Annotated in this window: 57 protein-coding genes, 1 other RNA gene and 1 pseudogene (2 of these 59 only partly in view); 24 read left to right on the plus strand and 35 right to left on the minus strand. The window is 70.7% G+C overall.

Annotated elements, in window-relative coordinates:
- The 6 genes from AC1DS4_RS04610 to AC1DS4_RS04635 form a co-directional block, all read right to left on the minus strand.
- Positions 1-41, minus strand: partial view of a YqgE/AlgH family protein gene (locus AC1DS4_RS04610; RefSeq protein ID WP_477615190.1) — the 5' portion only. 526 nt of this gene lie to the left of the window's left edge; the window shows 41 of its 567 coding nt (coding positions 1-41); it begins with the start codon at positions 39-41; its stop codon lies off the left edge, out of view.
- Positions 42-169: 128 nt separating this feature from the next.
- Positions 170-2491 carry a DEAD/DEAH box helicase gene (locus AC1DS4_RS04615; protein ID WP_477632581.1) on the minus strand — a complete coding sequence of 774 codons (2322 nt, stop codon included), beginning with the start codon at positions 2489-2491 and terminating at the stop codon, positions 170-172.
- Between the two features lie 216 nt (positions 2492-2707).
- A complete protein-coding gene (locus AC1DS4_RS04620; RefSeq protein ID WP_477615188.1) occupies positions 2708-3127 on the minus strand; it encodes a VanZ family protein in 420 nt (139 codons plus the stop codon).
- Positions 3120-4574, minus strand: a complete 1455-nt coding sequence (locus tag AC1DS4_RS04625) for an NAD-dependent malic enzyme (RefSeq protein WP_477615187.1) — start codon at positions 4572-4574, stop codon at positions 3120-3122. Before AC1DS4_RS04625 ends, AC1DS4_RS04620 begins: the two co-directional genes overlap by 8 nt.
- Before the next feature lie 17 nt (positions 4575-4591).
- Entirely contained in the window at positions 4592-5056 is a 465-nt protein-coding gene (locus AC1DS4_RS04630; protein WP_477615186.1) for a hypothetical protein, read from the minus strand.
- Positions 5056-5751 (minus strand): class I SAM-dependent methyltransferase, encoded by a 696-nt coding sequence (locus AC1DS4_RS04635; RefSeq protein WP_477615185.1) that lies wholly within the window; start codon positions 5749-5751, stop codon positions 5056-5058. The genes AC1DS4_RS04630 and AC1DS4_RS04635 overlap by 1 nt, the downstream gene beginning before the upstream one ends.
- Positions 5752-5774: 23 nt before the next feature.
- Between AC1DS4_RS04635 and AC1DS4_RS04640 the strand changes: the two genes are divergently transcribed.
- Together AC1DS4_RS04640 and AC1DS4_RS04645 are read left to right on the plus strand one after the other, a co-directional pair.
- Complete coding sequence (locus AC1DS4_RS04640) at positions 5775-6401, plus strand: SIMPL domain-containing protein (protein WP_477615184.1); 627 nt, start codon at positions 5775-5777, stop codon at positions 6399-6401.
- 2 nt (positions 6402-6403) lie between these two features.
- Positions 6404-6775, plus strand: a complete 372-nt coding sequence (locus AC1DS4_RS04645) for a thioredoxin family protein (protein ID WP_477615183.1) — start codon at positions 6404-6406, stop codon at positions 6773-6775.
- Positions 6776-6822: 47 nt separating this feature from the next.
- Here AC1DS4_RS04645 and AC1DS4_RS04650 read toward each other — a convergent pair whose 3' ends face one another.
- From AC1DS4_RS04650 to AC1DS4_RS04660, 3 genes are all read right to left on the minus strand, one after another.
- Entirely contained in the window at positions 6823-7212 is a 390-nt protein-coding gene (locus AC1DS4_RS04650; RefSeq protein WP_477615182.1) for a hypothetical protein, read from the minus strand.
- Between the two features lie 120 nt (positions 7213-7332).
- Entirely contained in the window at positions 7333-9012 is a 1680-nt protein-coding gene (locus AC1DS4_RS04655) for an alkaline phosphatase family protein (protein ID WP_477632580.1), read from the minus strand.
- A complete protein-coding gene (locus AC1DS4_RS04660) occupies positions 9009-9815 on the minus strand; it encodes a CDP-alcohol phosphatidyltransferase family protein (RefSeq protein ID WP_477615180.1) in 807 nt (268 codons plus the stop codon). Before AC1DS4_RS04660 ends, AC1DS4_RS04655 begins: the two co-directional genes overlap by 4 nt.
- A 143-nt stretch (positions 9816-9958) precedes the next feature.
- On the opposite strand from AC1DS4_RS04660, the gene AC1DS4_RS04665 reads away from it, so the two are divergent.
- From AC1DS4_RS04665 to AC1DS4_RS04690, 6 genes are all read left to right on the plus strand, one after another.
- On the plus strand, positions 9959-10942 hold the full coding sequence (locus AC1DS4_RS04665; protein WP_477632579.1) for a zinc-dependent alcohol dehydrogenase: 984 nt from the start codon (positions 9959-9961) through the stop codon (positions 10940-10942).
- A 3-nt stretch (positions 10943-10945) separates the two neighbouring features.
- Entirely contained in the window at positions 10946-11344 is a 399-nt protein-coding gene (locus AC1DS4_RS04670; protein ID WP_477615178.1) for a 6-pyruvoyl trahydropterin synthase family protein, read from the plus strand.
- Positions 11341-12423: a glycosyltransferase family 4 protein gene (locus AC1DS4_RS04675; protein WP_477632578.1), complete on the plus strand. Its 1083-nt coding sequence runs from the start codon at positions 11341-11343 to the stop codon at positions 12421-12423. The genes AC1DS4_RS04670 and AC1DS4_RS04675 overlap by 4 nt, the downstream gene beginning before the upstream one ends.
- Before the next feature lie 215 nt (positions 12424-12638).
- Entirely contained in the window at positions 12639-13673 is a 1035-nt protein-coding gene (locus AC1DS4_RS04680) for a lysylphosphatidylglycerol synthase transmembrane domain-containing protein (protein WP_477632577.1), read from the plus strand.
- A complete protein-coding gene (locus AC1DS4_RS04685) occupies positions 13670-14380 on the plus strand; it encodes a RibD family protein (RefSeq protein WP_477632576.1) in 711 nt (236 codons plus the stop codon). Before AC1DS4_RS04680 ends, AC1DS4_RS04685 begins: the two co-directional genes overlap by 4 nt.
- A 51-nt stretch (positions 14381-14431) precedes the next feature.
- Positions 14432-15055, plus strand: a complete 624-nt coding sequence (locus tag AC1DS4_RS04690) for a hypothetical protein (protein ID WP_477615174.1) — start codon at positions 14432-14434, stop codon at positions 15053-15055.
- Positions 15056-15094: 39 nt separating this feature from the next.
- Here the strand turns inward: AC1DS4_RS04690 and AC1DS4_RS04695 are convergent, their stop codons facing one another.
- Entirely contained in the window at positions 15095-15895 is an 801-nt protein-coding gene (locus AC1DS4_RS04695) for a phosphatase PAP2 family protein (protein ID WP_477632575.1), read from the minus strand.
- Positions 15896-16048: 153 nt separating this feature from the next.
- Positions 16049-16415: a transfer-messenger RNA gene (ssrA, locus tag AC1DS4_RS04700) on the minus strand.
- A gap of 264 nt (positions 16416-16679) precedes the next feature.
- On the opposite strand from ssrA, the gene AC1DS4_RS04705 reads away from it, so the two are divergent.
- Positions 16680-17333 (plus strand): fasciclin domain-containing protein, encoded by a 654-nt coding sequence (locus tag AC1DS4_RS04705; protein ID WP_477632574.1) that lies wholly within the window; start codon positions 16680-16682, stop codon positions 17331-17333.
- Positions 17334-17420: 87 nt separating this feature from the next.
- Here AC1DS4_RS04705 and AC1DS4_RS04710 read toward each other — a convergent pair whose 3' ends face one another.
- The gene (locus tag AC1DS4_RS04710; RefSeq protein ID WP_477624376.1) at positions 17421-17840 is read right to left on the minus strand and encodes a winged helix-turn-helix transcriptional regulator; all 420 of its coding nucleotides are present in this window, start codon (positions 17838-17840) and stop codon (positions 17421-17423) included.
- Between the two features lie 84 nt (positions 17841-17924).
- Between AC1DS4_RS04710 and AC1DS4_RS04715 the strand changes: the two genes are divergently transcribed.
- Positions 17925-18536, plus strand: coding sequence for an NAD(P)-dependent oxidoreductase (locus AC1DS4_RS04715; RefSeq protein WP_477632573.1), 612 nt, complete (start codon positions 17925-17927; stop codon positions 18534-18536).
- Positions 18537-18556: 20 nt separating this feature from the next.
- Here the strand turns inward: AC1DS4_RS04715 and AC1DS4_RS04720 are convergent, their stop codons facing one another.
- On the minus strand, positions 18557-19105 hold the full coding sequence (locus AC1DS4_RS04720) for a hypothetical protein (protein ID WP_477632572.1): 549 nt from the start codon (positions 19103-19105) through the stop codon (positions 18557-18559).
- Between the two features lie 338 nt (positions 19106-19443).
- Between AC1DS4_RS04720 and AC1DS4_RS04725 the strand changes: the two genes are divergently transcribed.
- Together AC1DS4_RS04725 and AC1DS4_RS04730 are read left to right on the plus strand one after the other, a co-directional pair.
- The gene (locus AC1DS4_RS04725; RefSeq protein ID WP_477632571.1) at positions 19444-22821 is read left to right on the plus strand and encodes a pyruvate carboxylase; all 3378 of its coding nucleotides are present in this window, start codon (positions 19444-19446) and stop codon (positions 22819-22821) included.
- Between the two features lie 141 nt (positions 22822-22962).
- Positions 22963-23136: a CsbD family protein gene (locus AC1DS4_RS04730; protein ID WP_477615167.1), complete on the plus strand. Its 174-nt coding sequence runs from the start codon at positions 22963-22965 to the stop codon at positions 23134-23136.
- 139 nt (positions 23137-23275) lie between these two features.
- Here the strand turns inward: AC1DS4_RS04730 and AC1DS4_RS04735 are convergent, their stop codons facing one another.
- From AC1DS4_RS04735 to AC1DS4_RS04770, 8 genes are all read right to left on the minus strand, one after another.
- The gene (locus AC1DS4_RS04735; protein WP_477632570.1) at positions 23276-25198 is read right to left on the minus strand and encodes a DUF2207 domain-containing protein; all 1923 of its coding nucleotides are present in this window, start codon (positions 25196-25198) and stop codon (positions 23276-23278) included.
- A 4-nt stretch (positions 25199-25202) separates the two neighbouring features.
- Entirely contained in the window at positions 25203-25688 is a 486-nt protein-coding gene (smpB, locus tag AC1DS4_RS04740) for an SsrA-binding protein SmpB (protein WP_477615165.1), read from the minus strand.
- A 123-nt stretch (positions 25689-25811) separates the two neighbouring features.
- Complete coding sequence (locus tag AC1DS4_RS04745; protein WP_477632569.1) at positions 25812-27155, minus strand: peptidoglycan DD-metalloendopeptidase family protein; 1344 nt, start codon at positions 27153-27155, stop codon at positions 25812-25814.
- Positions 27156-27273: 118 nt separating this feature from the next.
- Positions 27274-28179 (minus strand): permease-like cell division protein FtsX, encoded by a 906-nt coding sequence (ftsX, locus tag AC1DS4_RS04750; protein WP_477615163.1) that lies wholly within the window; start codon positions 28177-28179, stop codon positions 27274-27276.
- Positions 28180-28272: 93 nt separating this feature from the next.
- Positions 28273-28962 (minus strand): cell division ATP-binding protein FtsE, encoded by a 690-nt coding sequence (ftsE, locus tag AC1DS4_RS04755; RefSeq protein ID WP_477615162.1) that lies wholly within the window; start codon positions 28960-28962, stop codon positions 28273-28275.
- A 150-nt stretch (positions 28963-29112) separates the two neighbouring features.
- Positions 29113-30228 carry a peptide chain release factor 2 gene (prfB, locus tag AC1DS4_RS04760; protein WP_477615161.1) on the minus strand — a complete coding sequence of 372 codons (1116 nt, stop codon included), beginning with the start codon at positions 30226-30228 and terminating at the stop codon, positions 29113-29115.
- Positions 30229-30352: 124 nt separating this feature from the next.
- A complete protein-coding gene (locus tag AC1DS4_RS04765; protein WP_477615160.1) occupies positions 30353-31759 on the minus strand; it encodes a GntP family permease in 1407 nt (468 codons plus the stop codon).
- Positions 31756-32301, minus strand: coding sequence for a gluconokinase (locus tag AC1DS4_RS04770; RefSeq protein WP_477615159.1), 546 nt, complete (start codon positions 32299-32301; stop codon positions 31756-31758). Before AC1DS4_RS04770 ends, AC1DS4_RS04765 begins: the two co-directional genes overlap by 4 nt.
- Before the next feature lie 149 nt (positions 32302-32450).
- On the opposite strand from AC1DS4_RS04770, the gene AC1DS4_RS04775 reads away from it, so the two are divergent.
- On the plus strand, positions 32451-33254 hold the full coding sequence (locus AC1DS4_RS04775) for a FadR/GntR family transcriptional regulator (RefSeq protein WP_477624371.1): 804 nt from the start codon (positions 32451-32453) through the stop codon (positions 33252-33254).
- 15 nt (positions 33255-33269) lie between these two features.
- Here AC1DS4_RS04775 and AC1DS4_RS04780 read toward each other — a convergent pair whose 3' ends face one another.
- On the minus strand, positions 33270-34688 hold the full coding sequence (locus AC1DS4_RS04780; protein WP_477632568.1) for a tannase/feruloyl esterase family alpha/beta hydrolase: 1419 nt from the start codon (positions 34686-34688) through the stop codon (positions 33270-33272).
- Positions 34689-34825: 137 nt separating this feature from the next.
- On the opposite strand from AC1DS4_RS04780, the gene AC1DS4_RS04785 reads away from it, so the two are divergent.
- Together AC1DS4_RS04785 and AC1DS4_RS04790 are read left to right on the plus strand one after the other, a co-directional pair.
- Positions 34826-35158, plus strand: coding sequence for a PadR family transcriptional regulator (locus AC1DS4_RS04785; protein ID WP_477632567.1), 333 nt, complete (start codon positions 34826-34828; stop codon positions 35156-35158).
- A complete protein-coding gene (locus AC1DS4_RS04790) occupies positions 35155-35592 on the plus strand; it encodes a hypothetical protein (protein WP_477632566.1) in 438 nt (145 codons plus the stop codon). Before AC1DS4_RS04785 ends, AC1DS4_RS04790 begins: the two co-directional genes overlap by 4 nt.
- A 62-nt stretch (positions 35593-35654) precedes the next feature.
- On the opposite strand, the gene AC1DS4_RS04795 is transcribed toward AC1DS4_RS04790, so the two are convergent.
- Both AC1DS4_RS04795 and ligA read right to left on the minus strand, forming a co-directional pair.
- Positions 35655-36119 (minus strand): mycothiol transferase, encoded by a 465-nt coding sequence (locus AC1DS4_RS04795; protein WP_477615154.1) that lies wholly within the window; start codon positions 36117-36119, stop codon positions 35655-35657.
- Positions 36116-38266, minus strand: coding sequence for an NAD-dependent DNA ligase LigA (ligA, locus tag AC1DS4_RS04800; protein ID WP_477632565.1), 2151 nt, complete (start codon positions 38264-38266; stop codon positions 36116-36118). Before ligA ends, AC1DS4_RS04795 begins: the two co-directional genes overlap by 4 nt.
- Positions 38267-38403: 137 nt before the next feature.
- On the opposite strand from ligA, the gene AC1DS4_RS04805 reads away from it, so the two are divergent.
- Entirely contained in the window at positions 38404-39906 is a 1503-nt protein-coding gene (locus AC1DS4_RS04805) for a long-chain-fatty-acid--CoA ligase (RefSeq protein ID WP_477615152.1), read from the plus strand.
- A 9-nt stretch (positions 39907-39915) separates the two neighbouring features.
- Here AC1DS4_RS04805 and AC1DS4_RS04810 read toward each other — a convergent pair whose 3' ends face one another.
- Together AC1DS4_RS04810 and AC1DS4_RS04815 are read right to left on the minus strand one after the other, a co-directional pair.
- Positions 39916-40893, minus strand: coding sequence for a DMT family transporter (locus AC1DS4_RS04810; RefSeq protein ID WP_477615151.1), 978 nt, complete (start codon positions 40891-40893; stop codon positions 39916-39918).
- A gap of 7 nt (positions 40894-40900) precedes the next feature.
- The gene (locus tag AC1DS4_RS04815; protein ID WP_477615150.1) at positions 40901-41902 is read right to left on the minus strand and encodes a uroporphyrinogen decarboxylase/cobalamine-independent methonine synthase family protein; all 1002 of its coding nucleotides are present in this window, start codon (positions 41900-41902) and stop codon (positions 40901-40903) included.
- A gap of 59 nt (positions 41903-41961) precedes the next feature.
- Between AC1DS4_RS04815 and AC1DS4_RS04820 the strand changes: the two genes are divergently transcribed.
- Positions 41962-42378: a hypothetical protein gene (locus tag AC1DS4_RS04820; protein WP_477615149.1), complete on the plus strand. Its 417-nt coding sequence runs from the start codon at positions 41962-41964 to the stop codon at positions 42376-42378.
- Between the two features lie 8 nt (positions 42379-42386).
- On the opposite strand, the gene AC1DS4_RS04825 is transcribed toward AC1DS4_RS04820, so the two are convergent.
- Positions 42387-43361, minus strand: a complete 975-nt coding sequence (locus AC1DS4_RS04825; RefSeq protein ID WP_477632564.1) for a S1C family serine protease — start codon at positions 43359-43361, stop codon at positions 42387-42389.
- Between the two features lie 257 nt (positions 43362-43618).
- On the opposite strand from AC1DS4_RS04825, the gene AC1DS4_RS04830 reads away from it, so the two are divergent.
- The 3 genes from AC1DS4_RS04830 (at position 43619) to AC1DS4_RS04840 (ending at position 45177) form a co-directional block, all read left to right on the plus strand.
- Positions 43619-43948 (plus strand): hypothetical protein, encoded by a 330-nt coding sequence (locus AC1DS4_RS04830; RefSeq protein ID WP_477615147.1) that lies wholly within the window; start codon positions 43619-43621, stop codon positions 43946-43948.
- A 223-nt stretch (positions 43949-44171) separates the two neighbouring features.
- Positions 44172-44402, plus strand: a complete 231-nt coding sequence (locus AC1DS4_RS04835; protein WP_477615146.1) for a hypothetical protein — start codon at positions 44172-44174, stop codon at positions 44400-44402.
- Positions 44403-44553: 151 nt separating this feature from the next.
- Positions 44554-45177, plus strand: a complete 624-nt coding sequence (locus AC1DS4_RS04840) for an antibiotic biosynthesis monooxygenase (protein WP_477632563.1) — start codon at positions 44554-44556, stop codon at positions 45175-45177.
- A gap of 109 nt (positions 45178-45286) precedes the next feature.
- On the opposite strand, the gene AC1DS4_RS04845 is transcribed toward AC1DS4_RS04840, so the two are convergent.
- The 3 genes from AC1DS4_RS04845 to AC1DS4_RS04855 are packed head-to-tail and all read right to left on the minus strand — an operon-like array spanning position 45287 to position 47948.
- Positions 45287-45670, minus strand: a complete 384-nt coding sequence (locus AC1DS4_RS04845; RefSeq protein WP_477615144.1) for an MmcQ/YjbR family DNA-binding protein — start codon at positions 45668-45670, stop codon at positions 45287-45289.
- Positions 45671-45675: 5 nt separating this feature from the next.
- Positions 45676-46761, minus strand: a complete 1086-nt coding sequence (gene mnmA, locus AC1DS4_RS04850) for a tRNA 2-thiouridine(34) synthase MnmA (RefSeq protein ID WP_477632562.1) — start codon at positions 46759-46761, stop codon at positions 45676-45678.
- Positions 46761-47948: a cysteine desulfurase family protein gene (locus tag AC1DS4_RS04855; RefSeq protein ID WP_477615142.1), complete on the minus strand. Its 1188-nt coding sequence runs from the start codon at positions 47946-47948 to the stop codon at positions 46761-46763. Before AC1DS4_RS04855 ends, mnmA begins: the two co-directional genes overlap by 1 nt.
- Positions 47949-48085: 137 nt before the next feature.
- On the opposite strand from AC1DS4_RS04855, the gene AC1DS4_RS04860 reads away from it, so the two are divergent.
- The 3 genes from AC1DS4_RS04860 to AC1DS4_RS04870 all read left to right on the plus strand — a co-directional run bounded on the left by AC1DS4_RS04860 (position 48086) and on the right by AC1DS4_RS04870 (position 51314).
- The gene (locus AC1DS4_RS04860) at positions 48086-48589 is read left to right on the plus strand and encodes a SigE family RNA polymerase sigma factor (protein ID WP_477615141.1); all 504 of its coding nucleotides are present in this window, start codon (positions 48086-48088) and stop codon (positions 48587-48589) included.
- Positions 48579-49736 carry a hypothetical protein gene (locus AC1DS4_RS04865; protein WP_477615140.1) on the plus strand — a complete coding sequence of 386 codons (1158 nt, stop codon included), beginning with the start codon at positions 48579-48581 and terminating at the stop codon, positions 49734-49736. Before AC1DS4_RS04860 ends, AC1DS4_RS04865 begins: the two co-directional genes overlap by 11 nt.
- Positions 49737-49853: 117 nt before the next feature.
- On the plus strand, positions 49854-51314 hold the full coding sequence (locus tag AC1DS4_RS04870; protein WP_477615139.1) for a S8 family peptidase: 1461 nt from the start codon (positions 49854-49856) through the stop codon (positions 51312-51314).
- Between the two features lie 187 nt (positions 51315-51501).
- Here AC1DS4_RS04870 and AC1DS4_RS04875 read toward each other — a convergent pair.
- The 3 genes and pseudogenes from AC1DS4_RS04875 to AC1DS4_RS04885 form a co-directional block, all read right to left on the minus strand.
- Positions 51502-52368, minus strand: a pseudogene (locus AC1DS4_RS04875) (electron transfer flavoprotein subunit alpha/FixB family protein); the annotation flags it as partial.
- A 47-nt stretch (positions 52369-52415) separates the two neighbouring features.
- The gene (locus AC1DS4_RS04880) at positions 52416-53198 is read right to left on the minus strand and encodes an electron transfer flavoprotein subunit beta/FixA family protein (RefSeq protein WP_477615137.1); all 783 of its coding nucleotides are present in this window, start codon (positions 53196-53198) and stop codon (positions 52416-52418) included.
- A 280-nt stretch (positions 53199-53478) separates the two neighbouring features.
- Complete coding sequence (locus AC1DS4_RS04885) at positions 53479-53961, minus strand: hypothetical protein (RefSeq protein WP_477645997.1); 483 nt, start codon at positions 53959-53961, stop codon at positions 53479-53481.
- Between the two features lie 209 nt (positions 53962-54170).
- Between AC1DS4_RS04885 and AC1DS4_RS04890 the strand changes: the two genes are divergently transcribed.
- Positions 54171-54920, plus strand: coding sequence for a class I SAM-dependent methyltransferase (locus tag AC1DS4_RS04890; RefSeq protein ID WP_477624365.1), 750 nt, complete (start codon positions 54171-54173; stop codon positions 54918-54920).
- On the opposite strand, the gene arfB is transcribed toward AC1DS4_RS04890, so the two are convergent.
- Positions 54917-55402 (minus strand): alternative ribosome rescue aminoacyl-tRNA hydrolase ArfB, encoded by a 486-nt coding sequence (gene arfB, locus AC1DS4_RS04895; RefSeq protein ID WP_477615134.1) that lies wholly within the window; start codon positions 55400-55402, stop codon positions 54917-54919. The genes AC1DS4_RS04890 and arfB overlap by 4 nt on opposite strands.
- A protein-coding gene (locus AC1DS4_RS04900; RefSeq protein ID WP_477615133.1) for a VOC family protein crosses the window boundary here: on the minus strand, positions 55399-55565 show its final stretch. 547 nt of this gene lie beyond the right edge of the window; 167 of the gene's 714 nt are visible here — the last part of the coding sequence; its start codon lies beyond the right edge, outside the window; it ends in the stop codon at positions 55399-55401. Before AC1DS4_RS04900 ends, arfB begins: the two co-directional genes overlap by 4 nt.

Raw genomic sequence — 55565 nt, forward strand, 5'->3', positions numbered from 1 at the left:
AGCAGGTTGCCCGACAGGTCGGTGGTCTCCACGGGTCCCATTCTGCCTGCCCGTGCCAAAGCCCCGGTCGCGGGGACCGGGGCTTTGGCCATTCAGTTGATGTGGACCTCAGGTGCTGCGGCGGTCAGCTGCCGCGCGCGTCACCCGAGGGCCGGGTATGCCGGGTGGCTCAGCCCCGTGCCGCGCGCGAGTAGCTGGGCCGGTCGCCGCGCGCGCCACCGGAGCGGTCGTCACGGTAGGAGCGGTTGCCGCCACCCTGACGGGGACCACGGGGGCCACCGCCGCGGGGACCACTGGACGGGCGTCCGCCACCGCGCTTCGGACCCTCCAGGACGCGGCGCACCTTGTCCTCGGGAACCGGGATGCCGCTGGGGGTCACGGCGCCGGTTGCCGCGAGGCGCGCGTCACCGGGGATCGCCTTGGTCGGGACGGCGTCGATGCCGGCGTCCTTGGCCATCCGCTCCATAGTGCGACGCTGGTGCGGCAGGGCGAGGGTCACGACGGTGCCCTTGTCGCCTGCGCGGGCGGTACGGCCCGAGCGGTGCAGGTAGTCCTTGTGGTCGGCCGGCGGGTCGACCTGCAGGACCACAGAGACGTCGTCGACGTGGATGCCGCGGGCGGCGACGTCGGTGGCTACGAGGACCGGCAGGCTGCCGTCACGGAAGGCGCCGAGGACGCGGTTGCGCGCGCCCTGGTTGAGCCCACCGTGCAGCGCCGCGGCGAAGACACCCTGCTCGCGCAGCTGGAGGGCCACACGGTCGGCACCGAGCTTGGTGCGCACGAAGACCACGGTGCGCCCCTCACGGTTGGCGACCTCGGCGGTGATCGTCTTCTTGTGCATCGGGTCGATGAGCAGCACGTGGTGCTCCATCGTGGTGACGGAGGCCTTGGCGTCGTCGGTGGAGTGCGTCTGGGGGTTCGTGAGGTAGCCCTCGACGAGCTTGTCGACACCCTTGTCGAGGGTGGCCGAGAAGAGCATCCGCTGGCCGCCGGCTGGCATCTGGTCGAGGATCGCGGTGACCTCGGGCATGAAGCCCATGTCAGCCATGTGGTCGGCCTCGTCGAGGACGGCGATCTGGATGTCGCGGAGCTGCACGGCCTCGCGCTCGATGAGGTCCTTGAGCCGGCCGGGGGTGGCGATGAGCAGGTCGACGCCGCGGTTCAGGGCGCTGATCTGGGTCGTGTAGGACAGGCCACCGGCGACGAGCTTGTGCTTGAGGCCGAGGACGTGGACGAGGGGCTCGAGCGCGTCGGAGACCTGCATGGCGAGCTCGCGGGTCGGGACCAGCACGAGCGCACGCGGACGACGGGGGGCAGCCTTGTCGCCGTCGGCGAGACGGGACAGCATCGGCAGGCCGAAGGCCAGCGTCTTGCCGGAGCCGGTCTGGCCACGGCCGAGGATGTCCATGCCTGCGAGCGCGTCCGGGATCGTCGCGGCCTGGATCGGGAACGGCGTGGTGATGCCGTCGCGGGCCAGTCGCTCGACGAGACGCTCGGTGAGTCCGAGTCCGGCGAAGCCGTTGTCGGCGTCGACGGTGACGGGACCGTCGACCGTCTTGCGGGTGGCCTTCACCCAGGTGTCGGCTTCCATGCGCTCGGCCTCGGGGTCGACCTGGGCGTCGAAGCTGCGCGGCGCGCGGTCGTTGCGGTCGAAGCTGCGGGCCGGGCGGTCGTTGCGGTCGAAGCTGCGGGCCGGACGGTCGCTGCGGTCGAAGCTGCGGGCCGGACGGTCGCTGCGGTCGAAGCTGCGCGGCGCGCGGTCATCGCGGTCGAAGCTGCGGGCCGGGCGGTCGGTGCGGTCGGTGCTGCGGGCCGGGCGGTCGCTGCGGTCGTAGCTGCGCGGCGCACGGTCATCGCGGTTGAAGCTGGTCACTCGGTGGTCCTCACGGTTGGTGTACTGACGGGGACCACGGCTGTCACTACGGTCACTGGCACTACGGTCACTGCGACGAGCCGGGCGGTCGTCACGGGTGGAGTCGCGGCGCTGCGGCCGCTCGTCACGGTTGAAGGGGCGAGCCGGACGGTCGTCGCGGCTGAAGGTGCGGGGGGCGCGGTCGTCGCGGTCGTAGCTGCGCGCGGGGCGCTCGCTGCGGTCGTAGCTGCGCGGCGCACGGTCGTCACGGTTGAACGTGCGGGCCGGACGGTCGCTGCGGTCGTAGCTGCGCGCACCGCGGTCGTCGCGGTCGTTGCTGCGCGCGGGGCGCTCGCTGCGGTCGTAGCTGCGCGGCGCACGGTCGTCACGGTTGAACGTGCGGGCCGGACGGTCGCTGCGGTCGTAGCTGCGGGCCGGGCGCTCGGAACGCTCGGAACGCTCGGAACGCTCGGGGCGACGGTCACCGTCGCGAGCCGGCCGAGCGGCATACGAGCTGCCACTGGAGGGCGCGGAGGACTGGCCGCGGTGGGCCTTCTTGGGGCCCTTCTTCGCGTCAGCCTTCTTTTCTGGGGTCCACCGGGCCTTTTTGGGCGCGCCGGATCGCAGGTTCTTGGGCACTGATATTCAACTCACTTCAGGTACTCGAGGTAGACACGTCTCGAGCGACCTGGCGAGGGCAACGAAAGAAGACGAGCCTCAGGCCCTTGGGGCCCGTTGGACCGGATCAACAGTTGTCATCCGGTGGGACTGCAGTCGGAGTAGGGAATGCGTCTGTGGCGCCTATGCCACCTCTTGGCGCTGCCAGGCGCCGCCGAACTGAGCCAGAGCAGTCTATCAGCGCCGGAAGGCCCGCCCGACCACGACGGACGTGACCCCGAGCACCACCCCGGAAAGGTCCGCCACGGCGTCCCACGGGTCACCTGAGCGGTTCGGCAGCAGGTAGTGCTGGACGAGCTCGCTCACCGGCGCGTGCAGGGCCAACAACCCCACCACGTATGCCGGGCGCACGCCGGCCAGCAGCCCCGCCACCGTGGGGAGCAGGAACAGCAGGACGTGGACGACCTTGTCGCTCCACGTCACCGGGCCCTGGAGGTCGACCCGCGGCCAGTAGAGCGCGGCCAGCTGGGCGAGCAGCAACAGCCCGAAGACGACGTGACGTGGGCCGACGACCACGGTTGCCTGTCCCGGTTCCGCGCTGAGCACGGCGGGCGGCGAGCCCGCAGGAGTCTGGTCGTCGGGTGACGCACTAGCCAATGAGCTCGGGCTCCTCAGCCATCCGCCTCGTCACGACTGCCTCGGGCGTCGTGCCGAGCACCGCCGCCTTGACCGCAGCGGCCACGACCTTGGAGACGTCGGGGTGGAAGACGCTGGGGATGATGTAGGCCGCGTTGAGCTCGTCGGGGTGGACGACCTCGGACAGCGCCTTGGCGGCGGCCAGCATGACGTCCTCGTCGATGGACGTGGAGGCTGCGTCGAGCAGGCCGCGGAACACGCCGGGGAAGACCAGCACGTTGTTGATCTGGTTGGCGAAGTCGGAGCGACCGGTGGCCACGACGGCGGCGTGCTGGGCTGCCGCGATGGGGTCGACCTCGGGCTCGGGGTTGGCCATGGCGAAGACGATCGCCCCGTCGTTCATGGTGGCGATGTCCTCCCCGGTGAGGATCCCCGGGGCGGAGACACCCACGAAGACGTCGGCGCCGGCGAGCGCGCTCTTGAGCGTGCCGGAGACACCGCGGTGGTTGGTGTTCGCGGCAGACCACGCGAGGGCGGGGTGCTCTCCCGACGCGATGTCCTCACGTTCGGGGTGCAGCACCCCGAACTGGTCGGCCACGACGACGTCCGTGGCGCCGGCCTTGAGCAGAAGCTTGAGGATCGCGGTGCCGGCGGCACCGGCGCCCGACATCACCACCCGGCATTCGCTCAGGTCCTTGCCGACGACGCGCAGGGCGTTGCGCAGGGCGGCCAGGGTCACGATCGCGGTGCCGTGCTGGTCGTCGTGGAAGACGGGGATGTCGAGCTCGTCACGCAGCCGGGCCTCGATCTCGAAGCAGCGGGGAGCCGAGATGTCCTCGAGGTTGATCCCCGCGAAGACGGGGCTGATCGCCTTGACCGTGTGGATGATCTCCTCGGTGTCCTGGGTGTCGAGGCAGATCGGGAAGGCGTCGATGTCGGCGAACCGCTTGAACAACGCGGCCTTGCCCTCCATCACCGGCAGCGCGGCCAAGGGACCGATGTTGCCCAGCCCCAGAACGGCCGAGCCGTCGGTCACCACGGCCACCGTGTTGCGCTTGATGGTCAGTCGCCGGGCGTCGGCGGGGTTCTCGGCGATGGCGAGGCAGACCCGCGCGACGCCCGGTGTGTAGATCAGGGACAGGTCGTCGCGGTTGCGGATCGGCACCTTGGACTCGATCTTGAGCTTGCCACCCAGGTGGGCGAGGAACGTGCGGTCCGAGACCTTGCCGATCTCGACGCCGTGCACCCCGCGCATCGCCTCGACGAGCTCGTCGGCGTGGGTGGTGTCCCGGGCAGCTGCGGTGACGTCGACGCGGAGGCGGTCGGCGCCGGAGGCGGTGACGTCGAGCCCGGTGACCAGCCCGCCGCCCTTCTCGATGACGCCGGTGAGCTCGGAGACCGCGGTGGCGCGGGCCGGGAGGGTCAACCGGACGGTGATGGAGTTGGACACGGACGGGGCTGCGCTCATGGTCGGCATTCTCCCGATTACCGCGGGGTACGCCGAACCGGTGCCGAATCGTGGCCGGCGACGCGACGGCGCCGCAGGCCGAGGGCCAGCCGTTGCTCGACGAGCTCCTGCCCCCTCACGGCGAGCCAGGCGCACACCACCGCCAACGGCAGCTCGACGACCACGGCCATCGCCAGGGCGACCCACCGCTCGCTCGGCGTCGGCGCTGTCACCACGTCGAACCACGCGTCTGTCGCGAGGAGCGCCGCGGTGGCACCCGCGACGGCGCCGAGCCAGCGCGCATGACGCAGCGCCGCCCACCCGGTCGCGGCCAGCAGGACCAGGAGCGCCACGTCGAAGCCGCCCCACGCGAGGTCGAAGTGCGCTGCCGGCGCGGTGCCGGGCAACGCCACGAACAGGTAGGCCGTCCACGGCAGCATGAGTGCCGCGAGCGCGGCAAGCGCCCAGCCGACGACCTTGACCCGCCGCGCCCGGGCCCGCATCAGGCCGACGCCGTCGGGGCCGCCGTCGGGGCAGCTGCGGGGGCCGCTGTCGGGGACATCGCGCGCAGCAGGTAGCGCTCGTGCTCGATCTCGCGACCCCAGAAGACGGTGTCGGTCAGCTGCACCACCACCGTCTCCCCGACCAGCTCGCGGACGACGGCGGCGAGCTCGTCGGATGGCACGCCGGCACGCCAGGGCAGGTCCGGCTTGCCGTCGGCAGCCTCCAGTCCCCAGCGCCCCTCGACGAGCACCATCCTGCCGCCGGGCCTCAGCAGGGTGGCCCATCGACGCAGCGCCTCCGTGGGGTCCGGAAGCGTCCACAGGATGTGACGGGCGAAGACCACGTCGAACGAACCCGCTTCGAAGGGCGGCTCGCTCGCGTCCGCCGCCGCGATCTCGATGGCCGACCCGAACGGTGCAGCCTTGGCCACCGCTCGCCGCACCATCTCCGGTGACAGGTCGATGCCTCGCACCTGGTGGCCCATCTCGGCCATCAGCACGCTCATCGTGCCCGTGCCGCAGGCCAGGTCCGCCACCAGCGAAGGCGTCGTCGGCAGCCAGGTGCGCAGCAGGTCCTTCCACGCGGCGCGGATGTCGGAGTCGAGCAGCCCGTGGTCGGGGTAGGTGTCGTACTCGGCGGCGAAGTCGTCCCAGTAGCGGCGGATCACATCTGTGGAAGGTCCAGGAGTGCTCATCGGCTCCAGCCTAGGCTGAACGCATGACACGACACAGCGGGTCACACGTGGAGGTCACCGGCTCAGGCACCGCGTCCGCGGCGCCGGACGTGGTCCGCGTCAGGGCCGGGGTGCGCTGCGACGGCGACGACGTGTCGTCCGCCCTCGCCGATGCAGGCAGCCGGGCGCAGGGACTCGCCCAGGCCGCGCGCGACCACGGCGTGCTGGACGCCGACCTGCGGACGACGGGCACCGGCGTCCACCCGCGGCACGACCGCGAGGGGGTCACTGTGGTGGGGTACACGGCATACCAGAGCCTGTCGGTCACGGTGCGCGACCCGGGTCGCGTCGGCAGCCTCGTCGAGGCCTTCGCCGGCGTCGCGGGCAACGCCCTCACGATCGACCACATCGGGCTCGAGCTCGCCGACTCCGCACCCCTGCTCGCCCAGGCTCGCGAGGCCGCCTTCGCGGACGCCAGGGCCAAGGCGGAGCAGTATGCCGCGCTGGCCGGCCGCGAGCTCGGGAAGGTTGAGCGGCTGTCCGATGTTGATCGGGGTGGAGCCCAGCCCCGGTTTGCGATGATGGCAGCCGGCAAGGCGGCAGACCTGTCCGTCGAGCTGGGCGAGAACTCGGTGACCGCGACCGTCGCGGTCCGATGGGAGTGGACCTAGAGATGGCAAGCACGACGCTGACGGCGGAGAACTTCGAGAAGACGATCCTCGAGGGAGGCACCGTGTTCGTGGACTTCTGGGCCGAGTGGTGCGGCCCGTGCAAGCGGTTCGGACCGGTCTTCGAGAGTGCCTCGGAGAAGCACACCGACGTCGTCTTCGGCAAGGTGGACACCGAGGCCGAGCAGGCGCTCGCCGCCGCCGCGAACATCACCTCGATCCCCATGCTCATGGGGTTCCGCGACGGCATCCTCGTCTTCGCCCAGGCCGGCGCGCTGCCCGCGCCCATGCTCGAGGACGTCATCACCAAGGTGCAGGGCCTCGACATGGACGCCGTACGCGCGGACATCGAGTCGCAGAAGGCCACCCAGAGCTGATTCGCCGCGTTCGTCTGCTCCACCGCTCGGCGATCGGCCGCCCCGCGTCAGCGGTGCGCCGCGAGCGAGGGGCCGTGGCTGGCCGACCTGCTCGTCCACCACTGCAGGAGCAGCAGGCCGCCGACCAGGATGCAGACCACCTCGGAGATCGCGGCCGCGAAGACGTAGAAGCCCTCCCACCGGTCGTGGATCCCCATGAAGCCCACGGTCGTGGCGAGGACGAACGCGCCCAGCGTGGACGCTCCGAAGCCCAAGGTCAGGAACGCCGGCACCCAGTGCTCCCAGCGCAGCAGCAGGACCGCGATGACCACGCCGGCGACGACGTTCACGAGGAAGGCGGGCCCGACCGACTGGTGGCGCACGCCGCCGAACCAGAGCTTCAGGTGGTCCGCAGCCGACACCACCAGGGCGGCCGCACCCAGTGCTCGCCACTTCATGACGCCCTCCTTCTCCCGGCCGACGCCGCACGGGCGTCCTGGTGGTGGAGACGGTTCAGGGTCGGGTCCCGTTCAGTGGTCGACGCGTTCGGTGGTAGCCGCCTTCAGTGGCCTTCGCGTTCAGTGGTCCAGTTGCACTGGCGGGTCCGCGGGCGGACCGAACGCCGCCAGGAAGCGGTCGCGGAACGCATCCATCCGCCAGGTCGGCGCGTCGGGACCGGGACGCATCCCCTCCTGCCAATTCCAGCCACTGACCCGCTGCGTCACGCCCGGGTCGTGCGCCACGATGGTGACCGGCACCCGGTGGCTGGCCCCGGGTCCTGAGACCACGGTCGAGGGCTGGTGGTCGCCCAGCAGCACCAGGACGAGGTTGTCGTCGTGGACCGTCCGCACGAAGGACGCGAGGCTCTCGAGCGAGTAGGAGATCGACTTCGCGTAGGCCGCTCGCACCGACTCGGGGTCGCGCCAGGTCTGGGCCCTCGTCGGGGCCCGGGCGCGGACGGGGCCGAAAACCGAGCCGTCTCCGACCGACGACCAGTCGACCATGGTCGGGAGCGGAGCCCAAGGGGCGTGACTGGTCACGAGGTCGATCTCGGCCATCACCGGGGCGCGGGCCCCTCTCCACAGCTCCCGGTCGGCGAACGCCTTGAGCGTGTACTGGTCCGGCATCGTCGCGTAACCGAACTGCGGGCCGGCATACCCCACGTTCCGCGCGTCGTAGACCTGGTCGTAGCGGTAGAAGGACCGGCCCTGGGGCCAGTCGCTGCGGTTCGCCGGGACGTCGCCCACCGTGCGCCAGCCGGCGCGTTCGAAGGCGCCACTCAGGGTCAGCCGGTCGGTGGCGACGAGCTGGTCGTAGCGCCGCTGGCTGTCCACCCAGACACCCGACTGGAGGGTGGAGTGGGCCAGCCAGCTGGTGCCCCCGAACGTGGGTGAGTCGAGCCAGGCGCTCCGCGTCGAGTAGCCGGCCGAACGCAGCTGGCTCGTGCCCCTGGCCAGCGTCGACGAGACGGACGCCGACTCCGGCGAGCCGGTCACCGCCACCTCGCCGTAGCTCTCCACGAAGACGATGAGGACGTCCTTGCCGCGCAACCCGGACAGCAGGTCACCGGCCGGCGTCGCCGCGAAGGCGTCCCTCGCGACCGCGCGTGCGAAGACCTCGTGGTCGCGCACCGCCGAGCGAACCTGACCCACGTGGCTCGTGACGAGCCCCACGGCCGGCGTGGCCGCGAGAGGCGTGCCCGGGGCGACCTGGACGTGGGCGACCGCGACCGCGAGCCACGTGCCGGTCGCGACGGCGAGGACCGTGGCCCAGCCACGCCGATGGCGGTCGACGCGGGGATCCAGCAACCGCACCGCGTGGCGCACCGACAAGGGGCACCCCACGAGCAGGCCGAGGACCAGGACGACCGCACCGATGACGGCCGCCGTTGCAGCGGTGCGGCCCGCCGAGTCGTCGACCAGGCCGTACACGTCCCGCAGGTAGGTCCAGTCGGTCACGACGTCGAAGGGTCGGCTCAACGCCGAGGTGAAGCCGATGTCGAGGAGCTTGAGCACCGTGAGGACCCCCAGCACCAGGCCGCCCACGAGGGCGAGCGGCTCTCGCCACCGCGAGGGCAGCACGAGGACCACCGCCAGGAACACGAGGGGCTCGAGCGGCAGGCGGCCCAGCCAGTCCACCGGTCTGCCGATGGCGTCGTCGGGCGCCACGAGCACCACCCACACGAGCAGGCCGGTCGCGACGGCGCCGATCATCCCGGCCAGTCGCGCCGGGCGACGCCTCCTCGACGGGCGCGTCACTCGAGCACCCTCGCGGGCTGGCTCCCGGTCTCAGGACCCACGGGCCGGGCGAGGGAGGCGATGGCGCCACCTGTGATCCCGTGCCGTCCGACCCTCTGCCGCCGAGCCGGCCACAGCTCGGCGGCCTGCGTCCCGAACGACCAGGCCAGGAGGGTGAGTGCCACCACGACGACGGGGCCGGAGACCTCCCGGGGCACCAGCTGTGCCGTGACCACGGTGAGCACGATGCCCTGGAGGGCGGCAACCGCCTTGCGTGAGTAGCGAGGTGGCACGGCCCCGCTGAGCCAGGGCGCCACCCAGGTGGCCACCATGAACGCGTAGCGGAAGACCCCGATGGCCAGGACCCACCAGCCGAGCACCATGGAGGCAGCAACGCTGAGCACGAGGATGAGGAAGGCGTCCACCTCCATGTCCATCCGGGCGCCCAACGGTGTCGCCGTCCCGGTCTGCCGGGCGACCCACCCGTCGACCGCGTCGAGCACCAGCGCCACCCCCGCGATCACGACGAGCACCGTCGGGAGCTCGTGACCGGGTAGGTGCGCCTGGCCGAGAAGGGACTGCGCGGTGAGCGACGCCACGACGCACGCGAGCGTGGCCCGGGTCACCGTGACATGGTCGCCTGGCCCCAGGCGATGCGGTCGCCGGCCGGTGAGGGCCCGGGCCAGGAGTGCCCCACCGAGCAGGGCGCACCCGAAGCCTGTCCCCACCCCTGCGGCGCCGACGTGTGCCGCCCGGTCAAGGGTGCCGAGCAGCCCCAGCTGGGCGACTGCGCTGCCGACCGGGAGGGCTCGCAACGAGCGCACCGCACCTCCTCTGTCGCAACGTCTGACTTCTAGGACGGGCCAGCCTGCACCGGCGTTCACGGGTCCCTGCTCCCCTGCAGGTCTCGATCCGGCTGGAGGGAAACCCGCAGTGGTGAGGTGAGGGCGATGGCTAGGGTGGGCACGTGTCCGCCGCTGCCCGCGCGTACTGGCTGGCCGAACCCGGGGTCGGTGAGATCCGGCCTTCGGCCCTTCCCGCGTGCGGACCCGCGGAGGTCCTCGTGCGCACCGAGTACTCGGCGATCAGCCGCGGCACCGAGACCCTCGTCTTCGGGGGTCGCGTCCCGCAGAGCCAGTATGCCGCGATGCGGGCTCCCTTCCAGGAAGGCGACTTCCCGGGGCCGGTCAAGTACGGCTACCTCAACGTCGGGGTCGTCGAGGACGGCCCGGACCATCTGGTGGGTCAGACGGTGTTCTGCCTCTTTCCCCACCAGACGAGGTACGTCGTGCCGGTTGGCGCGGTCGCGGTGGTGCCGGACGGCATACCTCCACAGCGCGCCGTGCTGGCGGGCACGGTCGAGACGGCGGTCAACGCCCTGTGGGACGCCGCTCCCCTGGTCGGTGACCGGGTCGTCGTGGTGGGAGCCGGCATGGTCGGGTGCTGCGTCGCGCGGCTGCTGGCGCAGGTTCCCGGCGTCCGCACGACCTTGGTCGACGTGGACGAGTCCCGTGCCGCGGTGGCGGCCTCTCTGGGCGTCGACTTCGCCGTGCCTGACGGGGTGGAGCGGGGTGGCGCGGACCTCGTCCTGCACACCAGCGCGACCTCGGAAGGCCTCCAGCTGTCCCTGGAGCTGCTCGCCACCGAGGGGGAGGTGGTGGAGCTCAGCTGGTACGGCGAGGGTGAGGTGCAGCTCGCCCTCGGGGGGGTGTTCCACTCACGTCGGCTGGGCATCCGCGCCAGCCAGGTCGGAATGGTCTCGCCGGCCCGACGCTCGCGCCGCACCCCGGCCGACAGGCTTTCCCTGGCCCTCGAGCTCCTGCGCGACCCTGCCTTCGACGCCCTCGTCACCGGTCGGTCGACGTTCGACGAGCTGCCGCAGGTCATGGCCGCGCTCCACGACGGAAACCTCCCGGCGATCTGTCACCTCATCACCTACGACCAGGGGTAGACCGTGTTCACAGTGACCGTGCGGGACCACATGATGATCGCCCACAGCTTCCGCGGCGAGGTCTTCGGACCGGCCCAGGCACTGCACGGCGCGACCTACGTCGTCGACGCCACCTTTCACGCCGAGACCCTGGACGAGGACGGCATCGTCGTCGACATCGGTCGGGCGGTGGCCCAGCTGCACGAGGTGCTCGCCGACCTGAACTACCGCAACCTGGACGAGGACCCGGCCCTCAGCGACACCAACACGACGACCGAGGTCCTGGCCCGTCTGGTGGCCGACCGCCTGGCCGACCGCGTCCGCGCCGGCGACCTCGGCGACACCGCCCGGCGCGTCGGTGCCCTCACCGTGACGCTGTCCGAGTCCCCGGTGGCGTGGGCGAGCTACGAGCGGACCCTGTGACCACCGTGCATGTCGTCCTCCCCGACAGCGTCGAGGACCCAGCACGGCCGAGCGGGGGCAACACCTACGACCGTCGGGTCTGCTCGGAGCTCTCGGCGCTCGGGTGGTCGGTGCAGGTCCATGCGGTGCCCGGTCCCTGGCCACACCCCGACGCCCGAACCCGCGTGACCCTCGCGGGCGAGCTGGCGGCCCTGCCGCGGGGCGCCCTGGTCCTGCTCGACGGTCTGGTCGCGTCGTGCACGCCCGACGTGCTCGTACCGGAGACGGACCGGCTTCGGGTCGTCGTGCTCGTCCACCTGCCGCTAGGTCACCCGCGCCCGCTGGAGCCCCTCCAGCCGCCGGGTCAGCAACCCGACCCCGCGCAGGGTGAGCGCGCGGTCCTCGAGGCCTCCGCAGCCATCCTGACCATCAGCCACTGGACGAGGCGGTGGCTGGTGGACCGCTACGACCTGGCTCCCGACCGGGTGCGGGTGGCCCAGCCCGGAGTCGACAGTGCCACGCCTCGCGCCGGCACCCCGTCGGGTGGCGAGCTGCTCTGCGTGGCAGCGGTCGTCCCCGCCAAGGGCCACGGCGCGCTGCTCGACGCGCTGGCCTCCGTGCACGACCTGCCGTGGCGGCTCGTCTGCGCCGGGTCCCTGGACCTCGCCCCCGACCACGTCGCCCGGTTGCGAGCGCAGTGCCACGAGGCGGGGATCGCCGACCGGGTCACCTTCGTCGGTCCCCTCGCCGGTCGCGACCTCGACCTGGCGTATGCCGCGGCCGACGTGCTCGTCCACGCGTCGCGGATCGAGACGTACGGCCTCGTCGTCACCGAGGCGCTGGCCCGTGCCCTGCCGGTCATCGCGACCTCGGTGGGCGGCGTAGCGGAGGCGATGGGGACAGCTCCCGACGGCACGGTGCCGGGCCTGCTCGTGCCGCCGGGGCCGGACGAGCTGGGCCGGGCCGTGCGGTCCTGGCTCGAGGATGCTGCCCTCCGCGCTCGGCTCCGGGCTGCCGCCCGCGCACGCCGAACCACGCTGTCGCCGTGGTCGACGACGGCACAAGTGGTCGCCTCCGTGCTCGCCGAGGTCGCGGCATGACCCTCACCGTGAGCCATTCCCACGGGCGACGGGCCCGCCGGCGCATCTCGAGCCGACGGGCGGAGGTGAACCCCGGCCACGCGGCATACGTCAGTGCTTGTGCAGGCGATGTCCCTCCGGGACAGGTCCGCGTGGGAACCACCCTGGAGGGGCGTGCCTTGGCGATGACTGGACCTCACCCCGACTGGTCGCGCGGGGCGAGAGGTGTGTCAACGGTGGCGCTGCGCGTCGGCGGCTCGGTGGTGACCCAGCGCCTTGGTGGGGCGGCCGTCCTGGGGTTGGTCGTGTGGCAGCTTGGCCTCGGCTCGTCGCTCCACGCCTTGCGGGCCATCGACGCGTGGTCGCTCGGTGCGGCCTTGGTCCTCACCGCGGCCACGACGGTCTGCTGCGCCTGGCGGTGGCGCCTCGTGGCCGCCGGGCTCGGTGCGGACGTGCCGCTGCGCCCAGCGGTGGCAGCCTGCTACCGCTCCCAGTTCCTCAACACGGCGACCCCAGGTGGGGTGCTCGGGGACGTCCACCGCGGCGTGCGGCTCGGCCGCCGCCACGGCGACACGGGCAAGGGCCTCCGGTCCGTCATCTGGGAGCGCAGCGCGGGCCAGGTCGTGCAGGCCGTGATGGCCCTCGTGGTGTTGACAGTGCTCCCCTCTCCCCTACGACCCGTCCTGGGATGGGTGTGGGTGGCCGTGGTGGTCGGAGCGGCGGGCGTCCTCGTCGGGCGTCTGGCTCGGCGTCGACCGGACGCCGGCTGGGTGAGCGCGCGCGTCACCGCGACCCTGGCGGAGCTGCGCCGGGCCCTCTTCGCCCGGCGCACCTGGCCGCTGGTCGTCCTGGCATCCGCGCTGGCCGTCATGGGGCACGTGCTGACGTTCGTCGTGGCGGCCCGGACTGCCGGGGCGACCGCACCGACGGCACGGCTCGTGCCCCTCGCCTTCGTCGTGCTCGTCTCCATGGGTGTGCCCCTGAACGTCGCCGGGTGGGGGCCGCGGGAAGGTGTGGCGGCCTGGGCCTTCGGAGCGGCCGGACTCGGCGCCGACGCCGGACTGTCGACGGCTGTGGTCTACGGCGTGCTGGTGTTCGCCGCGAGCCTGCCGGGGGCGGTCGTGATGCTCGTGGCGAACCCTGGGCGCACGCGCCCGGCGCGGGCGCAGCTCGCGGAGGCGGTCCCCGCGGTCCCGGTTCCCGTTCTCGTCTCCGCCCCCGTCCCCGTCGTGCACTCCGCTCGCCCCGACGGCCCGGGAACAGGCTCGTGACCGACCGCCCCTACACCCTGCTCAGCTGCAGCATCTCGATGGACGGCTACCTCGACAGCGCGTCAGCGGGGCGGTTGCGGCTGTCGAACGCCGCCGACTTCGACCGCGTCGACGCCGAGCGGGCCACCTGCGACGCCATCCTCGTCGGGGCCGGCACCATCCGCGAGGACGATCCCCGGTTGCTCGTGCGCTCCGCCGCGCGCCGCGCCGACCGAGTGGCGCGCGGCTGTCCTCCGTCCCCGGCCAAGGTCACGGTGACCACCGGGGGCCATCTGGACCCGGAGGCAGCGTTCTTCCTCGCCGGCGGCGGCGAGAAGCTCGTGTACTGCCCCAGCGGGGCGGCCGCCGCTGTGCGGCGGCGGTTTGGCGAGGTGGCGACGGTTGTCGATGCGGGCGAGCCGGTGAGGCTCCGCGGAGTCGCCGAGGACCTCCACACCCGGGGCCTGCGCCGTCTCATGGTGGAAGGTGGCGGTTCGGTGCTCACCCAGTTCCTCACCGAGGACCTGGCAGACGAGCTCCAGCTGGTGGTCGCCCCGGTGTTCGTCGGCGACTCCGGTGCAAGGAGGTTCGTCGACGACGGCCGTTTCCCGTGGTCCGAAGAGCGCCGCGCCACCCTCGTCGAGGTGCAGCAGATCGGTGACGTCGCCCTCCTGCGGTACGCGCTCTCCGCACGGTTCCGCTCGAGCTGGTCGGACAGGGACCGTTGAGCACAAAGGTCGTCGACGGGCGCCCGTTGCCTCACTGGCAGACTGCGTCCCATGTCGTCGTGGTCCATCCAAGCCCTCGGGTGGGCAGGTTCAGCCCTGCTCATCTTCTCCCTGCTCCAGCAGCGCGTCCTGCGCTTCCGGCTGCTCAACCTCACGGCGAGCTGCACGCTCATCCTCTTCAACGCGATGCTGCACGTCTGGCCGATGGTCGGCATGAACACCGTCACCGCCGGCATCAACGTCTGGATGATCACCAAGCTGCTGCGTGAGCGCGGCGACGAGTCGGTCTACGAGGTGGTGGCCGTCGGTCCGGACGAGTCCTACCTCCAGCACTTCCTCAAGGTCCAGGGCAAGGACATCGCCCGGTACTTCCCCCAGTTCGACCCGGCCGACCTCGGGACCGGCCGCAGCGCCTATCTCGTCGAGCGCGGCAACGAGACCGTCGGGGTGGTCGTCGTGCGCGATGCCGGAGACGGCGTCGCCCAGGTGGAGCTCGACTACGTGACGCCCCGCTTCCGCGACTTCTCCCCCGGCGAGTTCGTCTACCGCAGCAGCGGGTTGTTCCGGGGCAAGGGCATCCGCCAGATCGTGACGCCCCCGGGCATGGTCAACCCCTACTACGCGCGCCTCGGTTTCCGCGAGGAGGGCGACCACTGGGTCGCCGACCTGGCCTGACCCACCGGCGCGTGCGTGCCGTCCTCGACATCGGATTCGTCAGCGGCCTTGCGTCTCACGACGGACCGTGAGGAAGAGGCGGTGCGCCGTGATCACTGCCGCCGCCCACGCGAGTCCCAGCGCCCACCCCGCCACCACGTCGGTGAGCCAGTGGTGGCCGAGGAAGACCCGGCTCAGTCCCATCGTCACGACGAAGACGGCACCCACCGCCACGCTCACGATGCGTGCCCACGCGGCGTCGAGGCGACGGAGGACGAGGTAGACCAGGACTGCAGCGAGCACCGTGGCGTTCAGCGTGTGCCCGCTCGGAAAGCTCGGCGAGCTCTCGTAGGGCGCCACGGCTTCGGACAGGGGCGGCCGCGCCCGGCCGATCAGGGCCTTTCCGGTGGTCGTCATGGCGAGCGAGCCGATCGCCGCAATCACCATGAGCACCAACGGAGTTCGGGACCGCCATCGCCAGACCATGAGCAGGGTCAGGACGGTCGCGACGATCGGCATCCCGATCGGCCCGCCGACGTCGGTGTAGAGCGTCACCGCGTGGTCGAGACCGGGTGTGCGCCAGGCGATCGCCTGGTCGAGCACCGGTTGGTCGAGCCCCGCGATTCCGTCGGCGTCGACCACCGCCTCGTAGACCTCGGTCGCCGCGGCGGTCAGCGCCACGGCGGCGGCGCCACCGACGAGGGCGGTCACGACCAGGACGACGTGCGCTGCGCTCCACCGGGCGGGCCCGACGGCCCGGCGCACGACCACCGACGCCAGCCGGCGGCCAAGGGAGGTTCGCCAGTCGGTCAGGTCGCGGGACCCGATCCGCTCTTCGGCCGAGGTGTCGTCGCGCAGCATCGGGCCATCCTCGCAAAGCCGACCAGTCGGCATACCCACTGGCCTGCGGCATTGCCGGTATGCCGCGCGGCCGGGGTGGTGCCCCCGGGCACCACGAAGGCCCGGTCGCGAACGACCGGGCCTCGAGGCTGAACTGCCGTGTGAACACCGCGGTGGTGGAGGTGGCGGGAATTGAACCCGCGTCCATTGACGGGAAACCAGGACTTCTCCGGGTGCAGTGCGCTAAGGATTTTCTCGGCCCCAGTGCTCGCACGCACACGTCCACTGACAGGCCCAGTCGAGTAAGAGTCCCGCGCAGCCCCTCGACATGACTACGCAGCAAGTTCTCTAGTTGACGCCAGACACTGAGACGAGAACTAGCTCAGGCTGACGGACTTTGGAGCTCGCTCAGGCGGCGAGGGCAAAGTCGGTGCGCTTGGAATCGGCACCTATTGGTTTGCCAGGAGCGTTAACGAGATAACCAGGCATCCTCGACCCGCTTCCCCTGAAATGCCGACCAATGTCGAAACCGATCACCCCCGTGCTCCTGCGAGTGCAGGGGTGTTCACACGACCGCTGTTCAGTTGTTGCTGTTCCCAGCCTACCGTCCAACAGCGACAGCCCCTCACGCATTTCCCTCGGCGGCCATTTCTGTCGCACCAGCTCTCCGGGGAAACTCTGTCCAAGGTTTGTCCAATCTGGTCCCCGGCCGCCGCCGAATCACCTGCGCAGGGTCCGGGCGCGTGACACGCGGTGACCACAGCCCGGGACCACCACACCGCAGTGGATTCCTGGAGGAACAGACATGATCGCTCGACGTCTCATGACCGCCGTGGCCGCCCTCGGCCTCGCGGGCACTGCCGCCCTGGCCGGCGCGCCAACCGCCTCAGCGCACGGAGTCGGCCACGGCACCGACCAGTCCGCGACCGGCACCCGGAGCCTGGCCGCCGTGCTCGCCGAGGACGGTTCCGGCTTCGACCGCCAGTGGAACGACTTCGACATCGTCGACAACGCGGTGACCGCCGTGCTGACCGCCAAACCCGGCTCAGCCGTGGGCGTGCTGGCCGACGGCACCGTCGCCCTCACGGCGTTCCTGCCGACCGACAGGGCCTTCCGCCGGCTCGCGTCGGACCTCACCGGCAAGCGCTACACCTCGGAGTCGGCCGTCTTCGCCGACGTGGCCTCGCTCGGCATCGACACCGTCGAGGCGGTGCTGCTCTACCACGTCGTCCCCGGCGCCACGGTGACGTACCGGCAGGCCCTCCGCTCCGACGGGGCGACCCTCACCACGGCCTCGGGTGGGACCGTGCAGGTCGACGTGGTCTGCAGGCACTTCGTGCAGCTGGTGGACGCCGACCCCGACGACCGCAACCCCTGGGTCGTGGCACCCGACCTCAACAAGGGCAACCGTCAGATCGCCCACGGGATCTCTCAGGTGCTTCGCCCGCTCGACCTCTGAGCGGCCCAGCGCGAGGCGCAGCCGCGGCCGCAACCTGGCCGTGGCTGCGCCACGTCGTGCAGGTATGCCGCCGTGCGCCGTGCGGTCTCAGCCTCCGGCAACCGACGCCTCCTGCGCCACGAACTCGTCCCGAGCAGCGAGGATCGTGCTGACATGCGTCTCGGCCCAGTCCGTGAGCACGGCGATCGGCCCTCCGAGCGAGATCCCGAGCTCGGTGAGGGCGTAGTCCACCCGGGGTGGCACCTGGGCGAAGACGGTGCGAGTGAGCAGGCCGTCACGCTCCATCGCGCGGACCGTCTGGGTGAGCACCTTGGGCGCCACCCCACCGACCCGCGCACGCAGCTCGGTGAAACGCAGCGGACCACCGGCCAGAGCGCCGATCACCAGGACCGTCCACTTGTCGCCGATCCTGTCGAGCACCACCCGGGTGGGGCAGTCGGGGTCGAAGGCGTTGCCGCGTCCCGCGCCGGGAGCCTCGGCAGCCGCTGTGGCCTGCTTGGTAACCATGAGGTACTTATAGCACGTTGAAGTGCTCAGTAACCAATGGTTACTGTCATCCCAGTCAACACGGACCCCACGAAAGGCACAGCCATGAAGATCGGCCTGTTCGGCGCCAGCGGCATGATCGGCTCTCGCATCGCGACCGAGGCCCTCTCGCGCGGCCACGAGGTGACCGGCTACACGCGCAGCGGCTCCCCTCTCCCCACCGGTGCCGTCGCCGCCACCGGCGACCTCGCCGACGAGACCGCTGTGAAGGAGGCTGCCACCAGCCACGACGTCGTGGTGTCGGCGACCGGGCCGAGCCGCACCGGGGGAAGCCACGAGGCGTGGCTCGCAGCGGTCCAGAACCTCGTCGACCACGCTGCCGGCGCGCGAGTGCTCTTCGTGGGCGGCGCCGGCTCCCTTCTCACGCCGGACGGCACGCGCCTGCTCGACTCACCAGGCTTCCCCGTCGAGTACCTCGCCGAGTCACGCGCCGGCGCCGCCGCGCTGGACATCTTCCAGGATGCGCCCGACGGGCTCGACTGGACGTTCTTCTCCCCCGCGCCCGTCATCGCCCCGGGCGAGCGCACCGGTGCCTACACCGTGGCGCTCGACACCCCCGCGGGCGATTCGATCAGTGCCGAGGACTATGCCGTCGCCCTGGTCGACGAGCTCGAGCGTCCGCGGCACCGTCGCCAGCGCTTCACCGCAGCCAGCTGAGCGAGGCCGGTCAAGCATCCTCAGCGGCAGGCACGGGGCTCGGGCTGCGCCCTGAGGGGCTTGGCCTTGGTCGGTGCCGGGCGGCATCCGTGGCCGGTGGCCACCCGACCGCGGAGGCCGAGCGCCTTCCCGTGGGCGCGGCCGTCGTCGCTGCGCTGCAGCCATCCCCGGGCCAAAGCGCCACCTCCCGGCAGGGAGATCGGCAGGCCCACGGGAGCCACTCCCCCGGCGCTCGTGGTTCCGGAGCTGCCCGGAAGCGCCAGCGCTTGTGCCGGCAGCGCCGTCCCGCCGTCATCGGAACCCGCTGAATCCACTGCACCCACCACCGCTCCGCCCCCGGCCCCGGCCCGGGACGACGAGCCACCCGGGGCGTGACCGGGCGAGCCGTCACGGGTCGGGCGGGTGGTCGGGCGGGTAGGGACGGCCGAGGGTCGCGTGGTGTGGGGCGCCTGGGCCTGCGGGCCCCCGGTTGCGCGACGCTCGCCGCCCGTGAAGATCGTCGCGGCCACCACTCCCACGGCGAGAAGCAGCGCTGACACCATCACGGTGGCGATCACGCGTGAGATCACGACGGGGGCCTTGCGCACGTGCCTGCCTGCCATGAGCCGCCTCGGTTCGACGTCGACGCCACCGGAGTGCCTGCCCCGCCTGCGCCGGGTCCCCTGCACGCCCGTCCAGCGTAGCCATCGGGCAGGCCCGCAGGCAGCCCCCCACCGCGGTCGTCCGGCAGGCCGTCGGCGGGGCGACGCGCGCCCTCGCGCGCCCGGAGCACACGGCATACCCGCAGTGGTTGGTCCGCATGGCGGGCGCGCCGTCTCACGAGTCGGGACCTCACTAGGATCGGACGCACGCCGCACATCCCCTCACCGGACCCATCACCCCTGGGTGCCGATCCCCTGGAGGTCACGTGTTCAGCAAGGTCCTCGTCGCCAACCGTGGTGAGATCGCGGTCCGCGCGTTCCGCGCCGCGACCGAGCTCAACGCCAAGACGGTCGCCGTCTTCCCCTACGAGGACCGCAAGTCCGAGCACGTCCTGAAGGCCGACGAGGCCTACCGGATCGGTGACGAGGGACACCCGGTCCGGGCCTACCTCGACCCAGAGGGCATCGTGCGCACCGCCGTCGAGGCGGGTGCGGACGCCGTCTACCCCGGCTACGGCTTCCTGTCCGAGAACCCCGACTTGGCCGAAGCGTGTGCGAATGCCGGCGTGACGTTCGTCGGGCCGCCGGCCTCGGTGCTGCACCTGACGGGCAACAAGGCCCGCGCCATCGCCGCCGCCAAGAAGGCCGGACTGCCCACGCTCAAGGGTGCCGAGCCGAGCACCGACATCGACGCCCTCGTGGCTGCCGCCGAGGAGATCGGCTTCCCGATCTTCGCCAAGGCGGTCGCCGGAGGCGGCGGTCGCGGCATGCGGCGGGTGGAGCGGCGCGAGGACCTGCGCGACTCTCTCGAAGCCTGCATGCGCGAGGCCGAGTCCGCGTTCGGTGACCCGACGGTCTTCCTCGAGGAGGCAGTGGTCAGCCCGCGGCACATCGAGGTGCAGATCCTCGCCGACGGTGCGGGCAACGTCATCCACCTCTTCGAACGCGACTGCTCCGTGCAGCGACGGCACCAGAAGGTCGTCGAGATCGCCCCGGCCCCGAACCTCCCACCCGAGCTGCGCGAACAGATGTGCGCCCACGCAGTCGCCTTCGCCAAGGAGATCGGCTACGTCAACGCGGGCACCGTGGAGTTCCTCCTCGCCCCCGACGGCCGCTACGTCTTCATCGAGATGAACCCGCGCATCCAGGTCGAGCACACCGTCACCGAGGAGATCACCGACGTCGACCTGGTCAGCTCCCAGCTGCGCATCGCCAGCGGCGAGACCCTCGAGGACCTGGGCCTCTCGCAGGACACCTTGCAGATCCGCGGCGCGGCGCTGCAGTGCCGCATCACCACGGAGGACCCGGCCAACGAGTTCCGTCCCGACACCGGACGGATCACGACCTACCGTTCGGCCGGCGGCGCGGGCGTCCGCCTCGACGGCGGGACGATCTTCGTCGGGGCCGAGATCGGCGCCCACTTCGACTCGATGCTCGTCAAGCTCACCTGCCGCGGCCGGGACTTCCCGACGGCAGTGCGTCGGGCCAGGCGCGCGCTGGCCGAGTTCCGGATCCGCGGTGTCTCGACCAACATCCCGTTCCTCCAGGCCCTGCTCGAGGAGCCCGACTTCCAGGCCGGCCGGCTGACCACCGCGTTCATCGACGAGCGCCCCGAGCTGCGCACCGCGCGAGTTCCCGCCGACCGAGGCACCAAGCTGCTCACCTACCTCGCGGACGTCACGGTCAACCAGCCGCACGGCCCCGGGCGCACGCGGGTCTCCCCCCGCTCCAAGCTGCCCGCGATCGACCGCGCGACTCCCCCGCCGCCCGGTGCGCGCGACCGGTTGCTGCTGCACGGCCCCCAGGCGTTCGCGGAGGCGCTGCGAGCGCAGGAGGCGGTGGGGGTCACGGAGACGACCTTCCGCGACGCCCACCAGTCGCTGCTCGCCACGCGGGTCCGCACCCGTGACCTCATGCACGTCGCCCCGCACGTCGCCCGGCTGACGCCCCAGCTGCTGTCCGTCGAGGCCTGGGGAGGCGCGACGTACGACGTGGCCCTGCGCTTCCTGGCCGAGGACCCGTGGGACCGCCTCTCGCGCCTGCGGGAGGCGATGCCCAACCTGCCGCTGCAGATGCTCCTGCGCGGGCGCAACACGGTCGGTTACACCCCCTATCCCACGGCCGTGACCGACGCGTTCGTCACCGAGGCCGCCAGCACCGGCATCGACATCTTCCGGATCTTCGACGCCCTCAACGACGTCGGCCAGATGCGCCCCGCCATCGACGCGGTCCGGGCCACCGGCACCGCCGTCGCCGAGGTTGCGCTCTGCTACACCGGGGACCTCACGAGCCCCGCCGAGAAGCTCTACACCCTCGACTACTACCTGCGGCTGGCCGAGCAGATCGCCGAGGCCGGCGCCCACGTCATCGCCATCAAGGACATGGCCGGCCTGCTGCGGGCTCCTGCGGCCCGCACCCTCGTCACGGCGCTGCGCGAGCGGTTCGACCAACCCGTCCACCTGCACACGCACGACACTGCAGGTGGGCAGCTCGCCACCCTCCTGGCCGCCATCGACGCCGGCGTCGACGCGGTGGACGTCGCCAGCGCGGCCATGGCCGGCACCACGTCCCAGCCACCGATGTCGAGCCTGGTCGCGGCCACCGACGGCACCCCGCGCGCCACCGGGCTGGACCTGGGCGCCGTCAACGCCCTGGAGCCCTACTGGGAGGCGGTGCGGCAGCTGTACTTCCCCTTCGAGTCCGGCCTGCCCTCCCCCACCGGTCGCGTCTACACGCACGAGATCCCCGGGGGCCAGCTCTCCAACCTGCGCCAGCAAGCGATCGCCCTCGGGCTCGGCGACCACTTCGAGGAGGTCGAGGACATGTATGCCGCGGCCAACCGCATCCTCGGCAACATCGTCAAGGTCACCCCGAGCAGCAAGGTGGTCGGCGACCTCGCCCTGGCCCTCGTGGGCGCGAAGGCCGACCCGGCGGACTTCGAGGCCAACCCCACGAAGTACGACATCCCGGACTCCGTCATCGGCTTCCTCTCCGGCGAGCTCGGCGACCCACCCGGCGGCTGGCCCGAGCCGTTCCGCACCAAGGCGCTGGAGGGCCGCACCACCAAGCCGCGGGTCAGCGAGCTCAGCGCGGAGGACAGCGAAGCACTCGAGGCGAGCCCGCGGCACACCCTCAACCGGCTGCTGTTCCCGGGCCCGACCTCGGACTTCGAGAGGTCCCGCGACGCCTACTCCGACCTCGCCGTCCTCGGCACCCGCGAGTTCCTGCACGGCCTCGAGGTGGGTTTCGAGCACGAGATCGACCTCGAGCCCGGCAAGCGGCTGCTCCTCGGCCTGCAGTCGGTGTCCGACCCCGATGACCGGGGGATGCGAACCGTCATGTTCACCATGGGTGGGCAGCTGCGTCCGGTGCAGGTGCGCGACGAGCGGATCGCCGTCGACGTCAAGGCGGCCGAGAAGGCTGACCCGGCTGCGAAGGGGCAGGTAGCAGCCCCCTTCGCCGGGGTCGTCAGCCTCGCCGTCGAGGAGGGCTCCACCGTCGAGGCCGGCGCGGTGGTTGCCACGATCGAGGCGATGAAGATGGAGGCCAACATCACGGCACCGGTGGCCGGGACGGTCCAGCGGCTGGCCATCGGCCCGCAGCAGCAGGTGGAGGGCGGCGACCTCCTCCTCGTCCTCGGCTAGGGGCTTTCCCACGCCCCTGCCATGCCCCTGACCTGCGGTGATATCGATTTGGGGTTACGGTCGAAGAGCACGCGGTCAAGAAGCGGCTGTGTCAGCAGTAGAAACACCCAACGAGATCGCACCCAACCAAGGGAGCCCATCATGGGATTTGACGACAAGCTCGACAACGCCAAGGACAAGGCCACCGGCCAGGCCAAGGAGGCCACCGGCAAGGTGACCGACAACGAGCGACTCGAGGCCGAGGGCAAGGCCGACCAGACGGGAGCCGACCTGAAGCAGGCGGGCGAGAAGGTCAAGGACGCCTTCAAGGACTGATCGCCTTCACCCAGGCCTGACGCGGGTATGCCGCGTGCGAACCGCCCCCATCGGAGCGGTCGTGCGCGGCATCCCTGTGTCCCGCCCCTGCGTCCGCCCCCTGTCCGCCCCTTGTCCGCCCCCGAGCCAGCACGGGCCCCTACCAGGAACCGCCCGAGCTCCCACCGCCCCCACCGCCGGAGAAGCCGCCACCGCCCGAGAAGCCGGACCCACCCGAGCTGCCCGGAGTGCTCGTGAACGTCCCGCCCGCAGTCGTGGCGAACGAGTCCATGTCCTGCGCGATGCCGTCGTAGTCGAAGCCGCCGGACCCGATGTACCAGAGGGGTGGGGTGAGGGTGTGTCCTGCGGCGGCTGCGGACTCCGCCACCTGGCGGAAGGTGCCGGCCCACTGCGAGGCCACGCCGAAGACGATCGCGTAGGGCAGGTAGCGGCTGAAGATGTCCTGCGCCTCCTCCCACTTGATCTGGTTGGCCTCCGCCGTCACGAGGTACTTCTTGAAGCCCTCGGACTGGGCCTTGACCGCGCTGCCGTCGGCGGTGCGGGCAGCCATGCGCCGCCCCAGGAGCGCGACGATGAACCCGGCGACTGCCGCGCCCCCCAGCAGGACGAAGGCCGGAGGAATCGGCGAACCCGTGCCTGAGCCGGCCCTGGCGAGGGGTCCGCCCGCCCACGCGCCCCCGAACACCGAGCCCATCACCATGATGCCGCCGAGGGCCGTCCACGTCCCGCGTTGGCCTTCCGGCGACCGACGGAACCACCCGCGTCGCACGACCTCGTCGTACATCAGCTCCTGGACCCGCTGGAGCGTGGGCTTGAAGGTGTTCTTGAGGCTGGACAGCGTCCGTGTCGGGGCGCTCTCGAAGAGGCCGAGCAGGAGCGCCTCCTCGTACGGCAGCAGCGCGGTCCGCGCCTGCTCCGCCGTCGGCGTGGTGCGGGTGAGTCGCCAGTCCTTGCTGCGCAGGAAGCCACCTTCCTCCTCGGCGATGGTCAGGTGGCCACGGGCAGCGAGGTCGATGATCGTGGCGGACACGTCGATCGTGTTGGCCACCTCGTCGATGACCGTGCCGACCAGACCGGGCTGGACGCCGTCCGGAGGAGTGAACCGGACCGCGATCGGCCCGTTACGTCCCTTGACGACCTGCCCGTCCTGCCCCAGCGCCGGAGTCAGGCCCGGCACCAGCCCGGCATACTGCTCGTCGCGACCGCGCGTGTAGACCAGGGTGCCCATCAGGCCGGCCGCGAGCAGGGGCAGCGTCACCCCCGCCCCCAGGGTGAGGTAGCCCAGCGCCTTGGACGTGTCGGAGGTGATGACGCTGCCGTCGTCGGACACGTTGCCCTCGTGCAGCACCGGGTCGAGCGACCCGAAGTCGGCGATCGGCAGCGACGCGAGGATCGAGACACCACGCCCGTTGCCAGCCTCGGGGGCGCTGAACTCGGCGCTCGCTCCCGGTGTCGCGGTGCACCGCTCCGTGGACCCGAACTCCCCGATGAAGCACTCGGCCCTGTCGCTGGGACTCGCCCCCGTCACCGTGGCGCTGACGTCCTGGTAGGTGTTGTCGTCCGACGCGTCGACCAGGTTGTAGTAGAGCTCTGCGTGGTCGGGGAAGCCGTTGACGTAGGAGCCGAGGTGGTAGCGCACGACGTAGGTCTGCGTGCCGCTCACCGTCTGGTCGGCCCGTCCGACCCGGATCCTCACCGAGGACCCGTCGGTGGCGTCGTCGACCGACACGTCGGCCGGTGCCCCGGACGGGGAGGAGGCCGACACGTCGGAGATCGGGTACTCGCGGTAGGCGTCCTTGCGGTCCTGGTAGCCGACCCGCACAGTGACGAACCGCTCGATCCCGTGGCGCTCCTCCCCCTGCGGGAAGTGCCAGGTGATGTTCTCGACGACGTCGACCGAGCCGTCGTGGTTGACGGAGATGTCGACGTGGAACCGGGTGGCCAGGTCATCGCTCGCCGCAGCCTGCGCGCTGCCCCCCGCAAGGACCATCGCAGCGAAGGCGAGCAGCACTGCCAACCCGGAGCCCACGGCATACCGGTGCGTCCCCCCGTGCAGGCGCATGTCCCTAGCGTCCCTCGCCCGAGGCTCGTCGCGCCTGGCTGAGGGCGCGCTGCGTGTCACGGGTGTCCTGGCGCTCGCGCAGCGCGTGTCGCTTGTCGTACTGCTTCTTGCCCTTGGCGATCGCGATCTCGACCTTCGCCCGGCCGTCCTTGAAGTACAGCTGCAGCGGGACGATGGTGTGGCCGCTCTCGGACGACTTCTTCATGATCTTGGCGAGCTCGGCACGGTGCAGCAGCAGCTTGCGGCGGCGACGCGGGGTGTGGTTGGTCCAGTTGCCGTTGACGTACTCAGGGATGTGCACGCCCTCGAGCCACAGCTCGTCGCCGCGCCAGGCGGCGTAGCCGTCGATGAGCGACGCACGCCCCTCGCGCAGGGACTTGACCTCGGTGCCCATCAGGACCAGCCCGGCCTCGAAGGTGTCCTCGATGAGGTAGTCGTGGCGCGCCTTCTTGTTGCTCGCCACCACCTTGCGACCCTGTTCCTTGGCCACTGCCCGTCCACGTCCTTCGATTTTTGGCTGCATCATCGCGTGGTCGAGTCCCGACCCAGCGAGGCCACGCTACCTGCACGACGGGGTATGCCGGCCAGTCGGTTTACCTGCGCCGTCGCCGGGTCACAGCCAACGACGTGGATCCTTGGGGGTGCCGTCCTCATAGGTCTCGAAGTGCAGGTGGCACCCGGTGGACGACCCGGTGGTGCCGACGTAGCCGATGATCTGGCCGCGCGAGACGTGGCCGCCGCGCACGGCATACCGGCTCATGTGGTTGTAGGTGGTCACGAGGTCGACGCCGCGGACGATGCCGTGGTCGATCATGATCCGGTTGCCGTAGCCCCCGCCCCAGCCGCGTGAGATGACGGTGCCGCTCGCGGCGGCACGGATCGGCGTGCCGCAGTCGGCCGCGAAGTCGCGCCCGGCGTGCAGCCGCCAGTAGTGCAGGATCGGGTGGTAGCGCATGCCGAACTCGGAGGAGATCCACCCTCCTGACGGTCGTGACAGGAAGCCACCGGAGGTCGACGGCTCTGCCGGCACCTTCTTGCCCGCCCTGCGCAGGGCGGCCGCCCGACGAGCGGCCGCGGCCTTGGCGGCCTTGGCGCGGGCCACGAGGATCCTGTGCAGCCTGGCCTGCTCCTTCTGGGCAGCGACGAGCTGGGCCTTCTCGGCCTTGATCTGGGCCTCGAGCGCCGTGGACTGGGCGACCTGCTGGGCCGCGAGGGCGTCCAGCTTCTGCTTGGCCGCGGCCGCTGCGCCCCGCGCCCGCTGGGCCTTGGCCAGCGCGGCCTCCGCCTGCTTCTTGGCGGCCTGGACCTGCACCTTGAGGGCCTTGATGTGGGCCTCCTGGGCGGTCGCGGCGGCCCGCGCGGTCGCAAGCCGGGACAGCGACTGGTTCTGGACGTCCATGACCGTGTCGTTCATGGCGATGCGGTTGGCGAAGTCGTCCGGGGTGGTCGCGCTCAGCGCCACCGACAGCTGGCCCATCCCCTGGTCCTGGTAGAGCTGGGAGGCGAACCGGGCCACGCGGGTACGGGTCTGCGCCAGCTTGGCGCGGCTGGCCGCGAGCTCGTCGACTGCCCGCGCCTCGTTGGCGCGAGCGACGTCGAGCTGGACGGCCATCTCGTCGTTGTACGCGTCCGCCTTGGACACTGCGGCTGTCGCTCGGTCGAGGGCGGCCTGCGCCACGGGGAGGGCGGCCTGGGTGCGACGCAGGGCGAGGTACGCGTTCTTGAGGCTGGCCGAGGTGTCCTCGAGCTCGCCCTTCAGCGCGTCGATCTCCTTGTCCACCTGCTTCTTGGCCTTGCCCGGGTCGTCGGCGGGCGCCGAGGCGACCGAGGACGGGTGGCCGGGAGCAGCCGCGACCGACGACGGGGCGCCGAGGCCGATGGCGCAGGCGAAGGCCAGCCCGAGGGCCGTCAGGCGGACACGATGAGACGCGTACAGACGCGGGGGGATTGCGCTCATAGGCCTCATTGGTAACACACACCACACCTGTTTCCCGGGATTGAGACCTGTGACTTGTCCGATCAGCCCACTGGGTGGCGGGGCCGATCGACGGGACCCGCCCGATGGCGGGTGGAGGTCAGACGCGCAGGTAGCGGCGCAGGGTGGCCCAGGACGTCAGGACCGACACCACGAGCATGAACCCGACCAGCCACGGGGCGACGAACCAGATGTCGGTCGTGCCCACCAGGGGCGCGTCCTGCAGCACGGCCGAGACCTTGGGCAGCAGCGAGTCGGCCGTCACCCAGAGTCCGACGATGGCCAGACCGGTGCCGGTGAGGGCCGCCAGCACGGTCTCCATGACGAACGGCAGCCGGATCGTGAAGTTCGAGGCGCCCACCAGCTTCATGATCCCGGTCTCGCGTCGTCTGCTGAAAGCCGCCTGTCGGATCGTCGTGGCCATCAGCAGGACCGAGCACAGCACCATCAGTCCGGCGAGGAAGAGCGACCCGATGGTCACGACATTCATCACGGTGAAGAGCTTGTCCAGCGTCTTCTGCTGGTCCTGCACGCGTCCCACCCCCGGCGCCCCCTCGAAGGCACTCACCACGACGTCGTACTTCTTGGGGTCGCTGAGCTGGACGCGGAAGTTCTCCGGGATGTCACCGACCTGCAGGTAGTCCGACAGCGGCGAGTTCCGGTACTGCTCCTTGAACCGGTCGAAGGCCTGCTGCTCGGACTCGTAGTAGACGTTCTTGACGAGTGGCTTCATCTCGTCGAGCTGGGACCGCAGCGAGTTCCGCTGCTCCTCGGTCACCGCCTTGCCGCCACAGTTGACGTCGAGCGAGTCCTTGCCGCACATGAAGATCGAGACCTGGATGCGGTCGTACCAGTAGCCCTTGAGGGTGTCGACCTGTCCCTGGGCGAGGAACCCGATGCCCATGAGGTAGACCGACACCATCGTCACCAACAGCACCGACACGGCGATGGAGAGGTTGCGGCGCAGGCCGATCGCGATCTCGCTGAGCATGAACTGCAGTCGCATGGGGGTGGGTCTCCAGTGCTTTCTGTTGTCGGGCGCTGCCGGGCGTGCCGTGCTGGCTGGGCGTCGGGGGCGGTGGGGCGTCGGGCGCGGTGGTCAGCTGCCGCTGCCGTAGACGCCCTTGTTCTCGTCGCGGATGATGTGGCCGTTCCTGAGCTCGACGACCCGCTTGCGCAGCTGGTCGACGATGTCGTCGTCGTGGGTGGCCATCACGATCGTGGTGCCGGTGCGGTTGATCCGGTCGAGCAGCCGGACGATGTCCAGGCTCGTGGTCGGGTCGAGGTTTCCCGTCGGCTCGTCGCACAGCAGGATCGGCGGCTTGTTGACGAACGCGCGCGCGATGGCGACGCGCTGCTGCTCACCACCGGACAGCTCGTGCGGCAGCCGCTTCTCCTTGCCCTCGAGCCCGACCATCTCGAGCGTCTCGGGGACGACCTGCTTGATGGCATGACCCGAGCGACCGAGCACCTGCAGCGCGAAGGCGACGTTCTGGTAGACGTTCTTGTTCGGCAGCAGCCGGAAGTCCTGGAAGACGGTCCCGATCTCGCGCCGCAGCCGGGGCACCTTCCGGTGGGGCAGGCTGCCGACATCCTGGCCCGCGACGAGCACGCTGCCCTGCGTGACGCCCTCTTCCTTGAGGACCAGGCGCAGCAGAGTGGACTTGCCGGACCCGGAGGCGCCGACCACGAAGACGAACTCGCCGCGCTCGATCTCGAGGTTGATGTCGCTGAGCGCCGGTCGGCTGGACCGGGCGTAGACCTTGCTGACGTTCTCGAAACGGATCATGCGCGTGAGGTGAGCCTTACGGGGGACGAATGGGACGGCATACGGGCAATGCGCGCGAACGCGCACGACCCACCCGAGGATAGGTCGCCCACCGTGGTATGCCGCGCAGCGCCACCTCCTCGGCGTTGCGCCTGCGCCCCCGCGAGCCGACTACTGAGCTAGCTTTTCCTGCTCCTTGCGCCACCGGACCCCGGCCTCGATGAAGCCGTCGATGTCGCCGTCGAAGACCGCGGAGGGGTTGCCGACCTCGAACTCGGTGCGCAGGTCCTTGACCATCTGGTAGGGCTGCAGGACGTACGAGCGCATCTGGTCGCCCCAGCTGGCCTTGACGTCGCCGGCCATCTCCTTGCGCTCGGCAGCCTCCTCGGCCTGGCGCTGGACGAGCAGGCGGGACTGCAGGACGCGCAGGGCGGCGGCGCGGTTCTGGATCTGGGACTTCTCGTTCTGCATGGAGACGACGATGCCTGTGGGGATGTGTGTCATGCGGACAGCGGAGTCGGTGGTGTTGACGCTCTGGCCTCCGGGGCCGCTGGAGCGGAAGACATCGACCTTGATCTCGTTCTCGGGGATCTCGATGGAGTCGGTCTGCTCGATGAGCGGGATGACCTCGACCGCGGCGAAGCTCGTCTGGCGCCGCCCCTGGTTGTCGAACGGGCTGATCCGCACGAGGCGGTGGGTGCCAGCCTCGACGGAGAGGTTGCCGAAGGCGTAGGGCACGTTGATCTCGAAGGTCGCGGACTTGAGCCCCGCCTCCTCGGCGTAGGACGTGTCCATGACCTGGGCCGGGTAGCCGTGGCGCTCGGCCCAGCGCAGGTACATGCGCATCAGCATCTCGGCGAAGTCGGCGGCGTCGACGCCACCCGCGCCGGCGCGGATCGTGATGACGGCCGCACGCTCGTCGTACTCCCCCGACAGCAGGGTGCGGACCTCGAGCTCGCCGACGGCCTTCTGCAGCGAGGCGAGCTCCTTCTCCGCCTCGAGCATCGTGGCGGCGTCCCCGCCGTCTTCGGTGCCCATCTCGACGAGCACCTCGAGGTCCTCGATGCGAGAGTCCATCTCGACGACGCGCTCGTACTCGGAGTTCGCGCGGGACAGCGCCGACGTGACCAGCTGCGCGGCCTCCGGGTCGTCCCAGAGGTCGGGTGCCGACGCCTTGGCCTCCAGCTCGGTGATCTGCTGCTGGACGGACGCCAGGTCGGTCACCTCGCGCACGGAGTCCATGGTGTTGCGGAGCTGCTTGATCTCTTGCTGGAAGTCGACGGCCACGAGACCCAACTCTAATGCCCCACGGCTGTGCGCCCCGACCGCCGCAGAACCCGACCACACCACGACGCAGGTATGCCGCGCGGCKGGGCCGCGCGGCATACCTGGGCTTCCTGCGGGGGGAGGGTCAGACGACCAGGCCGAGGAGGAGGACGAACACCAGGCCGGACACCGACAAGAGCGTCTCCATGAGCGACCAGGTCTTGATGGTCTGTCCGACCGAGAGGCCGAAGTACTCCTTGACCAGCCAGAAGCCTGCGTCGTTGACGTGCGAGAAGAACACCGATCCGGCGCCGATGGCGAGGACGAGAAGGGAGACCTCGGGGGCGCTCATACCAGCGGCCAAGGGCGCCAGGATGCCGGAGGCGGTGACCGTCGCGACGGTCGCGGAACCCGTGGCGAGCCTGATCATGACGGCGACCACCCAGGCGAGGAGGAGGATGCTCACGCCACTGCCCTGCACCCAGTCGGCGACGAGGCCGCCGATGCCGGTGTCGACGAGAGTCTGCTTGAAGCCACCACCAGCGGCGACGATGAGCAGGATGCCGGCGATGGGCGGAAGCGACTTCTCGAGCGAGGAGGAGAGCTCCTTGGTGCCCATGCCGGCGCCGCGGCCGAGGGTGAACATGCCGACGATGACGGCGATGAGCAGCGCGATGAGCGGCGTGCCGAGGAAGTCGAGCACGGTGCGGACCGGGTTGTCCTCGGCGGCGAAGATGTCGGCCAGGGCCTTGCCCATCATCAGGACGACGGGGGTGAGGACTGCGAGCAGGGTGACGGCGAAGGTCGGGCGCTGGAGCCTGGCCTCGCGCTCGTCGTCGGTCGCGAACAGCTCAGGTGCGGGGACGTCGACCCAGCGGCCTGCGAAGCGGGCGAACAGTGGACCGGCGATCGCGATGGTCGGCAGCGCCACGAGGACACCGAAGGCCAGGGTGATGCCGAGGTTGGCCTTGAGGGCGTCGATGGCGACGAGGGGTCCGGGGTGCGGAGGCACGAGGCCGTGCATGGCCGACAGGCCGGCAAGGGCAGGGATACCGACCTTGATGATGGACAGCCCCGAGCGGCGGGCGACCAGGAAGATCACCGGCATCAGCAGGACGAGGCCGATCTCGAAGAACATGGGCAGGCCGATCAGCGCGCCGACGCCGGCCATCGCCCACGGGAGGGTGCGCGAAGAGGATCGGCCGACGATGGTGTCGACGATCTCGTCGGCGCCACCCGAGTCGGCCAGCAGCTTGCCGAACATCGCCCCGAGGGCGATCAGGGTGCCGACCCCGGCCGCGGTCGACCCGAATCCCTTGGTGAAGCTGGCGATGGTGTCGGACATCGCCACGCCGGCCACGGCGCCGACGGTGAGTGACCCCAGGGTCAGTCCGAGGAACGGATGCAGCTTGAAGCGGGTGATCAGCAGGACGATGACGGCGATGCCGAGCAGCGCCGCGGGGATCAGCCGGGCGGCGGGGATGTCGGGCAGCGGCGCGGCATCAGCCGCGCTCAGGGCCGGCTGCAGCAAGGAGAGGAAGTCGGTGTTCACGGCTGGGTCACGCCTTTCGAAGCGAGGGAGCTGAGGATGGTCAGGGACTGGTTGACGAGGGTGTCGACGGGCTGGTCCACGTCGAGCGCGGCACCGATCTCGTCTGGCTGGAGCAGCTCGAGGGTCGCGAACTGCGAGTCGATGAGGGCGGCCGGCATGAAGTGCCCGGGACGCCCCGCCACGCGGGCGGCCAGCACGTCGCGGTCGCCGTGCAGGTGCAGGTACACGGCGTGCGGGCCGGCGAGGGTGAGGACGTCCCGGTAGTCGCGCTTGAGCGCGGAGCAGCTCGCGACGCCCCCAGTGGAGCCGTGGTCAACCAGCCAGGCGCTGATGGCCTGGAGCCACGGGCCGCGGTCTTCGTCGTCGAGCGGGATCCCCGCCGACATCTTGGCGATGTTGGCCTCGGGGTGGAAGTCGTCCGCGTCCGCGAACGGGACGCGCAGTCGCTGGGCGAGGGCCGCGCCGACGGTCGTCTTGCCTGACCCGGACACCCCCATCATCACGACAAGGGGCGGTGCGGGACGTTCCATCACTTCAGGCATGGGCTGACTCCTGTGTCGGCTCGGGCTCGTCGTCGAGTTCCTGGAGATCAGGGTGAAGCATAAGAACCGTTTTAACAAGAGTCTTGGTCAAATAAATATTATTTATATCTTGACCCGTGCGGACACGTCCTGTCTGGCAGGCTTGGGCCATGCCCGTCGACCCCACCACGCCTGACGACCCCTCGACCCGGCCCGGGACCCAAGGCGGGACCGAGGCTGGGACCGAAGGCGGGACCGAAGGCGGAAGCGACGTCGGGCTGCACGCCAGCGTGCTCGACAAGCTGGGTCAGGAGATCGTGTCGGGCACCGTGCCGGTCGGCAGCGTCGTGCGCATCGACCAGCTGGACGCGCGTTTCGGCGTCTCGCGCTCCGTCGTGCGCGAGGCGGTGCGCGTGCTGTCGTCGATGGGCCTGGTCGAGACGCGGCGCCGGCTCGGGGTACGGGTGCGTCCCCGGTCGCAGTGGAACGTCTTCGACCCGAGGGTGATCCGCTGGCGCCTCGCCGGGCCCGACCGGGAGGACCAGCTCGTGTCACTCGGCGAGCTGCGGCGTGGTTTCGAACCCGTGGCCGCCGAGCTCGCCGCCGACCGCGCCACCCCCGAGCAGTGCGGCGCGATGGCCGCGGCCGTGATGGAGATGACCGTGCACGCCAAGTCCGGGGACCTGGTGGCCTACCTGGGGGCCGACAAGGACTTCCACCGCACCATGCTCGAGGCGTCGGGCAACGAGATGCTCGCCGCCCTGGCGACCGTCGTCGACGAGGTGCTCTCCGGTCGGACCCACCACGACCTGATGCCACGCACCCCGAACCCCCTGGCCATCCGCCTGCACAGCGACGTGGCCCAGGCCATCGGCTCCGGAGACGGCAAGGCCGCCAGTGCCGCGATGGCCTCGATCATCGACGAGGCGAGCGCGGCCGTGCGCGGGGTCAAGGACGCCGGGCACGCCGACTGAGCCCCAGGCACCCCCTCAGAGCTCGCAGGAGTTCACGAGGTCACCCGAGGCCGGCCGGGCTCGCAATCCGTCCGCCGGCGGCTGCACCCCGCGCTCGACCCACGCCGTGAGGTCGTCGAACGCCGTGCGCGCGCACGGCAGGAGAGGCCGCAACCGGTCGGGGAACGCGGCATACAGACCGTCGGTGTGGGTGCCGTCGCCGACGCTGTAGTAGCGGTGCAGCGCCCCGGCACCAGCCTGGTCGACCAGTCGGTCGTAGACGTCGCCGTCAGTGGCGGGCGGCAGCAGCGTGTCAAGGGTGCCCTGCACCGTGACCATGGGCTTGCCAATGGCCCCGGTGAGCTGCACGGAGGCCACCGCGTCCTTCACCGACCGGGGCCGCGACGTGTAGTCGTAGTCGGCGTCGCAGTGCGGAGTTCCGCTGGCGCAGAAGGGAGTTCCTGCCTTGAGGTCACCGTCGTAGGTCGGGTCGAGCTCCTCGCGGTAGATGCGCTGCGTCAGGTCCCAGTAGACGGTCTCGTGGAACGGCCACAGGAACTCCGACCCCGGCACGAACCCCGCACCGATGATCGCGTCGTGGGCCGCCTGGTCGCCGGTCGCGGCATACAGCGGGTAGTTCTTCAGCGCGGTGGGCAGGTAGGTGAGCAGGTTCGGGCCCTCGGCGCGGAACAGCGTGCCTTCCCAGTCGAGCCCGCCGTCGTAGAGGTCGGGGCGGTTCTCGAGCTGCCACCGGGTGAGGTAGCCCCCGTTGGAGATCCCGAACATGTAGGTGCGTGCAGGCGCCTTGGCGTAGACCTGCTTCAGGACCCGCTTGGTGGCGACGGTCAGCTCGGTGACGCGCTCGTTCCACTCGGCGATGGAGCCGCCCGGCGCGGATCCGTCGTCGTAGAACGACGCACCCGTGTTGCCCTTGTCGGTCGAGGCGAAGGCGTACCCCTTGCTCAGCACCCAGTCGCCGATGATGAAGTCGTTGGCGTACTGGGCGCGGACGCCGGGTGCCCCGCTGACGATGAGGCCGCCGTTCCAGTTGTCGGGGATCCGGATGACGAACTGGCTGTCGTGCTTCCAGCCGTTGTTGGAGTTGGTGGTCGAGGTGTCAGGGAAGTACCCGTCGACCTGGAGGCCGGGCACACCCGTGGGGTTCTTCGTCCCGGCGGCGTTGAGGCCGGCCCAGTCATTGGGGTTGGTGTGGCCGCTGGCGAGAGTGCCGGCGGTGGTGAGGTCGTCGAGGCACGCGACCTCCTGCAGCTGCGCTCCCGGCACTGCGACCTTGTCCTGGCGTGCACAGTGCCCGCCCTGCGGCTTGTCGGCGGCGGCGGGAGCAGCCGCAGCGAGCGCTCCCCCGACGGCGAGAGCGACCGCGGCGGCCAGGGCTCCGCTGCGGCGACGTGACGTCAGTGTCAGGGGCGTGGTCAGGGGCAGGGTCAGGGGCATGTTGGTCATGCAACGCCCGGGGCGCGCGGCCCTCAATGTGGGTCCCCCACACAAACCCGGTGTGCCGCGTGTGCAGCGCCGAACACCGCCGGCTCACCTCCCTTGTACTCTACCTAGGGGCTAGGTAGAGTAAGACCATGACCCCACGTCCAGAGCCGCGCATGACGATCGCCACCCAGCTGGTGCTGGGTGCCCTGCTCGCCGACCCCGGTCGCGAGCTCTACGGCCTCGAGATCGGCGAACAGGCAGGGCTGCCGAGCGGGACCATCCACCCGATCCTGGCTCGTCTCGAGGGCATCGGCTGGGTGGAGTCGAGCTGGGAGGACATCGACCCACGAGTCGAGGGCAGGCCTCAGCGTCGCTACTACCGGCTCACCGCGACGGGCGCTGCCAGCGCTCGCGATGCCTTGTCGCGCGCATATCGCAGCCGTGCGACGCTGCGGACGAATCCACTGGGCGGAACGGCATGACGCCCGCACCCCTGCCCGCCAGGACGCACGGGGAGGCGCCACTGCGCTGGCCGTCTCGCATCGTGCGCCTCGCGACGCACGCTCTCCCGGCGGGCGCGGCGCGAGACCGCTACCGGCTGGAGTTCCTCGCAGAGCTCGCGGAGGTGCCCGGTCCACACCAAACCCGCCACGCCGCCCGCATCCTGACCCACTCCCTGGCGTTGCGCTCGGCCGTCCGAGGCACCCAGGTCGCTCCCCTGGAGGCCATCATGACCACACCGACCAAGCCGCTCCTCTGCCGGACGAATCTCCACCACCGCTGGGAGTGGGCCAACACCCTGGACGGTGAGCGTTACATCCGGTGCTCGCTCTGTCTCAAGGAGCGCGAGTCGGGGGCTGGCGGCAAGTGGACCGGGGGCATGAGCATGGGCGGCTTCAACGGCGGCGGAATGTGATCGCGAGCGGCTGACCCGGTCAGGTGCGGGCGCCACTGGACGTGCGTCGCGCCGGTCGATCCTCAGGGCTGGCGGTCGCGGGCACGGTCGGCGACCAGGACGTCGCGGGTGAGCTCGAGCTGACCACGGTGCTGGGCGAGCTCCTCGTAGACGTGCAGCAGCACCTCGCCCTGTGTGGCGTACCTGTCCCGCGGATCCGGGTTGGCAGGCGGCGCGCCCACGTCGCTGGCCGCCACCCACTCGGACAGGCTCCGACGCAGGCGATCGGTTTCAGCCGCGAGGTCGGTCACCGCCCCCGTCGCGGTGAACTCGCTCGGCCGATCACGCGGGACGACCTCACCGAGGTTGGTCGTGGATGCCCAGGCGGCACACATCCCGAGGCAGTGGGTGAGGATCGCGAACGGACTGTTGGCGTCGGGCAGGTCGGGCCGCCGGTTGGCCAGGTCGTCGCCGAGGTCGACGACGATGTCGCGCATGGCCACCAGCGCCTCGTCGCAGAACCTCAGGAAGGTGGCCTTGTCGATCACGGGTGGCCTGTCTCCAGGAGCCGGCGGAAGCCCGCCTCGTCGAGGATCGGCCGACCCAGCTCGCGGGCCTTGTCCTCCTTGGTCCCGGCGTTCTCCCCCACCACGACGTAGTCGGTCTTCTTCGACACCGACCCGGACGCCTTGCCGCCGCGAGACAGGATCGCCTCCTTGGCCGAGTCGCGCGAGAAGCCCTCGAGCGAACCGGTGACGACGATGGTCATCCCAGCGAGGGTCTGTTCCACCGACGCGTCGCGCTCGTCCGCCATGACCACTCCGTCAGCCTGCCACTGCCTCACGATCTGGTCGTGCCAGTCGACGGCGAACCAGGCTGCGACGGCGTCGGCGATGACCCCGCCCACACCCTCGACGCCCGCCAGCTCCTCGGGACGCTCCTTCGCCGCATCGCGAAGTGCGTCCATCGTGGCGAAGTGCTGAGCCAGCGCCCGCGCTGCCGTCGGCCCGACGTGGCGGATCGACAGGGCGACGATGACGCGCCAGAGGGGTTGCTGCTTGGCCTGCTCGAGGTTCTCGGAGAGTCGGATCCCGTTGGCGGACAGTACTTTTCCATCGACGACGGACTCCGGGGGGTCGGACTTCTTGGCCGCTCGGGTGAACAGCGGCACCGTCGCCAGTCGAGCGCGCCCCGCCTCACCGGCCAGCCCGAACAGGCCACTCTCGTCCTCGAGGACGCCCGACTCGAGGAGGGCGACGGAGCCCTCCCAGCCCAGCGCCTCGATGTCGAACGCACCACGACCGGCCAGTCCGGCGAGTCGCTCCCGCAGCTGCGACGGACAGGTGCGGGAGTTCGGGCAACGGATGTCCTTGTCTCCCTCCTTCTCCGGCGCCAGGGGGGTCCCGCAGGAGGGGCACTCGGTGGGCATGACGAACTCGCGTTCGGTGCCGTCGCGCAGGTCGACCACGGGCCCGAGGATCTCGGGGATCACGTCGCCTGCCTTGCGCAGCACCACGGTGTCGCCGATGAGCACGCCCTTGCGACGCACCTCGTCGGCGTTGTGCAGCGTGGCGCGCTCGACGGTCGAGCCCGCGACCACCACCGGCTCCATCACCCCGAACGGCGTCACCCGACCGGTGCGGCCGACGTTGACGAGGATGTCGAGGAGCTTGGTGTTGACCTCCTCGGGTGGGTACTTGAACGCGATCGCCCAGCGCGGCGCCCGCGAGGTGGACCCGAGCTGGCGCTGCAGCGAGATCTCGTCGACCTTGATGACGATGCCGTCCAGCTCGTGCTCGACGCTGTGTCGCTCGGCGCCGTACTGGTCGATGAACTGCTGGACTTCCTCGACCGATTCGAGGACGCGGTAGTGCGTCGAGATGGGCAGCCCCCACTCGCGGAACAGGTCGTAGGCCTGCGACTGCCGGGTCAGCTCGAAGCCCTCGCGCAGCCCGATGCCGTGCACGAGCATCCGCAGGCCACGGCTGGCCGTGACGCGAGGGTCCTTCTGCCGCAACGAACCGGCGGCAGTGTTGCGCGGGTTGGCGTAGGGCGCCTTGCCTGCCTCGACCAGGCTCGCGTTGAGGTCGCCGAACGCCTCGACCGGGAAGTAGACCTCGCCCCGGATCTCGACGCGCGCCGGGTGGTTGGAACCGGCGAGCTGGTGCGGGATGCCCTGGATGGTCTTGACGTTGTTGGTGACGTCCTCGCCCGTGCGCCCGTCGCCGCGGGTCAGGGCGCGCACGAGGCGGCCCTTCTCATAGAGGAGGTTGACGGCCAGGCCATCGATCTTCAGCTCGCACAGATAGTGGTATGCCGCGGACCCCGCATCGCGCGCCACCCTCGCCGCCCAGGCGGCGAGCTCCTCGGGCGAGAAGCAGTTGTCGAGGCTCAGCATGCGCTCGAGGTGGTCCACCGCGGTGAAGTCGGTCGAGAAGACGGCGCCGCCGACCTGCTGGGTCGGGCTCTCGGGGGTGCGCATCTCGGGGAACTCCTCCTCCAGCTCGTTGAGCCGGCGGATCAGCCGGTCGTAGTCACCGTCGCTGATCGTCGGCGCATCCCTGACGTGGTAGGCGAACTGGGCCGCAGTGGCCTGCTCGGCCAGCTCTGCCCACTCGTGGCGAGCCGCGTCCGTGGCTGGCTCCAGCGCAGACCCAGTGGCAGCTGTAGAGGCGTTCTCAGTCACGCTGCCCATCCTGCCGTACGCCTCCGACACCTGTGTCGCAGACGGGCGCGGGCCGTGGGACACGGCATACCGGAATCCGTAGCCAAAGGACGCGCTCTCGGCGAGGATGGCTGAAACCGGACCCCCACCGCCGAGGAGCCTGCGCCATGACCAATCTCGCCACCAACTTGGTGACCACCGCCCAGGAGCGGCCGGACCAGCCGGCCATCAAGTTCATGGGCAACGACATCAGCTACGCCCAGATCCACGGCATGGCTGCACAGGTGGCGGGGTCGCTGAAGGCAGCAGGCATCGAGCCCGGTGACCGCGTGGCGATCATCCTCCCCAACGTGCCGGCCTTCCCTGTCGTCTTCTTCGGCTCCCTGCTGGCCGGCGCGATCGTGGTGCCGATGAACCCCCTGCTCAAGTCCGGCGAGATCGACTTCTTCTTCACCAACTCCGGGGCCAAGGTCGCCTTCGTCTGGCCGGACTTCGTGGCGGAGGCCACCGAGGGAGCCAAGAACTCGGGCACCCGCATCATCACGTGCGGTCCCATGGGTCCCGTCGAGGGCGCCCTCGAGGGCGGTGACCCGATCGCCGAGCCGGTCGAGCGCGACGACGAGGACACCGCGATCGTGCTCTACACCTCGGGCACGACCGGTCGGCCCAAGGGCGCCGAGCTGACCCACAGGAACGTCCACCTGAACGCGCACCGCAGTGCCGTCGAGATCCAGGCGACCACGCCGGACGACGTGGTGATGGGCTGCCTGCCGCTGTTCCACGTGTTCGGGCTCGTCGTGGGCCTCAACGCCGCGGTCATCGCCGGCGCGGCGCTGGCGCTCATCCCCCGGTTCGACCCGGCCGAGGCGATCAAGGTGATCGGCAACGAGAAGGTCACCATCTTCATGGGCGTCCCCACGATGTATGCAGCGATCCTCAACCACCCCGACTCCGACGCCCTCGATGCGACGTCGCTGCGTACCTGCTGCTCGGGTGGGTCCGCCATGCCGCTGGAGGTCATGAAGGCGTTCGAGGAGAAGTTCGGCTGCATGATCCTGGAGGGCTACGGCCTGTCCGAGACCTCTCCGGTGGCGTCCTTCAACATGCCGACCATGGAGCGCAAGCCCGGCACCATCGGGGTCGCGATCCCCGGTTGCGAGATGAAGCTGATCGACCTCGAGGGCAACGACGTCGCAGCCGGCGAGGGCGTCGGCGAGATCGCGATCCGCGGCGACAACGTCATGAAGGGTTACTGGCAGAACCCCGAAGCCACCGCCGAGGCCATCCCCGACGGCTGGTTCCGCACCGGGGACCTGGCCACCGTGGACGACGAGGGCTACTACACGATCGTCGACCGCAAGAAGGACATGATCCTGCGCGGCGGCATGAACGTGTACCCGCGCGAGGTCGAGGAGGTGCTCTACACCCACCCCGACGTGCTCGAGGCCGCTGTGGTCGCGGTGCCGGACGAGCTGCTCGGCGAGGACGTGGGCGCTGCCGTCGCGCTGCGTCCCGGCGCCACCGCGACGCTGGAGGACGTGCAGGCCTTCGTCAAGGAGCGGATTGCCGCCTACAAGTACCCGCGGCACATCTGGGCCGTCCCCGAGCTGCCCAAGGGCCCCACCGGCAAGATCCTGCGGCGCGAGGTGCACAAGCCGGCCGACGTCTGAGGGACGAGGTCAGGCGTCCTTGCGACGCTTGGCGGGGAGGCCGATGACCACGGCTGAGACGAGCACGATGGCGGCGCCCAGCAGCTGCGGCCAGGCCAGGTGCTCACCCAGGACGACGACGCCCAGCAGCACCGACACGACCGGAATCAGGTAGGTGACGGTGGTGCTGACCGTGGCACCCGCGCCACGCACGACGTCGAACTGGAGCATGTAGGCGAGCCCGGTCCCGACGACGCCCAGCACGAGGACGCAGAGCAGCGGCAGCAGCACTCCCCCGGCATCGAGGTTGACGTGCCCGGCCCACGGGGCGGCGTACGCGTCGCGGTTGAACAGCCACCACACGAGAATGACCGGCACCATGAGCGCGGACCCCACCAGCAGCAACGCGGTCGGCATCGAGAGCCCACCCAGGTCTGCGCCCCCGAGGAAGCGCCGGTTGTAGGTCCAGCCCAGGCCGTAGGACGCGCCGGCGACGAGCGTCATGCCGAAGCCCAGCAGGTCGGGGCGGCCGGCGGACTCCCACGGCTGCATGATGACGATGACGCCGGCGAACCCGATGACGACGGCAGCCAGCTTGCGTGGGGACAGGCGGTCGCTCGGCAGCAGGGCCAGCGCGAAGAAGACGGCGGCCAACGGGGTGGTGGCGTTTCCGATCCCGGCCAGTGCAGAGGAGACGCGCACCTCACCGGCGGCGAACAGGCTGAAAGGCAGCGCCGTGAGGAAGACGCCCGACACGGCGAGATGGGCCCAGGTGCGGCGCGCGCGGGGCAGCCGGCCACGGGTGACGGCCAACAGCGCCAGCAGGGTCGCGGTGCCGGCGAAGATGCGTAGCCCCGAGATCTGCAGCGGGGCCATGGTCCGCAGCCCGACCTTCATCAACAGGAAGCTCGACCCCCAGATGAAGGCGAGCAGGACGTACTTGGCCTGCCAGGGCACCCGGGTCACCGGGGAGCTGGCGACGGTGGGGGTGGCGACACTGGTGCTCATTGGTGGGTCAACTCTCGGCTCGTTCCGACCATTCCGCGGCCACGGCGACCGCTGCGCGTTGAACGCGCCAGGCCCCCTCTGGTGTGAGTCCGGGCAAACCGCAGGCCGGGCTCGCGGTGAGGTCGCCCAAGGACTTCGCAGACATCCCGGCGTCGTGCCAGCCGCGGCTCACCACGTCGGCGGCACCGCGGACGGTGCCGCTGGCATCGGTCGGCAGGCACCCGGCATACAAGGCCACGCCGTCCTCGACGGTGGCGGCGATCGACTCCCAGCGCTGGGGGGTGAGGGAGGTGACGTCGAGGCTCACGGCGCCGACCCCGGTCGCCCGGAGCAAAGGCAGGGGTATGCCGGGATCGCAGCAGTGCACGACCGTCGCCGCTGCCTCGATGGCGGGGTTGTCGGTCGCGGCGGCGAGCACGTCGCGCAGACCGTTCATGGCGGCGAGGGGGTCGACGGGGCGCAGGTGCCCGTAGCCGGAGGCCGTGGGCAGGTGACCGGCGAGGACGGCAGGCAGGGACGGCTCGTCGAGCTGCAGCACGAGCGAGGCACCGGGGACGAGGCGGGCGACATCGGCCAGGTGGACCCGCAAACCCTCGGCGAGCGAGCCGACGAGGTCGCGCAGCGCCCCCGGATCGGCCAGTGCCTTCTCACCGCGCTGGAGCTCGATGCCGGCGGCGAGGGTCCACGGGCCGGTGCACTGGATCTTGAGGTCACCCGCGTAGCCGTCGAACGCCTCGGCGAGCTCGTCGAGGTCCTGGCCCAGCAGGGCCTTGGTGCGCTGGGCGTCGTGCCCGCCGCGCTCGACGAAGCGCCAGCCGCTGGGCTGGAGGTCCACGTGCAGGTCGACCAGCAGTCCGGCCGCCCGACCGATCATGTCGGCGCCGGGTCCGCGAGCCGGGAGCTCTGGCAGATAGGGCAGGTGTCCGTCACCGAGGATGTCGCGGACGCCCTTGAGGGCTTCGCGGATGTCGGTGCCCGGGAGAGATCCGATGCCGGTTGCGCGAGCCACGCCCCGAGACTAGTCAGCGGTACCGACACGCCTGAGGGCAGGATCCCTAGTCTCTACCCATGGCTCGAGTGGACCCGGACGACGACAGCATCCGTCGCTTCGTGGTGCATCACCACCGCTACGACCCGCAGCGCCGCGAATTTCGCAACGTCGCTGTGGCCGCGTTCGACAACGCCGACGAGTTCGACGCCGCCCTTCGCGAGACAAGCGCTGGCATCGAGCGCCGACGTCGGTCAGGCGAACCCGTCGACCGCCGCGAGCACGCGTCGGGCACCGAGTACGGCCCGGGCGCTCGCGAGCAGGCCGCCTACGGCCGGTTCCTGCAACGCGCCGCCCGCCATGGCGTCGACGTGCGGCGCTTTCTGGCCAAGCGCGACCCGCCATCCAACATGGCGTTCATCTTCTTCGACAGCGACGACGGCGATGGCCAGACCGACACGGGACGCGGCGAGGACAGGGGCGAGGACGGCGGCTGACTGCTCCCTCAGTCGGGGAGCTCGCTCGGCAGGACCACCGCGTCCACCAGTGCGCCGTTGCGGATGACGGTGACTTCCATCCGCCTCCCGATCGCCTCGGTGAACAGGCGCTTCTGCAGCGACTGGGCATCGCCGAGCGGGGCGCCGTCGATCGCAAGGACCAGGTCGCCCGCGAGCAGGCCACTCCTCGCCGCCGGGCTCTTCTCGACGACCTCGACCACTCGCAGCGCGCCGCGCTGCCCGTACCGCTCGGCCTGCGCCGGCGTCAGCCGTGCGGGAGTGCTCACGAGCCCGAGGTAGGCGCGCCGCACCCGCCCGTCGTGCATCAGCGCGTAGATGATCCGGTGGGTCGTGGCATTGATTGGTACCGCCATGCCGAGGCCGATTCCGGCGACAGCCGTGTTGATCCCGACGACCCGACCGCGGCTGTCGGCGAGCGCCCCACCGGAGTTGCCGGGGTTGAGCGCGGCGTCGGTCTGGATGACGTCCTCGATCAGGCGCGCGGTCGTGCGGGTACGCACCGGCATGCTGCGGCCGAGGGCGCTCACCACTCCGGCCGTCACGGTGCCCGACAGGCCCAGCGGGTTGCCGACGGCCACCACGAGCGAACCCACGAGGAGCGAGCTCGCGTCGCCGTACTCCGGCGGCGCCGGCACCTCGCGGTCCGCGCGGATGACCGCGATGTCGGACAGCGGGTCACGGCCAACGACCTCGAAGTGCGCGACCGTTCCGTCGGCGAACTCGGCACTGCCTCCGCTCGCGTCGCCGACGACGTGCGCGTTGGTGAGGAGATGCGACTCGCCGGTCAGCACCACGGCAGACCCCGAGGACTCTCCGCGGCGCGACCGGATCCGCAGGGCCGCAACCTTGGGCGTCAGCTGTGCCGCGACGGAGGTGACAATCGCCGAGTAGGCGTCCAGCGCGGCCGACTCTTTGGCCGGGTCAGAGGCCGCGGGGTCCGTGGCCGCCGGGTCTGTGGTCATGCCAGTGTCAACGAGCGGTCGGCACGGTGGGATTCCTGGGTTCACCGAGGGCGAACGACGCGGTCGCGGACCCGCGGTCGAACTCGGCACACAGATGCCCCGAACCTACCGATTCGCGCCCATTCCCTCGTCGAATCAATGCAGATGTTCTAGCCGGAGTCATGGCCCCGGTGGAGGCGGGGAGCCTGCATGGAGTTCTAGCGTCGAGGCAAGCCGCGCGATGTGCAGGGCGGCCATCTGCAACCGAAGGAGCACGCATGCGCCTCAAGCGTCTGATCATCGTCCCGGCGGCAGCCGGGGTCCTCGTCCTCGTCGGAGTGTCAGCCGCCAGTGCCGGCGAGATCACCGGCACTGGCAAGCCCGCGCAGGGCGCCGCCCACGCCAACTCGATCTGCGCGTTCTCCGGACTGGAGGACGGCGATGGTGCCGGGTTCCCCGGTCCCGGCGGTGCGCCGCCCCAGAACTGGGGCCACAGCAAGTCGTTCTTCGGGGCGACCCCAGCCGAGCGCAAGGCGTCGGGCTTCCAGCCGGGCGACTCCTGCAACGGTCACCGTGGCTTCCTCGCCGGTGGTGGCGAGGAGCCGTAACCAGGTCGCTGGCCTGACCCACGACTGGGCCCACTCTCCCCGAAGGGAGGGTGGGCCTCGTCATGTGGCGGAGACGGTTCCGGCCTGGAACCGGAGTCAACCGTGCTGTTACCCGGCTGATACCGCCTCAGCACCAGCCTGGAACCACCCCGTGTCACAACGGTCTGACCACGGGAGGTCCGGCACTCAGGTCGACCGCCCTCGACCCTCGAAGGAACCGATCATGTCCACCACTCGCCGCACCATCACCACCACGATCGCACTGGCCGGCCTGCTCGTCCTGGGAACCGGCTCCGTCCCTGCCACCGCCCGCCAGGACGCGGGCCCGACCGTCGTCCACACGATCCCCGACGAGGGCCACTGCCCGCTCGCCCGCGTGGGGACACAGTTCGTCAAGTGCGACAACCTCACCGGAAACGGCGTGCGGGCCCCGGGCTGGATCCCCCGCGCCTGAGCGTTCCTCTCCGATCGCCGGACGGCTCCTGCGTTCGGAGAGGGCACTCAAGATCCCCTGGGATCACTCTTGCCGCGGACCGGGCGTGGGAGCAGTGTTAGCCCTGACGGTAGCGCCGTCGGGGTGCTACCCCGAGCAGAGGAGTTTCGTCGTGTATGCACGAACCACAACCGTCCAGGCAGACCCCTCCAAGATCGACGACGGGATCGCCAACGTCCGTGACGAGGTCACGCCGGCGATCACCGCCATGGATGGATGTGTCGGGATGTCGATGCTCGTGGACCGCGCGTCCGGCCGCTGCATCGCCACATCGTCGTGGGAGTCAGAGGCTGCGCTGCGGGACAGCGCCGGCAAGGTCCTTCCGCTGCGTGATGCAGCCGAGCAGGCCCTGGGTGCCAGCACCAGCACCGTGGACACGTGGGAGGTCGCCGTCGTCCACCGCGACCACGCCATGCCCGAAGGCGCCTGCGCTCGGGTCACCTGGCTGAGCGGGATGGCCGATCATGCCGAACGCGCTTCCGACGTCTTCAGGATGGCCGTCCTCCCCAGGGTTCAGGAGCTCGATGGGTTCTGCAGCGCCAGTCTGCTCATCAGCCGCGAGACCGGCCGAGCGGTGGGCACCGTCACCTTCGAGCGCCGAGAGCAGCTCGAAGCCAGCCGCGATGCCGCTGCCGGCATTCGCGAAGCAGCGAGCAGGGACATCGGCTCGACCATCGACGACGTGGCAGAGATGGAGGTGGTGCTGGCTCATCTCCACCTCCCCGAGATGGTTTGACAGCAGCGTCAGGCACAACATGCCGGGATGGTCCCTGCCCCCGGACCATCCCGACCTCGCTCCCGGGTCCTGGAGTGCGCAGGCACCCTCGGGAGCGACGCGCCCGGACCTAGATCGCGTCGTGGTGCGTGATCAGCCGCTTGGGTGCAACGCAGCGCCAAGCGTCCTCGATGATCTCCTCGACGTGCGACCAGTCGATGTCGTCCACGTCGAGATAGACCCCGACCCACCCCCGATGACCCACATACGGCGGCCGGAAGTAACGACGCGGCTCGGCTGCGACCAGTGCGGACTGCACCCCTTCCGGTGCAGCCGTCCAGATCGCCGTGCGGTCGTCGTGGTGCTCCTGCGCCGCCATCACGAAAGCCTTCCTCCCACCGGCGAACCAGCAGGGCTCACCGTGCGACTCCCGTTGCTCCGTCTCCGGGAGCGCGAGACACAGCGACCGCACCCGCGCCAGCGGTGACCCGTCCTGGATCCCGCCGCGCACCATACGAGTCAGCGCTCGAGCCAGGCGGACGCGATCGTCGCCGAGCCGACCACGCGCGTTCCTTCGTAGAGGACCACTGACTGGCCCGGCGCGACGCCCCGGAGCCGACCAGCGAGCCGCACCTCCACGTCGTCTCCGGAGGCCCACGCCTGCGCGGGCACTTCCTCGCCGTGCGCGCGCACCTGGGCGCCCACCTCGACGACGCCCTCGGGCGGCGGACCGCACCACCGGGCGTGGTCACCGCGAATCGCGTTGACCCCCAACAGGTCTGACGTGCCGATCATGACGCGGTTGGCCGCCGCGTCCACCGACACGACGTAACGCGGGTCACCGTCCATGACCGACCGATCGAGACCCAGCCCCCGTCGCTGACCGACGGTGTAGGCATAGGCGCCCCGGTGCGCGCCCACCACCTCGCCCGACTCGGCGTCGACGATCTCGCCGGGCTGCTCCCCCAACCGAGACGTGAGCCAGCCGCGGGTGTCGCCGTCGGCGATGAAGCAGATGTCGTGCGAGTCGGGCTTGCTGGCGACGTAGAAGCCGCGCTCCTTGGCCTCGGCGCGGATCTCCGGCTTCGCCGTGTCACCCAAGGGAAAGAACGCCCGATCCAGCTGGTCGGCGTCGAGCACCCCCAGCACGTAGGACTGGTCCTTGGCCATGTCGACGGCACGGTGCAGCTCTCGGCCGCCGTCGTCGCCCTCGACGACCTGGGCGTAGTGGCCGGTCGCCACCGCGTCGAAGCCCAGCGCGACCGCCTTGTCGAGCAGCGCGGAGAACTTGATCTTCTCGTTGCAGCGCAGGCAGGGGTTGGGGGTGCGTCCGGCGGAGTACTCCGCGACGAAGTCCTCCATGACGTCGCGCTTGAACCGCTCGGCCATGTCCCAGACGTAGAAAGGGATCCCGAGCATGTCGGCGACGCGGCGGGCATCCCCGGCGTCCTCGATCGTGCAGCAGCCACGGGCCGACTCGCGCAGCGTCGCAGCACTCTGCGACAGGGCGAGGTGCACGCCGACGACCTCGTGCCCCGCGTCGAGCATCCGCCCCGCGGCGACGGCGGAGTCCACCCCGCCGGACATGGCGGCGACGACCCGCATCAGTCGGTCCATCCGCTGGCCCGCCGGGCGCGCTCGATCGCCGCGGGCAGGGCGGCCAGCACCGCGTCGACGTCGGCGTCGGTCGAGGTGTGGCCGAACGTCAGGCGCAGCGCACCCCGCGCGGACTCCTCGGGGATCCCCATGGCCAGCAGAACGTGCGACGGCTGCGGCACACCTGCCTGGCAGGCCGAACCGGTCGAGCACTCGACGCCGACGGCGTCGAGGAGGTAGAGGAGGGAGTCGCCCTCGCAGCCGGGAACGAGCAGGTGCGCGTTGCCGGGCAGCCGGTGTATGCCGTCGCCGGCCTCCCACGCGCCCGTCGCCCTGATGTCGTAGCCGAGATCCATCGCCGAACGGATCAGCCTGTCCCGCAACGCCATCAGCCGAGGTGCCTCCATCGAGATGCTGGCGACGGACTCCTCCATGGCCACAGCGAAGGAGCGGATCCCGGGGACGTCGAGGGTCCCGCTGCGGATCTGCCGCTCCTGTCCCCCACCAAAGGTCTGGGGCACGACCACTGCATCGCGGCGCACGAGCAGCGCGCCGACTCCCACCGGCCCACCGACCTTGTGGGCGGTGACCGTCATCAGGTCGGCTCCCGACTCGGCGAAGTCCACGGGGAGGTGGCCTGCGGCCTGCACCGCGTCGGTGTGGAACGGCACCCCGAACTCATGGGCGAGGGCCGCGAGCGCTGCCACGGGCTGCACGGTGCCGACCTCGTTGTTGGCCCACATGACGGTGACCAGGGCCACCGAGTCGGGGTCCTCCTCGATCGCGGCGCGCACAGCGTCGGTCGTGATGAAGCCGAGCGCGTCGGGCTCGACCCACGTCACCTTGGCCCCCTCCTGGGCGACCAGGTGCTCGACGCAGTCGAGGACGGCGTGGTGCTCGATCGCGCTGCAGACGATGCGCACCCGGCCCGGGTCTGCCTCCCGCCTCGCCTCGAACGTGCCGGCCACGGCCAGGTTGTCGGACTCGGTGCCCCCGGACGTGAAGACCACCTCGGACGGTCGTGCGCCGAGCGCCTTGGCCAGCCGCTCGCGCGACTCCTCGACGACCCTGCGAGCCATCCGGCCGGAGGTGTGCAGCGAGGACGCGTTGCCGGTGGTGGCCAGCTGGTCGGCCATCGCCGCGATGGCCGATGGGAGCATCGGCGTGGTGGCGGCATGGTCGAGGTAGGCGGTCACCGTCGAAAGTTTACTCGTCAACCGCTCAACCTTCGGTCGGAGTGTGGCGTTGGGTACGTCAGCGGGCGACGAGCCCCGGCCGCTGCCGTGTTCGGGACTACCGTCAGGGCTCGGGACTGTCGGGTGGAGGGGGCGGGGTGCAGCAGAGCGAGGAGGCCGCGTTCGGGCAGTTCGCGGAGCGGGTCATGCCCCGGCTCCTGCGGACGGCCTGGCTCCTGACCGGTGACCCGAACCGCGCGGAGGACGCCGTCCAGGAGTCACTGGTCCGGCTGTTCGGGGTCTGGCCAAGGGTCCGTCTCGACGAACCCGAGGCCTACTGCCACCGCATCCTGCGCAATCTCGTGGTCAGCACCTGGCGCAAGGATCGCCGGCTCGTGCTGGTCGAAGACGTCCGGGACGACGTCGACGAGCGCAGGGCGACCGACGACGCCGGCACGCGGCTCGACCTCGTGCGGGCCCTCCAGGAGCTGCCCGTTCGCGAGCGCGAGGTCGTCGTGCTGCGCCACTACGCCGACCTGTCCGAGCGCGCCGTCGCCGAGCTGCTGGGAGTCAGCGTCGGCACCGTGAAGTCGTCGTCCTCCCGCGGGCTCGAGCGCCTGCGAAGCCTCATCTCCGACAAGGGGGAAGCCCATGTCCAGTGACCTCGACCTCATCGAACGCCTTCGCACGGACCCCGCCCCGGCCATGCACGTCTCCCTCGCGGACGTCCTCGCCGAAGGACGTCGACGCCAGCGCCGCCGGACCGCCCGGTGGCTTGCGGCCGGTGCTGCAGCGGCCGTCGCCGCGGCCCTGGTGGTGGCAGTTGCGCTCCAGCTGTCCGGTGAGGCACGCACCGCCCCACCTGCCGGCACCCCCAGCGGCATCACTTCCGGCAGCTATGTCTGGCAGCCGACGAACCCCGAGCTCTCCGGGGCGACCACCATCGTGGCATCCGGGGGCTCCTATGCCCTGCGGGTGGACGGTGGCGTGATGACCGTCAAGGTCACCCGCGACGGCGCCAGCGCCCCGCCCCTCAGCGCGGCCCTGCTCCGCACCGGGGCGGCGTGGCGGGAGGTCGACGGCACCTCGGGGCAGCGCGTCCTCGTCGGGGTCGTCCGCGGCAAGGCCGACGACATCGTCTACCAGCCCAGCCTCGCCGCCTCCATGGCCGAGCACACCGTGGTGACGCGGGATGCCGGTGACTTCACGGCATACGTCATCTCGTTTGCCGCGCCGCAGGCGGTGACCACCATCGCCAGGGACGTGGGCTGGCTGACGACCAACGCAGGCATGCCCAGCTGGGCCCTCGGCGACGGTGGGGGCGGTGCGGGTCTGGCGCTGGACCTGGACGGTGAGGCCCCTTCCCTGCTGCCGCCTTACGACGTGACCGTCACCGGACCGCCGTCGACGACCACGCCGCCGAGGAAGGCCGTGGAGCTGACCATCTCGCTGGGCGAGGTTCGCCTGGGAGCCCCCCTGACGGTGAGCGTCGACCGAGGGGCCGTCGTCGTGGGGTCCGGGGGGCTGCAGACCGAGCTCGCCGGCGCGGACCCGGAGACCGCCTTCGGCTACGACACGATCGCCCTGGCGGACGGCCGGTCCCTGGTGTGGGGAGTACTTCCCCAGGGGATCAAGTCCGTCCGGCCCACGGTGGACGGCGGAGTGCGCGTGGGTGTCCCGGCGCTCGCCAACCTCGTGGTCCTGCCGTACACCGTGTTCGCCGTGCTCGTCGAGGGCACGCCGGACCACGTGGTGGGCCTCCAGGCGGAGTTCGCAGGGCGTCCCGGTGGCATCAGCGTGACGCAGTAGCACGGGGCCCGGCTTTCCTGACCGTCCCTTTACCTACCGGGCGTAACCGCGCCCGCCTCCCCTCGTTGGACACGGCATACCGACCACCACCGGTGCTGGTCTCACGAAGGGAACTACATGCACACCGCGAAGAGAACCCGGGCAGTCGTCGCGACGGCCGCCACGGCCGCCCTGGCCGCCATGGCCCTCGCCACGCCCGCTTCGGCAGGCCTGCTGTCCTCAGGCAAGGCCCTCGCTCCGGTCCAACCGTGGCTGGCTTCCCAGCTGGGGGTGCTCAAGGCCGCCACCCCGACCACCGTCCTCGTGCACGGCACGGACACCGCGGCCGCCACCCAGGCCGTGCAGGCGGTTGGCCTTCGCAAGGTGACGACGTTCGACAAGATCGGCGTCGTCGTGGCCACGGGACTCCCCGCCCAGGTGCAGGCAGTCCGGTCACAGCCCGGCGTGACCTACGTCGAGGGCAACCAGCCCATCGAGATGCTGCTGTCGACCTCCAACAAGGCCACCCGCGGCGACGAGGCCCGCAACACCCTCACCGGCGCCAACGGGACCGCGCTCGACGGCAAGGGGGTCTCCGTCGCGGTGATCGACTCCGGGGTGGACCCGACGCACCCGTTCCTGAAGAACCCCGACGGCACCTCCGCCGTCGTCAAGAACCTCAAGATGGTGTGTGAGCCGCTCACCGAGAGCACCTGCGCCCCCGTCGACGCCGGCTCGGCCAACACCGACCTGCTGTCCGGTGGCGGGCACGGCATGCACGTCAACGGGATCGTCGCGGGTCGCGACGTCACGCTGTCAGACGGCACCAAGATGCACGGTGCCGCCCCGGGCTCGAGCCTGGTCAGCATCAGCACCGGTGCCGTGCTGTTCATCATCGGCGCCGACGCAGCCCTCAACTGGGTGCTCGAGAACCACAACGCCCCGTGTGGCGCGGGCGTCCCGGCCAGCACCTGCCCGCCGATCAAGGTGACGTCGAACTCCTACGGCCCCAGCGGTGGTGGCGCGTTCGACCCGAACTCGGCCACGGCCAAGATCCAGCGTGCACTGGTCAAGGAGGGCGTCGTCTCGGTCTGGGCCAACGGCAACGACGGCGGCGACGGGTCGAAGGACCTGTCCAACCCGCCCGGCAAGGACCCGACCCCCGGCATCCTGTCGGTGGCCTCGTTCTTCGACCAGAACACCGGCACTCGCGACGGCACCGTCTCGGACTTCTCGAGCCGCGGCAAGGCCGGCGACAAGTCGACCTACCCGGACATCTCGGCGCCGGGTGAGGACATCACCAGCTCGTGTCGCGTCTACCTGCCGATCTGCTCCTCGGGGCTCGATCCGAAGGACGGCGGCGACTACAACACCATCAGCGGCACCTCGATGGCCACCCCGCACATCTCGGGCATCGTCGCGCAGCTCTTCCAGGCCAACCCGAACGCCACCCCGGCGCAGATCGAGGCCGCGATCGAGTCGACTGCCTACAAGTACACCAACGGTGCACCCTACGAGGCAGGCACCAATGGCACGACGAGCTTCGACAAGGGCCACGGCCTGGTCGACGTCGTCGCTGCCGCCAACGCCATCCGCTAGCAGCCAGCGGAAGGTCGCGAGGTTCCCGGGCCCTGTGAGGGGGACCCGGGAACCTCGTCCGGTACCTGCGTGCGCACGGCGCAGACCGGGGGAACGCCTCGGACCACCCCCTGTGGTCCGGGGCGTTCTCGGTGTGCCGGGTGGCCGGCATACCAAGCCTCCGTGCACAGGGGTATGCCGCGTGGCCGGCACCCTCGTCCTTGTTGATGGCGATGATCGTCTTGGACGTCTGCATGCCCGCCCGGTGCTGGATGGCGCCGGAGATGCCGCACGCGACGTAGAGCTGCGGCGAGACCTGCTTGCCGGTCTGGCCGACCTGCGAGGTGTGCGGGTACCAGCCGGCGTCGACGGCGGCGCGGGAGGCGCCGACAGCGGCACCGAGGGAGTCCGCGAAGGTCTCGACCGGCGAGAAGTCGCCGCCGGTGCCGCGACCACCGGAGACCACGATCGCGGCCTCGGTCAGCTCAGGGCGGCCGGTGGCTTCCTTAGGCTTGGACTCGGTGACCTTGGCGCCCTTGGCAGCCTCGGAGATGGTCGGCTCGAACGCCTCGTCGGCGGCCGCGCCGGCAGCCTCCTCTGGAGCGGCCGAGTTGGGCTTGACCGTGATGATCGGGGTGCCCTTGGTCACGGTCGACTTCACGCTGTAGGAACCAGCGAAGACCGACTGGGTGGTGGACACGCCGCCACCCTCACCGGCCTGCACGTCGACGGCGTCGGTGATCAGGCCGGAGTCGGTCTTGATGGCCAGCCGGGCGGCGATCTCCTTGCCGGCGGAGTTGCTCGGGATGAGGACCGCGGCAGCGGAGGTCTTCTCGACGAGCTGCGCGAGCAGCTCGGCCTGGGGCGCCACGAGGTAGTCGGTGACGTCCGCGTTCTCGACGCGGTAGACCTTCTCCGCGCCGTACTTGGCCAGCGTCGCCTTCGCAGCGTCGAACCCGGAGCCGACGAAGACGGCGCTGGGCTCGCCGAGGCGGCGGGCGATGGTGAGCAGTTCTGAGGTGGTCTTGCGAACGGTGCCGTTCGCGTGGTCGACCAGGACGAGTACTTCAGCCATGAGTGGTTCCTCTCTTAGGCGTTGTTGGGGAGCTCAGGCTGGCCGGCTCAGATGAACTTCTGCGCGGACAGGAACTCCGCGAGCTTGGTGCCGCCGTCGCCGTCGTCGGTGACGATCTGGCCCTGCTCGCGCGGGGGGCGCTTGGTGAACGACTCGACCTTGGTCCAGGCGGCGTCGAGGCCGACCTGCGAGGCGTCGATGCCGAGGTCGGACAACGCCCACTCCTCGACCGGCTTCTTCTTCGCGGCCATGATCCCCTTGAACGAGGGGTAGCGCGGCTCGTTGATCTGGTCGGTGACCGACACGAGCGCAGGCAGCGTCGCGACGATCGTCTCCGAGGCGGCGTCACCGTCGCGGCGGATCGTCACCGTCGAGCCGTCGACGGACAGCTCGGACGCGAAGGTCGCCTGCGGCAGGCCGAGACGCTCGGCGAGCATCGCCGGGACGACGCTCATGGTGCCGTCGGTGGACGCCATGCCGGTGATGACGAGGTCGGGGGTGCCGGTCTTCTTGATCGCCTCCGCGAGGACCAGCGAGGTCGCCACGGCGTCGGAGCCGTGTATCGCGTCGTCCTTGACGTGGATGGCCTTGTCGGCGCCCATCTGCAGGGCCTTCTTGAGTGCGTCGGCCGCCTGGTCCGGGCCGACGGTGACGACGGTCACCTCTCCCTCGCCGGCCTCCACGAGCTTGAGGGCCTCCTCGACGGCGTACTCGTCGAGCTCGGACAGCAGACCGTCAACGCCCACTCGGTCGGTGGTGTTGTCGGAGTCGTTGAACGTGCGGTCGGACTGTGCATCCGGCACGTACTTCACGCAGACGACGATGTTCATGAACTGATCGTCCCCTTCTTGGAATGGATACCGCTGGGATCGACATCGGGTATCGACAGTGAGTATCGAAAAATGGGTCAGGTGCCATCCTTACAGCCCGCGCCCCCGATCGACACGCCAGCACCGCGTGACGCTCACCACGAGGCAAACCGCGCAAGTCCACGCACGGCTCGTGAGGGAGGGTGACGGTGCCCACACCATCGGTGCACGAGCATGGCGCAGCCCAAACCCAGCGACCAGAAGTTGACCGTGGCCGACCTCGCCGCCGAGGTCCGGAGCCTCAGGCGGGACATCGCGGGATACGACACGGCCCGGTCAAGGTCTTGGGGGGGCGCCCCCCCCCCGGGAAGTGCTCCACGTTCTGGTTCGAGAAGGTTGAGCCGTCCGAGCCCTTTCCGCGCACGCTGAACGTGAACGTCCCCTCGACCACTGACCCGTTCGCGTTGAAGCCGCCCCAGACCGTGAACTTGCCGGCGTAGCTAGGCAGGGCCGGGTCCTCCAGCGGTGTCGCAGTGAAGGTGCCCGTCTGCGTGAACGTCTCGTGTGAGCGGCCGTCGTCGAAGGCGGTCACGTGCTCGATGGAGTTGGACGTCGTGGTGATCGTGTACAGCGGTCCGCCACCTTCGCAGGTGGGGACGACGTCCACGAACGTCTCGACGACCCCCTTTGCGGTGTGCGTCTCGGTGATGGGTGCCGCATAGGCGGGACCGGCGAGTAGGACCAGGAATCCGGTCAGAAGGACAAGCGAAAATCGTCGCAGCATGATGGCCTCCCAGGTGGTAGCTGCTACCCCTGCATCTCGCAGTCTTCGCCGCCCCGAATCCGCCCGCAATAGCTCCTTCTGACCACATCCGCCCGTGGCTGAGCGACCACGGTGGGGATATCTTGGCGTCTCGACGTGCAGTGCCGAAGAGAGGCTTTCAGGTGGCCCCAGAATCGGGATATCCGCAGGTCGAGCCCCACGTTCTCGCATTGACTGGGGAGCGCACCGCACCGCATGTCTGGCACGAGAACTACTGGTTTCGTCGCCACGAGGCGGGGTATGCGGCCGCCCCCGGCTGGGTGCACACCGCACCTGCCGTCGTCCTGGACGCCGGATGTGGCGAGGGGTATGCAGCGGGCCTCCTCGACGTGTTCTGGCCCGGAGTGCGCGTGGTCGGCCTGGACTACGACGCGGCGACGACCGCCCACGCTGCGCGGACCCACGGAGGTGAGCGGGCGTCCTACATGCGGGGCGCTTTGACGGCGCTGCCGCTGGTGACTGGCGCGGCGGACGCGACTTTCTCGCTCCAGGTGCTCGAGCACATCTGGACGCCCGGCGACTACGTGCGCGAGCTCGCCCGGGTGACGCGACCGGGCGGGGTGGTGGTGCTGTCGACGCCGAACCGGCCGACCTTCTCGCCTGGGCTCGGGCGGCGCGACAAGCCCTCGAACCTCTACCACTGCCGCGAGTACGACGCCGAGGAGCTGGTGGCCGAGCTGGATCGGTGGCTGCCCGGGGCCGAGGTGACCCTGGTGCGTCTGGGCCACGGCGAGCGCCTGCTCCGGTGGGAAGCGGCGTACGGGTCGCTCGTGGCAGCCCAGCAGGAGCAGGCGCCCCAGGACTGGGACCGAGAACTGCGCGAGATCGTCGGCTCGGTGACCGTGGACGACTTCGTCTTCGGCGCGTCTGACGAGGACTGCCTGGACCTCTTCGGCATCGTGCGGCTGATGATCCCCTAGCCGTCGTCGACGGTGCGGCGGCCGGTCTTGAGCTGGCCCCTGCGCTTCTTGCTCTCGATCCGGCGTCGCTGCGAACCCTTGGTCGGGCGGGTGGGGCGACGGGTGGGCGGGTCGGGCGCGGCCGCCTCCCGGAGCATGGTGACGAGGCGCTGCCGCGCGACCACACGGTTCTGGCGCTGGGATCGGTGTTCGGACGCGACGACGACCAGCCGGCCGCCGACGAGCTTCGGCGCCAACCGCGCGAGCAGGCGCTCGCGGGTGGCCTCGGGCAGCGCGGCGACAGCGCGTGACGTCGCCGGGTCGAAGTCGAGCTCGACCCGGCTGTCCGTGGTGTTGACGCCCTGTCCCCCGGGCCCGGACGAGCGGGAGAAGCGTTCGACCAGCTCACCGGCATCGATGACCAGGCCGTGGCGCAGCCCCGGCCCTGCGGGCACGCGCAACGGCGCCCCCGGTTGTGGCCGACCGCCAGGTGCGGCGATCACGGGAGGAGGCGCAGCTCGTTGCCGTCGGGGTCGGCCAAGGTCGTGCCGCCGCCCTCCCGGCCCACCCGGTCCCAGTCGTCCACCCGCGTGGCGCCGAGCGAGAGGAGGCGGGCCACCTCCGTCGCGTGGTCGTCCGTGGTGGCCAGCAGCAGGCGTTGGCGGT

This window comes from Pedococcus sp. P3_C7, assembly GCF_056402615.1.

Coding starts and splice junctions, on each gene's coding strand:
- AC1DS4_RS04625 (WP_477615187.1), bottom strand. CDS start 4,574: ATGAGCGCAGCCCCGTCCGTGTCCAACTCCATCACCGTCCGGTTGACC.
- AC1DS4_RS04630 (WP_477615186.1), bottom strand. CDS start 5,056: ATGCGGGCCCGGGCGCGGCGGGTCAAGGTCGTCGGCTGGGCGCTTGCC.
- AC1DS4_RS04635 (WP_477615185.1), bottom strand. CDS start 5,751: ATGAGCACTCCTGGACCTTCCACAGATGTGATCCGCCGCTACTGGGAC.
- AC1DS4_RS04640 (WP_477615184.1), top strand. CDS start 5,775: ATGACACGACACAGCGGGTCACACGTGGAGGTCACCGGCTCAGGCACC.
- AC1DS4_RS04645 (WP_477615183.1), top strand. CDS start 6,404: ATGGCAAGCACGACGCTGACGGCGGAGAACTTCGAGAAGACGATCCTC.
- AC1DS4_RS04650 (WP_477615182.1), bottom strand. CDS start 7,212: ATGAAGTGGCGAGCACTGGGTGCGGCCGCCCTGGTGGTGTCGGCTGCG.
- AC1DS4_RS04690 (WP_477615174.1), top strand. CDS start 14,432: ATGTCGTCGTGGTCCATCCAAGCCCTCGGGTGGGCAGGTTCAGCCCTG.
- AC1DS4_RS04695 (WP_477632575.1), bottom strand. CDS start 15,895: ATGCTGCGCGACGACACCTCGGCCGAAGAGCGGATCGGGTCCCGCGAC.
- AC1DS4_RS04705 (WP_477632574.1), top strand. CDS start 16,680: ATGATCGCTCGACGTCTCATGACCGCCGTGGCCGCCCTCGGCCTCGCG.
- AC1DS4_RS04710 (WP_477624376.1), bottom strand. CDS start 17,840: ATGGTTACCAAGCAGGCCACAGCGGCTGCCGAGGCTCCCGGCGCGGGA.
- AC1DS4_RS04715 (WP_477632573.1), top strand. CDS start 17,925: ATGAAGATCGGCCTGTTCGGCGCCAGCGGCATGATCGGCTCTCGCATC.
- AC1DS4_RS04730 (WP_477615167.1), top strand. CDS start 22,963: ATGGGATTTGACGACAAGCTCGACAACGCCAAGGACAAGGCCACCGGC.
- AC1DS4_RS04735 (WP_477632570.1), bottom strand. CDS start 25,198: ATGCGCCTGCACGGGGGGACGCACCGGTATGCCGTGGGCTCCGGGTTG.
- AC1DS4_RS04745 (WP_477632569.1), bottom strand. CDS start 27,155: ATGAGCGCAATCCCCCCGCGTCTGTACGCGTCTCATCGTGTCCGCCTG.
- ftsX (WP_477615163.1), bottom strand. CDS start 28,179: ATGCGACTGCAGTTCATGCTCAGCGAGATCGCGATCGGCCTGCGCCGC.
- ftsE (WP_477615162.1), bottom strand. CDS start 28,962: ATGATCCGTTTCGAGAACGTCAGCAAGGTCTACGCCCGGTCCAGCCGA.
- AC1DS4_RS04770 (WP_477615159.1), bottom strand. CDS start 32,301: ATGCCTGAAGTGATGGAACGTCCCGCACCGCCCCTTGTCGTGATGATG.
- AC1DS4_RS04775 (WP_477624371.1), top strand. CDS start 32,451: ATGCCCGTCGACCCCACCACGCCTGACGACCCCTCGACCCGGCCCGGG.
- AC1DS4_RS04780 (WP_477632568.1), bottom strand. CDS start 34,688: ATGCCCCTGACCCTGCCCCTGACCACGCCCCTGACACTGACGTCACGT.
- AC1DS4_RS04785 (WP_477632567.1), top strand. CDS start 34,826: ATGACCCCACGTCCAGAGCCGCGCATGACGATCGCCACCCAGCTGGTG.
- AC1DS4_RS04790 (WP_477632566.1), top strand. CDS start 35,155: ATGACGCCCGCACCCCTGCCCGCCAGGACGCACGGGGAGGCGCCACTG.
- ligA (WP_477632565.1), bottom strand. CDS start 38,266: ATGGGCAGCGTGACTGAGAACGCCTCTACAGCTGCCACTGGGTCTGCG.
- AC1DS4_RS04805 (WP_477615152.1), top strand. CDS start 38,404: ATGACCAATCTCGCCACCAACTTGGTGACCACCGCCCAGGAGCGGCCG.
- AC1DS4_RS04810 (WP_477615151.1), bottom strand. CDS start 40,893: ATGAGCACCAGTGTCGCCACCCCCACCGTCGCCAGCTCCCCGGTGACC.
- AC1DS4_RS04820 (WP_477615149.1), top strand. CDS start 41,962: ATGGCTCGAGTGGACCCGGACGACGACAGCATCCGTCGCTTCGTGGTG.
- AC1DS4_RS04825 (WP_477632564.1), bottom strand. CDS start 43,361: ATGACCACAGACCCGGCGGCCACGGACCCCGCGGCCTCTGACCCGGCC.
- AC1DS4_RS04830 (WP_477615147.1), top strand. CDS start 43,619: ATGCGCCTCAAGCGTCTGATCATCGTCCCGGCGGCAGCCGGGGTCCTC.
- AC1DS4_RS04835 (WP_477615146.1), top strand. CDS start 44,172: ATGTCCACCACTCGCCGCACCATCACCACCACGATCGCACTGGCCGGC.
- AC1DS4_RS04845 (WP_477615144.1), bottom strand. CDS start 45,670: ATGGTGCGCGGCGGGATCCAGGACGGGTCACCGCTGGCGCGGGTGCGG.
- mnmA (WP_477632562.1), bottom strand. CDS start 46,761: ATGCGGGTCGTCGCCGCCATGTCCGGCGGGGTGGACTCCGCCGTCGCC.
- AC1DS4_RS04865 (WP_477615140.1), top strand. CDS start 48,579: ATGTCCAGTGACCTCGACCTCATCGAACGCCTTCGCACGGACCCCGCC.
- AC1DS4_RS04870 (WP_477615139.1), top strand. CDS start 49,854: ATGCACACCGCGAAGAGAACCCGGGCAGTCGTCGCGACGGCCGCCACG.
- AC1DS4_RS04880 (WP_477615137.1), bottom strand. CDS start 53,198: ATGAACATCGTCGTCTGCGTGAAGTACGTGCCGGATGCACAGTCCGAC.
- AC1DS4_RS04885 (WP_477645997.1), bottom strand. CDS start 53,961: ATGCTGCGACGATTTTCGCTTGTCCTTCTGACCGGATTCCTGGTCCTA.